Source organism: Streptomyces sp. NPDC059832 (assembly GCF_042731715.1).
Taxonomy (GTDB): domain Bacteria; phylum Actinomycetota; class Actinomycetes; order Streptomycetales; family Streptomycetaceae; genus Streptomyces.
Genome location: NZ_JBHWIY010000002.1, coordinates 164,554 through 220,915, shown reverse-complemented (window position 1 = coordinate 220,915; position 56,362 = coordinate 164,554). Strand labels below are relative to the sequence as shown.

Sequence of the window (56,362 nt, the reverse complement as noted above, 5' to 3'; positions counted from 1 at the left end):
ACGGCCATGACGGTCGGCGGCCGCGAGGGGTACTCCGACACGGCGCTCGGCCACTTCGGCGCGGGCCTCAAGGCCGCCTCGCTCTCCCACGCCGACTCCCTCACCGTCATCAGCCGGACCAAGCGGAGCCCGTCAGCCGGCCGCCGCTGGCTGACCGCACGCGCCCAGGCCGACTTCACGTGCGACATCGTCGACCCGGGCTACTGCCAGGACCTGGTAGACCGTTACGACGGCCTGATCCAGTGGCACGGCACGGTCGTCCGCTGGGACCGGGTCCGCGCCTTCGACACCGTCACCACCGGTCAGGCCGACCGCTTCCTCAACGACGCCATCGAGAAACTGGAGACCCACCTCGGGCTCCATCTGCACCGCTTCCTCGCCCGCGAGACCCTCAACATAGACATCGTCGTCGAGGACGTACGGACCAAGGAGGAGCTGGACCACCGAGGCGTCGAGCCCATCGATCCCTTCGGCTACCGCGTGCCCGGCCGGGCCGGCTACCCCCGTACGTACACCGCACCGGTCGAGGGCGTCGGCGAGGTGGCACTGACCGCCCACATCTGGCCGCCGAAGTCTCCCCTGGTCAGCTTCCGCGGCATCGGTCCGCTCGCCGAGCGCCAGGGTTTCTACATCTACCGCAACGACCGCCTCGTCCAGGCGGGCGGCTGGAACAGCACTCGCAGCGCGGAGGGCCACCTCGCCCTCGCCCGGATCGCCGTCGACCTGCCGAACGAGCCGAACGACGTCTTCAGCCTCACGGTGAAGAAGGACGGCGTGACCGTCACACCGGCGTTCGCGCGCGGCCTGGAACAGGCCACGGACGAGTCCGGACACACTTTCGGCGCGTACCTCCAGGAGGCGGAGACCACGTACCGGGAAGCAGCCCGGCGCGCCACCGAACCACAGCGCAAGGCCGTCCTCCCGGCCGGCAAGGGCATCGACCCGAAGCTCAGGCGCACGCTGCGCGACGAGCTGCCGGAACTCGACGACGAGGACCCGATCACCTTTCGCTGGGACACCCTGCCGTCGGACGTGTTCTTCGAACTCGACCGCGAGGAAAGGGAGGTGAAGCTCAACAAGGAGTACCGGCAGGTCTTCAACGGTGGCCGCCGCGGCGGCCTGAACGACGCGCCCGTGGTGAAGAGCATGCTCTATCTCATGGTCAACGAGATCTTCCAGAAGGAGCGGGTCCGGGCCGTCCACACCGACAACGTCGCGCTGTGGAACAGCGTCCTGGTGACGGCGGCGCGCTGCGAACTCGCGCGCTGACCACCGATCCGCCGTCCTTCACCCGCCCTCCCGAGGAAGCCGTTCCCGCCATGACCGATCACCTGTTCAACCTGCACGGCGACGTCCTGGCCGCGATGCGGCGCGGTCCCAAGCACTTCACCAAGCTGGCGTTCGTCCTCTCCGAGGCCGACGAACCCGCCGACACGGAGCTGAGCCACTTCCGGGACCGGATCGTCGCCGCCGGTCCCGGTGACGAGCTCACCGCGCTCTGGCACCGCACCCTGACCGCCTGGGACCTGGCGGAACAGGCCGACTGGTCCACCGCCCCGCCCCGCACGGACGCCCGGCGCACGGACACGTACAACCGCCTCGGCTTCGGCGCCAATCTGCGCAAGGCGCTCGACCGGGCGGTCCCGGTCTTCAAGGAGCCGGGCCCCACCGTCATCAGCAAGGAATTCACCTCCTGGTACTCCCGTGACACCGCCGCCGCCCGCTCCTTCTACTGGAACTCCTACGAGCGGCTCCTGCGCCACAAGGGCTGGTCGGACGCCGCGGTCTCCAGCCTCGACGAGGCCAGCCACGCCGTGGTGGAACGCCTCTCCGACCCCACCCGCACCGAGGCGTACGGTGCCCGGGGCCTGGTCGTGGGCTACGTCCAGTCCGGCAAGACCGCCAACTTCACCGGCGTCGCAGCAAAGGCCATCGACGCGGGCTACCGCCTGGTCATCGTCCTCGGCGGCACCCTGAACCTCCTGCGGGGCCAGACCCAGCGGCGTCTGGACATGGAGCTGATCGGTCGGGAGAACATCCTGCGCGGCGCTGACCCGTCGGACCCGGACGCCCTGGTCGGCATCGACTACCAGGACGACGAGGACTGGCCGGCGAAGTTCGTCAGCCACGGTCACCGCCCGTTCAACATCGAGCGCCTCACCACCCGGGACAACGACTACCGCCGCCTCTTCCAGGGCATCCGGGCCCTGGAGATCGAGAAGCGCGAACCGCACCTGCCGCTGTATGTCCCCGACAACCTGCACCGCGCGGCCGCCCGCGTCATGGTCGTCAAGAAGAACCAGTCCGTCCTGACGAACCTGGTGAAGGACCTCAAGAAGATCGGCCCGATCCTCCGGGAGATCCCCACCCTGATCATCGACGACGAGTCCGACCAGGCGTCCGTGAACACGTCCGACCCGAAGAAGTGGGAATCGGGCCGGACACAGCGCACGGCGATCAACGGTCTGATCTCCCAGCTCCTCGGCCTGCTCCCGCGCGCACAGTACGTCGGCTACACCGCCACCCCGTTCGCCAACGTCTTCATCGACCCGAGCGACGGCGAGGACATCTTCCCGCGCGACTTCCTCATCTCCCTGCCGCGCCCCGTCGGTTACATGGGCGTGCAGGACTTCCACGACCTGGACGGCGAGGGAACGGCCGAGGAGACCCACGTACGCGGCATCTGCGACGACACCGGCGACCGCCTCCAGGAGGCCATGGACGCGTTCGTCCTCACCGGTGCGCTGAAGCTGTACCGCGCCGACCACGGAGTCCCCGCGGGCCCGTTCCGCCACCACACGATGCTGGTGCACGAATCGGTGAAGACGGACGACCACGCGGACCTGGCGCTGCACATCAACACCCGGTGGCACAAGGCGGGTTACACCTCCCACGAGGGCCACGCCCGCCTGGAAAGACTGCTCGCCGACGACTTCGCCCGCCACGCGGACGACGGCCTCCCGACCCCGTCGGACTACGCCGACCTGCGCCCGTACGTCTCCCGCGCCCGCCAGCACATCAACTCGGGCGGCAACCCGGTCGTGGTCGTCAACGGCGACACGGACCGCTACTTCTCCCAGATCGACCTGGACTTCGACCGGACCCCGAACGTCTGGAAGATCCTGGTCGGCGGCACTAAGCTCTCCCGCGGCTTCACGGTCGAGGGCCTCACCGTCACCTACTACCGCCGCACCACCCGCCAGGCCGACACCCTGATGCAGATGGGCCGCTGGTTCGGCTTCCGCCCCGGATACCGCGATCTGGTCCGCCTCTACATCGGCCGCGAGGAACCGCTGACCAAGACGCAGACGGTCGACCTGTACGAGGCCTTCGAGGCGGTCTGTCGCGACGAGGAGACCTTCCGCTCCCAGCTCTCGCGCTACGCCGAACTGGTCGACGGCGAACCACAGGTGACCCCGGCCCGGATCCCGCCCCTGGTCTCCCAGCACCTGCCGTGGATCAAGCCGAGCGGCCGCAACAAGATGTTCAACGCGGAACTGGTCGAGATCCGGTCACCGGGCCAGTGGGTGGAGCCGACCGCGTACCCGACGAACGGGGCGGACCTGCGGCACAACGCGGAGGTGTGGCGCCCGGTCCTGGACTCGTTGGACTCCGCCCCCGTCACACTGACGTGCTCGTCCCTCGATCATGGTCGTGGCGACAGCTACGAGGCCCTGCTCGGCACCGTCGGTCACGACGCGCTGCTGAAGATCCTGTGCGATCTCCGTTGGTCCGCTCCCTCGCAGTTCTCACCCCATCTGGAGTCCCTGATCAGAGCCAGGGAGTCTGGCACGGGCATCGACGACTGGTTGGTCATCGCCCCGCAACAGACCTCGGCCCGCCGCACGGAGGCGACGATCCTCGGTTCCCGCCCGTTGTCCCTGGTACACCGGGCCCGTCGCCGCGGCAACCTCTTCGGCGCAATCAGCGAACCGAAGCACCGCGGGGTCGCGCTCCGGGTGGCGGGCGCCCGGGAGAACTCGGGGGATCCACTCGTCGAGTCCCTGGTGCGTGAGCGTCGCGGCGTACTGGTCCTGTATCCCGTGGTCGAGAGCGAACCGCGGCCGGCCGCGGACGGCTCAATCGACCCCCGGCACCTGGTGATGGCCTTCTCCCTGGTCGCTCCGAAGTCGTCGGCCGACAGCGGGACGAGCCTGGTGCGCTTCCGGACCATCGATTCGGGCAGCAAGGATTTCGCGATCATCGACCGACCGGACGACGGGGCGTAGGAGACTTGGCAGTGATGAGTACTGCGAAGCCTTCCTCCCCCGGTGTCTCCGCCCGAATGAGCAGACAGGCGAACCGCGACACCAAACCGGAGGTCGCGGTCCGGAAGTTGCTGCACGCCTCCGGCTACCGCTACCGGGTCAATGAGCGGGTACCGGGCATGTCCCGGCGGACGATGGACATCGCTTTCACCCGGGCGAAGGTGGCAGTGCTGATCGACGGGTGCTTCTGGCACGGCTGCCCCATTCACGCCACGCAGCCGAAGTCCAACGCCGAGTGGTGGCGCGCGAAGCTCGCACGGAACATGGCACGGGACCGGGAGACGAACGAGCATCTGGCCGAGGAGGGGTGGACCGTGCTGCGGTTCTGGGAGCACGAGGCCCCGGGCGGGGTGGCCGAACAGGTGGCGGAGGTCGTCGACCGGGCAGGAGCCGTCCACCGCACACGACGCAGGAGTGGGGACGAGTGAGCGGGCTTCGTTTTGTGGATGTGTGCGCCGGTGCGGGAGGACTGGCGCTGGGACTGGAGGAGGCGGGCTTCGAGCCCGTGCTGCTGCTGGACAGAAAGCCGGTGGCCTGCGAGACGCTTCGCCTCAATCGACCGGCTTGGAAGGTCCTGGAAATGGACCTTCTGGATTTCGTGCCGGACGAGTATCCGGAGACCTACGACATCGATCTGCTCTCGGCCGGCCTGCCGCGGGTCAAGTCCAGCGCGACAGCGGCGAGGGCGGAGAGCGATGAGGAGCTGCGCCTTCTGGAAGCAGCCGTGCTTCTCACGCATTCCGTCCAGCCGCGTGCTCTGATCATCGAGAACGTGCCGGGCCTCGTGGATGCCCCGGAGTTCGAGGACGTGCGGGAATTCATCCGCAAGGAACTCGAGCATCTCGGGTACCGGTTCCTCTGGTTCGTGCTGAACGCGGCCGACTTCGGCGTGCCGCAGGACCGTAGGCAGGGAGTGCTCGTCGCGTTGAAGCAGCAGTACTTCGACGCGTTCAGCCCGCCGGTTCCGACAGTCGACAGCCCCGTACCGGTGGGCTGCGCGCTGCGCGGTTCCATGGCCGCTCGGGGTTGGTCCGGTGCAGAAGCGTGGGCGGCTCAGGCCCTGAGTGTCGCTCCGACCCTCGTGGGCGGCTCGGAGAACCGGGGAGGGGCGGATCTGGGGCCCACGGGAACGAAGAAGGCCTGGGAACGCATGCGGGTCAACGGCGGAGCGCTGGCCGACGAGGTCCCCGGCCCGGAGGTCGCCCCTTCGGAAATGATCAAACTCACGGTGACGCAGACCGCCCTGCTGCAGGCGTTCCCCTCGGATTGGCGGTTCGCGGGAAAGAAGACCGCACGCTACCGGCAGATCGGCCACGCCTCTCCCCCGCCGGTCGGGACGGCACTCGGGCTGGCAATCGCCGCAGCCCTGAGCCCCTGACCGGGAGCGGGGCGGCCGCCCGGAAAGCATCGGGCGGAGTGATCTTGAACGCCGGCTACACTTGCACACCATGACCCGCCCCACTCACCACTCGCTTCCGCCTGCGAAATTCGGGATCGTCGATCTCTTCGCCGGCCCCGGTGGCCTCGACATCGCCGCCGTGCTCATGCGGGACGAAGGAGTGGAGAGCATCGGTGTCGAATGGGACCCCGCCACGCGTGCGACGCGGGCAGCCGCCGGTCTCCTGACCACCGAGGTGAGAGACGTCGCCGAGCTCGGCCCGTGCGACCCCTCGGTCGTCCACGCGACGGTGCTCACCGGTGGGCCGCCCTGCCAGTCGTTCTCCGTCGCGGGAAGCCGAAAGGGCCACGAGGCCCTGGACGACGTGCTGCGCCTGGCCACGCGGCTGGCCGACCACGAAGACGGGACCGCGTTCGACGCTGCGTGGAGCGAGGTAAAGACCGAGACGGACGCCATGTCCGACGACCGCACGGGGTTCGTGCTCCAACCACTGCGCTGGATCATGGAGGCAAAGCTCAAGCGCGGCAGGCCGTACGACGTGGTCGTCCTGGAGCAGGTGCCCACCGTGATGCCGGTGTGGAAGCATTACGTCAAGATTCTCAGGCGGGCCGGCTACGCGGCTGATGCCCACGTCCTGCACTCCGAGGACTTCGGCGTCCCGCAGGCGCGCCGGCGAGCGGTGCTGATCGCGCAGTACGACCCGGAGAATGTTCATCGGAAGGTCCGGTTCCCGGAAGCGACGCACCAGCGGTACAAGAAGGGTGTCGTGCGACAAAGTCCGACACCCGACCACCAGGACGGCTCGCTGTTCCCCGCCCCGCACAACGGCGGATCGCTCGCGCCGTGGGTTTCCATGGGGGATGCTCTCCGCGCGACGCGCCCCGATGACTTCGTCATGGTCTCCAACTACGGCTCCGGCGGAGATCCCAAAAAGCGGGGGCGACGCACTTCCGACGATCCCGCACCGACGATCACGGGCAAGGTGCGGCGCAACCGCCTCTTCCTTCTGAAAGAAGGCGATTCGGGTACGAAGGAGGACGGCGAGGAGCTGGAACGGCTGACATTCGAAGAGGCCGGACTCCTCCAGTCGTTCCCCGCCGCCTATCCCTGGCGGTCCACCGACGTGGCCCAGCAGATCGGCAACGCCATCCCGCCCCGTCTCTCGCTCCACATCCTGAGCATGGCGCTCCTGCGCGAGCCCCCGCGGGAGAAGTGGTACTCGCTGCTGAAGGAATGGAAGCCGACGTCCTCGTCCCCAGCCGGGAACGAGGCCGAGGACGAGTGAGGTCTTCGGTCGGCCACGGGTCAGGGCCGGTCGCCACTTCCCTCGTCGGTGGTCGCCTTCCCTCGTACGGGAGCGTCGGCAAAGAGTTCCGCGAACCGGTCGACAAGGGCGGCCACGGAGGCCTCCGGTGCCTCCTCCTCGTTCGGACCTTCCGGTAGCGCCCTGCGGGGCACTGCCGGTGCCGACTCGGCTGCCTCGATCCACTCCAGCAGTGGCCGGCCGTCCCGCTCGGCATCCGGGGCGACGACGTCGTACATGAGCGTGGCCGCGGAAGCGTTGATCGCTGCTGCCAACGCATTCACATCCCGGCCGGTCCTCACCGTGCCGCGCTCGATCAGGCGCACCATCGCCTGCGCCGTCGGACGATGGTCGATCACGTCGAGACGCAACGAGCTGTTGAGCATGTCCTGGTTGGTGCACACGGTCACCACCGGTGCATAGTCGGAGCCGTTGCGGAACAGTTCGGCCGCCCACCAGAGCCGGGCGAACGCCTGCTTGTACGCCGGGCCGCGGAATCGATCCGCGGCGACCTTCGGTGTCTCCCCGTGCTTCTTCGGCTCGGGCAGGTGACGCCAGACGACATAGTCGGGGGCCACGCCCAGGGCCAGGTAGTTCCACAACCTGCGGTCGGCGGCCTCGCGACGGCTGAGCCTCAAGGTCGCGTGGAGGCGAGGAGCGAGCCAGGCATCGGCCGCGGTCGGCCTGCCGTCCCGGAACTCGTGCATCGCGTCGTCGACGAGATCGCGGACCGGCATCGACGCACCCCGGGCCTCCTCCCCCGGCAGCGGCTCGGCGATCTTGTTGAGCCCGATCGCCGGAACGTCCTCCTTGCCGGTGAGCAGTCCTTCGGTGAGGTACTGCGCGGCGTTGAGATCCGCGAGCAGGGCCAGGCGTTCGGGCAGGTGGATCGGCTTGTCGGTCATACGTCGGTCCCCCGGTGGAGTCGATCCAGGCCACGGATCGTGGCGGTGAGGGCCTTGGGTACGTCGGCCCTGCGAGTCGCGGCGTAGTGGATCCGAGGTTGGAGATCGGTCCACCCCGACGTCCCGGTCCTTCGCCGGTGGACCTCGCGCAGCGCCTCTCCGAGCGGACGGCCGGGAACGACATCGGGGAGCATCTCGCGGAGCACCTCGCCCCGCCAGTCATGGGGGAAGAGAGGCGTATCGTCGTCCTCGATCTCCAGATCGCCGATGGCAGTGTGGAACACGGCGGTCCACACGTCCGTGCACATCTGGGCGATCAGCAGATCGCGGACCAGGTTGTCGATCGGTGAGCCATTGCCGCCGACGAGGTCGGTGATGCCCTCGAAATCGGTGTTCACGTGTACGGCCGGCAGATCGCCCGAGGTGTCTACGATCCAGGGCACGTCCCTGAAGGGGCGCAGCCACTCCGGCCCCTCCCGGAAACCGACTTCGGCGACATCGAGCTCGCGCTCACGCAGGGGCGCGTCGGCCTTCAGGTCGATGATCCAGTCCTTCTCGGAAGCGGCGATCACTCGACCCGGCACTCCGCCCACCGTGGCGACCACGTGGACCGACATCGTGGCCCGGTCGAGATGGTCGACGCGCCACAGGTCGAGGCGACCGGTCCACTCACGGCCGCCCTCCGCCCCGGGCTCCAGGCAGACTGTGGTCCGAGTGTTGGTGGCTCCTTCGGCCAGGACGGCGACGACCGCAACGTCGGACCAGGGTCCGTCGGGGTCGGTGGCCCTGCCCGGGACGGTGGCCGAGAGTGTCAGACGGACGCTCTCCCAGTCGTCCCGCCCCGCCGCTCCGGGAGCGACCACCTGCTCGACTGCGGAGAATGTACTGGTGTCGAGCGGTTCCCGGATCCCGCCCGGTCCCCTCAGTTCGACGGCATTGACCCGGAGCGAGACGACCCCGGGAAGTCGCCTGTACGGATAGACCCTCACGCCTGGCTCCCCTTGTCGGTACGGAGTTCCACGACGAGGCCGCTGAACAGGGCCCGTACCGGATGGGTGGATACGTCCGTGGTTCCCCGGAAGGTCGCGCTGCGCGCGCCGGGCACGAAGTGGATCGCACCATCGACCACTTCGCAGTTGTGCACGGCGACGAGCCGGGACCACGCCAGAACCGGTCGGGGACCGGAGCGCACGTCCAGTTTGGCCACCGGCGTGGGGCGCCAGGAATCACCGCCTGCGGGAATCCTCACCTCGGCCGTGACACACCATGCGCCGTCGTCGTCGATCCGGGCATCGAGCTCCTCCAGTATCGGCGGCCCCGCCGCTGTCGTGGGTCGAGCCGCTTTCCGCCCTCCCACCGACAGGCTCTTGCGTAGCCGCTCCGAGCCACCGTTGCGCTTCTTCGTGGGCAGCGCGACCAGGTCGCGCACGGCCTTGTTGGTCCGGTTGGTGAGGGCGGCGATCCGTCGGTACGCGGACGGCGAGTACAGCATCCGCAGTTCTTCCGTCTGCCCCCACCTGTCGTGCTCGGGCGGCTCGGAGGCCCGGAGGAATGCCTCGGCCTCGTCCGCGAAGGGAGCATCGTCGCCCGCCGCCTTGCCCGCGAGCAGCACGGCCTGGAAGGGGTTGGTGCCAACAGGCAGTCCGGGTACCCAGCCGGCCTTGACCGTCATGCGATTGCCCCGCATCGTCGTCACCCTGTTCGGCTTCCCGTCGTCGCCGTCCTCGGCCTCCGTGACCAGCAGGACCGCCTGGTGCTCACCGCCGTTTCCGCGTCCGGCGCGTCCGGGTACGCCGAGCGGCACGGTCGCCATGGCCACCTGCCCGGATTCGGTCAGTCGGTCCACTGTCGTGCCGTCCAGGAATGCCTGCAGCGCACGCGTCCGCGAAGGTTGGGTGACCCGCGGGTCGACCCTTTTCTCCGGGATGATCTCCGCTCCGTTGCGGAGCGTCCGCACGGATGCCTCCAGCAGGGGCCGTTGTGTTCCCCCGCCGGTCATGGCCGCCCAGAAGTTGCGGCCGAGGGCCTCCAGGAGGCGGTGGTGCATGCGATGAACGCTGTCGTCGTCCTCGACATCGTCGTTGCGCTCGGTCCCCTCGACGAGGCTCGCCACGTCGTGGGCGCCGACGACCAGGAACGACGTACCCGGCTCGGCACTCTCGCGCGCAAGATGGAGACGCTCGACACGCTCCTCATCGGCCCACCACGAGCGGGTGACGTTCGCGTCCTTCGCGTCCGGGTCGGGCCGACCGAACCAGGCGGGGCCGGCCCAGGGTTTCCCGTCCACCTCCCGCCAGGGCAGATCCAGTCGGCCGATGAGGCGTCGTTCGGTGCGTCCCTCGTGCGGCTCGGACAGGGTGGAGTTCATGAGCACGAGGCCGAGCCGACTCGTCGCCCAGAGCGTCGCCTTGCCGAGACCGTACGAACCACCCGCTCCGCTCACCGACTTGTGGCTGTCGAGCTGGCGACGGACGACCGCGGCGAACCGGCCGGTCTCGTAGTCGTCGCCGGTCAGGCCGGAGGCGTTGTAGTCGTCGACGCGGAGGAGGACCAGCCGGTCGCGCTCGTACATGTCGCGCAACCCGGCGGCGATCACCCGTCCGACCTTCTGGTCCTGGGCCGCTGCCGCCTCGTAGTGCGGGAGGAGATCGTCCCAGCGGATCTCCTCGCGGAACCGGGCCAGGGCCTCGCCGGTCAGTTCGTGCAGCGTGTAGCGCACACGGACCGGTTGGTTGAGGTCGAGTCGCTCGTCGAGGCTGTTCTGGGTCGCCTCGCGTGCCAGGACCTCGACGTCGGCCTCGAAGGCGAAGGCCGCCGCGTTGCCGAAGTCGCGGCCCCCGTCGGCGTATCCGGGCCGATGGGCCCAGGAAACCGGAAGGCCGGCCAAGGTGTCGGCGGTACGGGTGTGGATGGTCCCGAGGTCGGTGTCGAGAGCCTCCGCGATCTTGGCGATGGTCTCCTCGCGAGGGGTCGCGCGCCCGGTGATCCAGGCCGAGACCGCGGCTCGCGTCAGCCCGATCCGCTGTGCCAGCTCGGCCTGGCTCATGCGCGACTGCTTCAGCTGCCGTGCCAGCCAAGGACCGAAGTCCATGCCGCTGTCCAACGTCACCACTCCCCTACCGCCGCCCCGCTCATGAGGTCAACCGTACACGCTCATTTGACAGTCCAGCCGGGCGACAATTCTGGTTGACACCACCCCTGGAGCCCCAGAACGGTTCCTTCCACTCCATGAAACAGATATCCCATAGCGCCCAGCATTCGAATTACTTCCGAAAATGCACCATTTTTCCGAGATCCCCCGGATATCCCGAATTGCACACTCCGCGAGGCCCGCAGGTTCTCGGCGAAACGTTCTTGCGGCACCCACGGATGGCCGTGTACGGTCAAGGCGGGCAGGGCCTGACCGCCTCGAATTCGGCATCGATTTCGAGGGGTCTCATTCAGTATGCCCGGATGCCGGAAAGCCAGAATCTCGACCACCACGCAGCCTCGAAAAAATATTCCACCACCCCTTGCGGGAATGGCGGGAATGGGATTCGATCTACTCGAATCTCGAATTCGCCATCGCCACCCATTGGAAACTTCATTCATTTCGCGGAATTCACACTTGCCACTCCGTGTGCATTCAGCCACTCTGCACGTGCGCCTTTTCTTGACACCGCCAGAGCCGACCACGCGCAACGAATCAGGGGTACCTCCATACTCGAATCCGACGACGATTTCGACATCGCCGACCAGTACGACTCCATCGAGGACCCCTGGCTGCGGTCCGAATTCCTGGATGCCATCGGCAAGACGCGCTCCTTCATCGATGCCCTCCGGCGCAGCCGGGATTTCGCACGCGCGAAGGCCGCCGCGGCGCGGGACGAGCCCGCGGCCTCCGCGCGCGGCAAGGAAGCGCGCCGTCGCGCCCCCCGCACGCGTCGCCGCACCCGGGTAGCCGTGACCCGCCCGCCGAACAAGGGGCGGGTGCGGCGCAGGTGCCCGCGCCCGCGTCCTCGGGTAGTTCTCGTCATCGTCCTCGATTTGGACTGACCCGACACATCGTCAGTTCCCACGTCTATCGTTCACTTGTCGGCCGGTCGCGCCCCGCAGCGGCCGGCCCCGGCCTTCTCCCGCGTTCAGTTCACGGCAATGGAATGGGATCACTTTGAACCACCCCGACATGACGGGCAGTTCGGGCGCTTCGCCCGTCATCCACAAGATCGTCGAACAGTCGGCGCGCGTGCTGGAGACGTACCGCGTGGACCCGGGGCTGATCCTGGAGCATGCCAACGGTGAACGGCGGATCACCCAAGGCGGCTACGGGGACCGGCAGTTGTTCGAGTTGGTGCAGAATGCCGCCGACGAGATCGCCGACTCCCCGGGGGGGAAGGTTCATGTCGTCCTCACAAAGACGCATCTCTACTGTGCCAACGAGGGAACGGCCGTCACCCCGGAAGGCGCGGAGACCATTCTCCGGATGAGTGTGTCGAGGAAGCGCGGGGGGCAGATCGGGCGCTTCGGGGTCGGTGTGAAATCGATCCTGGCCGTGACGGACACCCCTCAGTTCTTCAGCACGTCCGGCTCGTTCGGCTTCGACCGGGCGTGGTCGTACGAGGAGATCCAGAAGGCGCGCGGGACCGCGCCGGACGAGATGTTCGAGGCACCCGTGCTGCGCATGGCCCGTCCGCTGGACGCCGCGAAGGAACGCATGGAGGATTCCGTCCTCGACGCGTTGCTCGACTGGGCGACCACCGTCGTCCGACTGCCCCTGCTGCCGGGAGCGGCGGAGCGGCTCGGTCACGACATGCACGCCTCCGCGGGCGGGGGCGTGATCCAGCAGGAGTTCCCCGCACGGTTCCAGCTCTTCTCCCACCACGTCGGGACGGTGGTCCTGGAGGACACCCGTGCCATGCCGCCGGTCCGCCGTGAGATCACGGTCGACCACGAGGGTTCCCTCCACACCATCAACGAGACGCGAACGGGCAAGCCGGAATCGCGCTCGAACTGGAAGGTCTTCACTCACGCCCACAGTCCCACCGAGAAGGCCCGTGCGAGCGCCGGCGAGATGCACGACCGCGGAACGATCGACATCTCCTGGGCCGTTCCGGAGTACACGGGCGACACCGTGCTCGTCGCCCCCAAGGGCCGCGGCGAGTTCTGGTCGTTCTTCCCCACGAAGTACCCCATGACGTTGAGCGGTGCCCTCAACGGCGCGTGGAAGACGAACGAGGACCGGCAGAACCTCCTGGACTCCAGCCCCTTCAACCAGGAGATCATCCAGGTTGCGGCGCGGCTGGTGGTCGAATCCCTGCCGCAGCTGGCCCCGGCCGAGGACCCGGGCGCGTACCTGCCTCTGCTTCCGGGCCGGACCAGGGAGTCGGAGACCCTGAACTGGGCCGACAGGTATCTGACCGAACAGATCTGGAAGCTGGCGGCACAACTTCCTTCCCTGCCGGACCAGGACGGCGTCCTGCGGGTCCCGCGGGATCTGAGGATCCACCCCGCCCCCATGCGTAACAAGGCGCCGCTCAAGCTCGAATGGCTCCGTATGTGGAGCGCCTGTCCGGGACGACCGTCGAACTGGATCCACCCCTCGGTGGAGGCCGCCGAGTTCCGCGCCGGCAAGGTCGGGCACGTCCTCGAAGAGACCAAGCAGGGGCGTGCGACGATACGGGAATGGCTGGAGGCACTCGTATCGTCCGGTACGGCCGAGGCATCCGCCGTCGCGATCCGCATCCTCGCCGCGATGGTCCGGGAAGCGTCCCCCTTCGCCACGGAAGCCCGCTCGGCACGCATCGTGCTGACCGAGGAGAGCGGGCTCGTGCCCGCGGTCGTCGGCAAGGTCTTCCGCCGCACGGTCCAGGACGGCCTGCGGGACGGGACGACCTACATCGACCGAAAACTGTCCGAGGACCAGTCTCTGATCAGCGATCTCACCGAGATCGGCATCCAGGAAGCGGACTCCCGAGGTCGTTTTATCGGCGTCCTGGAGCAGGGCTTCGACAGCTACGGCCCGCAGGACTGGACCCGCTTCTGGGAACTGTTCCACAGCGCGGGAGGCAGCCAGGTCGGCGGAGAGATCCGTGCCCGCGTCCCCGACCCCCTGACGACACTGTTCGTGCGCACCATGGACGGTCGCTTCCACCGCATGGGGGACTGTCTGCTGCCGGGGCCGGTCGTCCCCGGCGACGGCTCCCGGGACGGTTCGGTGGCCGTGGACCTGGACTTCCACTCCGACGACAGGATGGTCTTCCATGACTTCGGCCTGCGCCCGGTGCCGACCTCCGGGCACCGCCCGTCGACCGAGCAGTGGTTCGACGAGTACCGCACGGCCATCTTCGAGAGCTACTGCAAGACACTGAGCAGCAGCGCGGGCCGCCCCTCCATCCAGCGGCTCAAGTTGGAGGGCTCCCCCGTCGGCGGGCCGCTGCACCTCCTGGAGCTGCTGTCCGACGAAGGCAGGGCCGCCTTCGTCAAGGCCCTGCCGGACGCGAGCGTCATCGATGCTTGGACCATGCAGTTCGGCGCCCAGGTCTCCACGCGCAAGGCGATCTACTCGCCCCTGCGCTGGATGCTCGTACGTCATGGCAGGGTACCCACCTCGCAGGGCGTCGTCCCGCTCTCCAGCGCGGTGGGTCCACAGCTCCATGCCTATGCGGATGTCCTTCCCGTGGCCGACATCGGTGCGGAGAAGGCGCGCAAACTGCATCTGCCGATCCTGGTGGACGATGTCCCCAGGAACCAGTGGGACCGGCTGCTCGAACAGCTCGGGAGCAGCGACGACGACACCTTCGTCGGTCGCACGTATGTGATGCTGACCCGCCTGGAGGTGGACTTCCCGGAGGGCGAGCTCACCCGCTGCCGGGTCGGGTCGGAGTGGGCCGGCCGCGAGGATCACGAGATCGCGGTGGCCGCCACCGACGCGGAGTATCGAGCTCTTCGCGCCGAACAGCTTCCAGCGCTGTTCGCGGGCAACGCGGAGGATGCCGCGCTGCTGGTCAAGACATGGGGGATGCTCCGTTACACCGACGTCATCAGCAAAGAGACCCGGCACGTGGGGATCGGTGAACCCACCTCCCTGCACGACGAGTTCCCGACGCTGCGCCGGCGCAAGGGCAATTCGATCAACAACTACAGGCTGCTCCGCTGCTCGGAACTGGAAGAACTGACCCGCACACCCCAGGGCACACGGGCCACTCCACTCGCCAGCGCGCTCCAGGGCACCACCGTGCTCGTCCTCGAACCCGAGAGTCGGCTCGCCGCGCTGATGGCCGTCGACAAGGAGCTCCGTTGGGGACTGAGGGAGTCGGGTTGCAAGGCTGTCCTTGAAGCCCAGGAACGCGAGGAGGCGGACCAGCAGTTGCAGGCTTCCCTGCGCCGGGTCCGCGAGGCGCAGAGCGTCGAGGAGAAGCTGGAGCTCCTCATCGGTGCGACCGCGCTCCGCGAGGGCCTGCCCCCGGGGCTCCTGGAGAGCGAGCGTGCCGAGCTCGGCGGCGCCGAACCATCCGCCCGTCGCATCGCCCGCATGTCGTACAACGCACACGGCGACGGCGTCCTGCAGACTCATGCCAAGGATCTTCTGGCGGCGTTCCCCGGCCAGGCGCCGTCGAGCTTCACCGGTTCCTCGCCCGCGGTGAAATTCGTCTCGGAGTTCGGGTTCCCCGACTCCTTCGCGGGCGCCAAGGCGCCCTCGCTGCCGCCGAGGCTCGAGGTCGCCGGCCCCACGGAATTCCCCCGTCTGCACGACTACCAGGAGCGGCTCGCGACGAAGGTCTTCGCGATGCTCGATCGATTCGCGCCGCAACGCGGGATGCTCTCGCTGCCCACCGGTGCGGGCAAGACCCGGGTCGCCGCGGAAGCCGTCATCCGCTGGATCAAACAGGTCGGCGAGTTGGCCGGCCCCATTCTCTGGATCGCCCAGACCGAGGAACTGTGCGAACAGGCCGTCCAGAGCTGGAGTTTCGTCTGGTCGAAGGTGGGGGCCGAGACTCCCCTGACGATCAGCAGGCTCTGGACGACCAACGAGGCAGGTCCCGTCCGCGACCGCCCCCACCTCGTGGTCGCGACGGACGCGAAGTTGCGCAACTGCCTGGGAACGGAAGGGTATGCCTGGCTCAGGTCGGCGTGCCTCGTCATCGTGGACGAGGCCCACGTCGCCATCTCGCCCCAGTACACGGAGATCCTGACCCACCTGGGCCTGACCTCCCGCGAGACGGGTCGCCACCTGCTCGGGCTCACCGCCACTCCATTCCGCAACACCAACGACGAGGAAACCAGGCGCCTGGTCCAGCGCTTCGGGGCGCAGCGGCTCGACGGCGGGGTCTTCCCGTCGGGGGACGCGTACGCCGAACTCCAGGAGCTCGGCATGCTGGCCCGGGTCACCCACCGGGAGTTGTTGGGCGGAACCATCGAGTTGACCAGTGCGGAGAAGGAGCGGGCCGATCAGATGAGCCTGCTGTCGAAGGCCGCCGAGCAGCGCCTGGCCGACGACCAGGACCGGAACAATCGAATCCTGGAGGAGATCGGCAGCATGCCGACCGACTGGCCCGTGCTGGTCTTCGCCACGTCCGTCGCCCACGCCAAGTTCCTGGCCGCCAAGCTCAAGGACCTGGGCATCACGGCTGCTTCGGTGGACTCGGCCACGTCCACCGGCGAGCGCAGGAAGAGCATCGACGACTTCCGCCGGGGCCGGGTCCGAGTGCTCACGAACTACGGCGTCCTGACCCAGGGGTTCGACGCGCCAGCCACCCGGGCGGTCGTCATCACACGCCCCACCTACAGCCCGAACGTCTACCAGCAGATGATCGGTCGTGGTCTGCGCGGCCCCGGCAACGGAGGCAAGGAGACCTGCTTGATCCTCAATGTCCGGGACAACATCACCAACTACGACAAGGCGCTCGCCTTCACGCAGTTCGAGCACCTGTGGAGGGCGAAGTGAGCGACGCCTACCTCGACAGCCCGCCCCTCACGGCGGAGCAGCGGGCAGTGGTCGACCAGCCCTGGGACGCCCGGCTGCTGGTCACCGCGGGCGCGGGCGCGGGCAAGACCCATACCCTCGTCCGTCGCCTCGATGCCCTCATGGGCGACGAGGAGGCGGCTCTCGGAGCCGGCGAGATCCTGGTCCTCAGTTTCTCCCGTGCCGCGGTCCGGGAGTTGCGTGAGCGGATCGCACTGCACGCGCACCGGGCCCGTCGGGTCAGGGTCCAGACCTTCGACTCCTGGGCGTACTCCGTACTGCGGAGCGAGCAGCCGGACCGTGACTGGAGCGGACTCCGGTTCGACGAGCGGATCAGGGAGACCACGGAAGCCGTCCTTCGCGGGGCGGTCGAGGCTGGTGAGCAGGGCGCTCCCGCGCATGTGGTGATCGACGAGGTCCAGGACCTGGTGGGCGACCGCAGGGACATGGTGGAGACGCTGATCGACCGGTTCCAGGGCAGCTGCGGATTCACGGTGGTGGGCGACGGGGCACAGGCGATCTTCGGGTTCCAGGTGTCGGACGAGGATGCCCGTGCCGCTGAGACGAACTACTTCTTCGACTGGTTGCGGGCGTCCTTCGTGGACGACCTGGTCGAATTGCATCTCTCCACCAATTTCCGGGCACGTACCGACGAAGCGCGTACTGCTCTGTCTCTCGGCGGTGCGCTCCAGCGGCTGCCGTCCGAATCCGCGGAATCGGACGCGGCCGGTGAGGACTTCCACCGCAAGTTGGTCGATCTTCTGCGCTCGTGCCCGGATTTCGGTGCTCTGGGGGATCCCTTCGCCATCGGTTCGCTCCGGGAGTATCCCGGTACGTGCGCGATCCTCTGCAGGGACAACCGACAGGCCTTGGTGCTTTCGGACGCGCTGTCCTCCCTGGGGGCGGAACACCGGATGCAGCGGGCCCTCCAGGATCGCCCCGTCCCCGCGTGGGTCGCGTCCGTGCTGCGCGGGACGGGTTCCACCACCCTGACGGAGGAGCGTTTCCAGGCGCTTCTCTCCGCATGCCCGACACCGCCGGTCGGCGACCGCGCGAGGATCTGGCGCTCGCTGCGCGGTGCCGCACGCGGACCACGTGGGTTCCTGGACGTGTCGGCCGTGCGCCGGCTGGTCGCCGAGGGACGTTTCCCGGACGACCTCGCCGCCGTCGAACCCGCCGATCTGGTGGTGTCGACGGTGCACCGGGCCAAGGGGCTCGAATTCGACCGCGTGATAGTGGTCGAGCCCGCCCCGATGGCGGAGCTGCGCAAGCAGCACAGCCACGTCGACCCGGCGGCCGAGGCCAGGGCGCTCTATGTCGCGATGACCCGTCCCCGTGACGACCTGTTCCGCATCGCCGCGCCGGACACGGCGCTCGTCCGCAAGGACCGCTCGACCGACCGCTGGTACCTCGGGGGCTGGAAGTCCTACATCCGCGACGGCATCGCGGCCACGGGGCGCGATGTGTGCCGTGAGCACCCGCCGGGCACTGACGGGTTCGCGGACGATGCCGGAGCGGTCCAGGACTATCTGGCCTCGTCGGTGTCCCCCGGCGACGAGCTGGTTCTTCGGGCCCAGCACGAGCTGCCCGTCGCCGCCGACCAGAGCCCCCCGTACACGGTCCTCCACGAGGATCGGCCGATCGCGGTGGTGTCGGAGCAGTTCCGCAGGGACCTGCACGCGTCCTTGAAGATCAACAAGACATGGGACATCAACTGGCCCGCGTCGATCACCGGCTTCAGGGTGGACTGTCTGGAGAGCGTGGCCGGCAGCACGGCATCCGGTGTCCGTGCCGGACTCGGTGATCACGGCATCTGGATGGTCCCGCGCCTGTCGGGGCTCGGGCGGTACAGGCGATTCAGGAAGAACTCCCAGGAGGACCACGGCTGATGAAGGACGACAACGCGCATTCCGCCCACTACGCGGTACGCGAGGGGCTCGTCGCGCAGCTCCGGAAGGATCTTCTGGGTCCTGGAGCCCCCGACGAGATCCTCACGCAGGATCCCCCGATCACGACCTATCCGATCGGAGTGCTGTTCCCGCGTCCCGCGGACGAAGAGGCCTCGGACGCGCTCCGCGACGACGCCTCCGAGAACGACGGCCCCGACGTCAGCCCCCTCGTCCGAGGCGGCAGGGACATTGAGGAGGCCGTGCCCGACGCCGGTGCCCCGCTCGCCGGTGACAGGCGTCCCTCGTCCATGGGACTGACCTTCGCCGTCGATCCCGCGGTCTCGTCGAGCATCGTCGTGCACACGGAGGCCGCCGTCTACGACCCGATCGATCCGGATGGCCGCAAGATCGCCGCCAAGCGGGCCGAGGCACGCAGCACTTCCGAGCAGAACGAGCACTGGCGGCGACGCGTGCTGGATCTCCGACCGGTCACGATCGATGTCATGGATCCGCGCACGCACCGACCCGATCCGCTCGGCGGGGACGGAGACGTGAACATCGAGGTCCTCGTACGTCCCGCGTCCGCGTCGACCGGGACCGTCACCGTCACCGTCACGCTGATCAATTCCAAGAAGGTCGGTGAGCGGGAACTCCAGGACGCCTTCTGTCTCTACCAGCCGCGTCTCACCGTGACCACGCCTTCGGGTGCGACCGCGTTCGTGGAACGTCCTGCGGACCGACGGGCGAACGACCCGGAAGTGGCGGCGAGCAGGCTCCTCCATCGGCACGCGCCCACCTTCGCCATGGGGCACGGATGCGCGGCCGACTGGGACTGGACGCCGCCCCCCGTGGGAGCACCCAACACGAAACGGGCAGAGACGACCTGCGTACGAACCGAATTCGTTCCGGCCCGCGAAGTCCTGCTGACCGACTCCAACCCGGACATCGACGACTCCGCGCTCACGATGCATGGTCTGGCGACGCTGCCGGAGACCGAGGTGCTCGCAGCGCTGAACGTCCTGATGTCCGGCTACGCCGAGTGGATCGACCGCAAGGAGGCGGAGGCGGACGCGTTCGCCGGCACGGCTCACGAGCCGCCGGCACGTGAGCAGATCGAGCAGTGCCGCACCGCTCTCGGACGGATGCGCCACGGCATCAGGGTCCTCGGCACCCAGCCGGACGCGATGAAGGCCTTCAGGCTCGCCAACCGCGCGATGGCCCAACAGCGCTCCCGCAGCGAGTGGGTGAAGAACGGGCGGGACGGCACCCCCGACGAGACCCTGGGCCGCTGGCGCCCCTTCCAGATCTCCTTCATGCTGCTGTGCCTGGAAGGGATCGTCGACACCGACCACGAGGACCGGGGGGTCGCCGACCTGCTCTGGTTCCCCACCGGTGGCGGAAAGACCGAGGCATACCTGGGGTTGATCGCCTTCACCACGTTCCTGCGCCGCATACGGCTCGGGGAACGCGGCGCAGGCGTCACGGTGCTCATGCGCTACACCTTGCGCCTGCTCACCCTGCAGCAGTTCGAACGGGCCGCCGCGCTGATCTGCGCGATGGAACGCATTCGTCTCGGCGACGAGCGGACCCTGGGAACCGAGCCCATCTCCATCGGCATGTGGGTCGGCCAGTCCGCCACGCCCAACAAGCTGTCGGTGGCCGAGGAGAGCCTGAACGAGCTCCGCAGGGGCAAACAGCTCCAGGAGAAGAACCCGGTGCAGCTCCACGCCTGCCCCTGGTGCGGGACCCGTCTCGACGCCTATCAGTACGAGGTCGACGAGGAGGCCCGGCGGATGCATGTCCGCTGCCCCGACACCTGGTGCGACTTCCACGCGGGCCTGCCCGTCCACCTGGTCGACGAGTCCGTCTACGATGTCCGTCCGACACTGGTGATCGCCACCGTCGACAAGTTCGCCGCGATGCCGTGGCGCGAGCAGACGGCCGCCCTCTTCAACCGTGACCGCAACGATGGAACACCACCGCCCGAGCTGATCGTCCAGGACGAGTTGCACCTCATCTCGGGCCCCCTCGGCACCCTCACCGGCCTGTACGAGACTGCCGTGGACCTGCTGGCGGACAGCCCCAAGGTGATCGCGTCGACCGCGACGATCCGCCGGGCCTCGCAGCAGGGGGAGGCGCTCTTCGACCGCAAGGTCTCGCAGTTCCCACCCGCCGGACTGGATGCCCGGGACTCCTGGTTCGCCGTGGAGACGCCTCGGGAACGCAAGGCGAGTCGGCAGTACGTCGGTCTGCTCACGCCGAGCACCAGTCAGTCGTCGTTGCTCATCCGTACCTACGCGACGCTCCTCCATCAGGCGGCGCGCGCCGACACCACCGAAGAGGTGCGCGACGCCTACTGGACCCTTGTCGGGTACTTCAACAGCCTCCGACTGCTCGCCGCAGCGGAGTTGCAGGTCCACGACGACGTCGATGCCTATCTGGCGTACCTGGCGGAGCGGGACGGCAGCGAGCAGCGGAAGATCCTGGAGCAGACCGAGCTGACGAGCCGGGCCAACTCCAGCGAGGTGCCCACGCGTCTCAAGCAGATCGAGCAGCGGCTGCCGCACCCCGATGTCGTGGACGTCCTGCTGGCGACCAACATGATCTCGGTCGGTGTGGACGTCGACCGGCTCGGACTGATGGCCGTCATGGGTCAGCCGCAGACCACGGCGGAGTACATCCAGGCGACCAGCCGGGTGGGTCGACGCCACCCCGGCCTGGTAGCGGTCATGCTCAACTCCGCCCGTTCCCGGGACCGTTCGCACTACGAGAGCTTCCAGCACTTCCACTCCGCCCTGTACCGCGAGGTGGAGTCGACGAGTGTGACGCCGTTCTCCTCCCGCTCCCGCGAGCGTGGGTTGCACGCGGTGGTGGTCGCACTGGCTCGGATCCTGATCCCGGCGGCACGCCCCAACGACGGCGCCGGACGGATCGACGAGTTCCGGGACGACCTGGAGGACATCGTCAGGAGAGCGCTGCTGGCCAGGGTCGAAGCGGTCGACAAGGACGAGTACCGGGCTACGGCCGACGCCTTCGACGAGTTCGTCGACTGGTGGGCGGACGAGGCTGCGGCCCACGGCGGACTCACCTACGAACCGAAACGCGGCAGGAGGACGCCGTCCCTGCTCCGCTCGTTCGACGACGAGAAGAACGAGGAAGCCTGGCCCACACTGTGGAGTCTGCGGGATGTCGACGCCGAGTCCGCCCTTTTCATGGAGGCAACCCGATGACCCCTCCCCCTGCCCGACGCCGTCGCGGCGCTGCCCCCGAGCGCAGCTACCCCCGGCGCGGATCCGTACGTCGTGCCCAGATGATCACGACGTACGGTGTCGGCTCGTTGGTCGCTGTCGACAACGAGTCGTTCATGGTGAGTGGAATCGACTCGTGGAACGTCAGCGAGGCACCGACCATCCACGAGCACCGGCTCGCCCGCGTGCTCGGGGTGAAATCCTTCCGGCTCCCGCCCGCGTCCGACGACACCAGCAAGGACGGCGTCCGGGTCCGAAGGTTCCCCCTCTGGCACTCCTGCCCCAGCTGCAACGCGCTGCAGCATGTCCGCGGGTTCAACTCCCCTCCGGGAAAGAACGAGTGCGGGAACTGCGACGAGGAACTGGTCCCTTCGCGTTTCGTCATGGCATGCGCCCAGGGCCACATCGATGACTTCCCGTACTGGAAGTGGGCCCATCGCAGTAATCGGCAGGAGGGCGACTCGGGATTCTGCGGCGGCGAGATGCGGCTGCGCACCAGCGGGAAGACCGCGTCCCTCCGTTCCATCCTGATCTCCTGCACCTGCGGGATTCCCGAGGTCTCGATGGAGGGGGCGTTGCGCCGCCAGGCGCTGTCCGGGCTGAAGGTGTTCTGCAGCGGCCGACGACCGTGGCTGAAGGACACCCCGACGGAGCGCTGTTCGGAGACTCCTCGGGGGCTCCAGCGTGGTTCGTCCGTGGCCTGGCAGCCCATCGTGAAGACCGCGTTGTCGATTCCGCCGTGGAGCGACGGCCTGGCCGCCCGCCTCGAACCGTACTGGCAGGACCTCCGCGAACTGGAGGCGGACCTCGACGGGATCAGGATCTATCTCAAGGCATTGGCCGTGAGGGAGACGTACGAGTTCTCGGTCGACAAGGTCGTCGCCCTCCTCGAAGCCGAGAATCACGAGGACGTGGCACCCGAGGAGGAACAGGGCACGGACCACGCCTATGTGGCGCTGCGGAAGCAGGAGTACGAGCGGCTGAGCGAGGGGAAGCCCGAGAGCGAGTCGGACCACGAGGAACAGTTCATCTGTGAGCCTCCCCGCTCTTCCACGTCCCCCCTCTCTCCGTACGGTGTGACGGGCCCGATGCTGGTCAAGCGACTGCGCGAGGTCCGGGCCCTCAAGTCGTTCTCCCGGGTGGATACCCCCGACACACATGCCGACGTGCACGAAGCGCCTCTGTCGCTGGCCCCGATGGACTGGCTGCCCGCCATGGAGGTCCAGGGCGAGGGCGTCTTCCTGCGACTCGACGAAGAACGGCTCGACTCCTGGGCGCGGAGTGCGGCGGTCGCCGCACGGGTCGAGCGGATGAGGAACAACCATCTGCGTATGTTGCGGGAGCGCGCGCAGGACGCAGAGCTGGTCCCCGAATCGCCCGCGAGTCCTCGCATGGTGCTCCTGCACACCCTGGCCCACGCGCTGATCAACGAATGGAGCCTGGACGGTGGATATCCGGCCGCGTCCCTGAGGGAGCGGCTGTACGCGGACGACACCATGGCGGGCATGCTCATCTGTACGGCGACCAGCGACTCCGCCGGCAGCCTCGGCGGCCTGGTCGCCCAGGGTGAACCCGATCGCCTGGAGCCCGCTCTGCACTCGGCCCTCACCAGGGCCCGATGGTGCTCCGCGGATCCGCTCTGCGTCGAATCCCGTGCGAGCGGGGTCGGCGGCATCAACCTCGCCGCATGCCACGCATGTGTGCTGTTGCCCGAGACCAGCTGCGAACACAACAACGGCCTGCTCGACCGCGCGCTGCTGATAGGTACGCCGGAGGATCCGTCGATCGGTTTCTTCCACGAGGCACTGCAACTCTGACCCCACGGTCATCCGCTCGCTCCGAGCTCGGCCTCGAAGTGCGTCTGGGCGCGGTCCAGCGCCTCGTCGGGGTCGTGGCCGTGCGCGCGCAGCCAGTGGAGGAGGTCGGCGATCAGATCGATCGCCGCCTCCTCGTGGAACGCGGCGCGCACTCGCCCCGCCCCGGGGCTCCCAGCCCCCCGGCCACCCGTGTACAGCGTCAGGCATGCCTCGCTCTTGGCGACCCTCGGATCATCGATGTGGCCGCCGGACGAGACCAGGGGCGTGGCCAGGTCGCACCAGACCAGCTTGGACTCCGCGCCGAGAATCACGCCCCACCGCTCCGACACGGCATCCAGCATCGCCAGGCCACGCCCCGACTCGTCGTCCGGGCCGGCGGACAGAAGTGTGGGAAGAGCACGGGTTTCAGGGTCGCGGAGCGCGACGCGCAGACGCGTGCCGTTCATCCCGACCACGAGCGTGCTCGGCGTCCCCGCGCCGACATGCCGGATCACATTCGCCACCAGTTCGCTCACGCAGATCTCGGCGGCATCGGCCACATCCGACAGGCCCCACAACCGCAGGTGCAGCCGCATGACGCGTCTCAACCCGGCGACCTCTTCGGGCTCCGCCAGGAAGGGCAGCTCCCAGGGCTTTCGAGTCATGCAGCCGTCGTTCCCGTTCGCCACGAGCACACGCCTTTCGCCAGAGCGAGGAGGACCCACACTTCACCGATCGTGAAGCATGGTGACTCACAGTTGTCCCGACTCAGAGAATGCCAAGCGATAATCCCCTCATGCAATGTGCACGGCGAGATTCGCTCCTTAGGGTGATAGGCGAAGCGGGCCGCTTCCGATGGGATGGAGCCTCCGATACCGAAGGGAAGTTGATGTGGCCGGTTCACCGACGGCTCGCCGACGCCGACTGGCGATTGAACTCAAGAAGCTCCGCGACGAGAGCGGCCTGACCTGCAACCAGGTCGGCAAGGAACTCGACTGGAGCGGCTCCAAGGTCAACAGGCTGGAGACTGGTCAGGGGCGTGTGCAGCCCTCGGACGTGGATGCCCTCTGTCGCTTCTACGGAACGGCCGACGCGCTGCGCGAACTGTTGATGTCCCTGGCGAAGGAATCGAAGACCAAGGGCTGGTGGCACGCCCACGGTGACGCGGTGCCGTCGTGGTTCTCGGTGTACGTGGGTCTGGAGCAGGCCGCCTCCGATCTCCGTAGCTACCAGGGAGAGTTCATCCCCGGTCTGCTTCAGACGGCGGAGTACGCAACCGAGCTGAGCCGCGCCTCGGCCGACCTGGCGGACGACGAGATCCAGCGCCTGGTCGACGTACGCATGCGTCGACAGCAACTCCTGACCACCGAAGCCCCTCCGGATCTCTGGGCAGTGATCCACGAGAGCACTCTCAGGCATGTCGTGGGAGATCGATCCGTCATGGCGGGGCAGCTCGAGCGAATCCTGGAGCTCGTGAGGCTCAGGAACGTGACCGTGCAAGTCCTGCCGTACGATGCCGGGGCCTACCCCGTCACCGGCCCGTTCACGGTCCTCGGCTTTCCGGAGCAGGAGGATCCGGACGTCGTGTACCGGGAAGGCCTGACCGACTCGGTCTACCTCGAAAGCGCTGCGGATGTCAGCCTGTACGCGAAGGCGTTCGACCACCTCAGGGCACTGGCTCTCAGCCCCGAGCGTTCGAGCTCGCTGATTCGCAAGACCCTGAAGGAGCACTCTCCATGAACCAACCTGCCATCATCCCGACGTGGCGAAAGAGCAGTTACAGCAACGGTACGGGCGGCGAGTGCGTCGAGATCGCCGACCTGAAATCGATAGTCGGTGTGCGGGACTCCAAGCTGCCCCGCGGACCCCGCATATCCGTACGCCACAGCGCGTGGGCACGGTTCGTCGCTTCTCTCCGCACCTCGTAGGCCGTCGGCGTCCGATCGGCCGTAGCGTCCGCCGTCAGCAACCGTCGGTGCTCCGGCACATCCGTGGCTTCGTCACTCGCGTAGCGCCGCCGCGTCTCCAGTCGTCAGGCTTTGTGCTTGAACGTCCTGTGGAGGAGATGATCACCTTCGCCCGTGAGCACGGCGGCAGATGGGTGGGGTGGGCATGAGGGCAGGGTTCGGCACAGGCGTAGGCATAGGCAGTGGTCGTCGTGGCGTGTTGGGCGGGCTGGGTGCCGTGTTGCTTGCTCTGCTGGTGCTGTCCGGGTGTGTGCCTGGGCGGTACGCGGATGTGCCGGCCGTCACCGGGGTCTCGGCTGCGGAGATCGTCGGGACCTGGCGGTGCATCGATGGCACGGAAGTCACCATGCGGGCGGACGGTACCGCCGGCGTGAAGCAACTGGACGGGCAGGACTTCGACTTCGACAGGCAATGGCGGATGTCCGGCACCGGGACGTGGGAGCTTACCGACCGGCCCATGGGCTGGAGCGATGGTCAGCACGTGTCCTTGAGCGTCACTCGGCGCACATCGTCGGCATGGCGCGAGCCGGTGGATGCGGCGGACGAGGCGGCCTTCGGCCGCGACTTCAGGGAACCCGCTCCGGACTCGTACACCTGGGCCCTGGAATTGGAACGCCGCGAGACGGGGCTGGCCCTGTACTTCTTCTACAGCGACCCCGACAACCGCAACACCTACTACCTGGAGAAGACGCGGTAGCCGTCAGCCCACCCCCGGCGCGGTCGTCGGTGTTGTGTTGATCTTTGCGAAGCGTTCTCGCCACGGCAGGTGGTCGGGCTCCGGGGAGGGGTTCGCGGAGTACATGGTGTTTGCTGCGATCAGGCGGCACGGGGTGCATTCCGTCTCGTCCAGCAGGGGGCGGAAGGTGTGTTTCTTGCCGGGGCCCTGGCATTCGATCAGTTCGCGGGGGCGTGTTGGTTCGTAGGACTGCGGTGTCGTTCGGGGTTCGGGGAGTTTCTCGACGAGGCGGTAGCGAAGGAAGCCGACTGCTGAGCGCACGCCTTCTTTCGGGCGTTCGGCGAGCAGGGCCTGGCGCAGGTCGGACTCGCTCAGGCCGCGTTCCAGCCACTTGACCGCCTCGACGGCCAGCTTGGCGGCCTCGCGCACGCCCAGGTGCAGTTCGCGGCGGGAGTGGCGCAGGGAAAGCAGGACGCTTTCGGCGCGGGCCAGTTGGGTTGGGTTCGCCGTTGCGGCCGGGCGCTCCGGGTCGGAGGCTACGGAGGATTCGGAGAGTGCGGAGGGTTCGGAGGGTGGGTGGGGAGTGGTTTTATCACTGTGGTCTTCTACCGGTTCATAGCCACCGGCCGTCCGGGCAGCCGGTTCGCCGACCGTCGGATAGTGCGTACTCGGTGGCACGGCGGCGGGGGAAGGGGTTGGTGGAGTTCCTCGTAAGCGGGTCGCCTGCTCACTCGTCAGGGCCGTGTTCGCGACCAGTTGCTCGGTGATCCAGCGGCCGCCGTCGGACTGGCTGCGCCACTCGTGTACGTACCCGTTCTCGACCAGCTGCTGCTTCGCCTTCTGGTACGCGCGGCCCTTGATGCCCAGTTTCCGGGCCAGTTCACTCAAAGGCTTGAAGGCGGTGTGGTCGGGGAGGCCCTGGACGTACAGCAGAAGGATCTTCGCGTCGCTGTTCAGACGCGGGTGGCGGACGACATCGTTCGATGCCTTCGTATAGCGCGCGGACGGCGCGATAGCATGACGCAACATTTCCGGTGGGTCCGTTCTCCACTGGTGGTGTAGGCCCTCGGATTGGTGTTGGCGCACCGCCGGGGGCCGCCCTATGTGCGCGTGAACACACAGAGCGTGATGGTTTCGTCACCGTACCGCATCTTCCTCAGCTGCCGCCACGCGTACGGGACTTCACCCTCGGCACCGGTCAGGCCAGCCAGAGTTCGCCATGGCGGTGGTTCGGCGGTGGGATGTCGATCGCGTCCGCGGCTTCGAGGGCCAGCTCTCCGGTGGGGGTGTTCACCAGGCGTCGGAGGACGCCTGCGCGTGCGCGGAGGCGTTGGCGGGCCCGGCGTTCCGCCAGGGTGGCGGCGCGCGAGAGACCGCGGTCGCGGTTGTGGCGGGGGAAGCAGTAGACATCCACCCGGCGGCGGACGCTCTGCGGCCAGGGCCTGCGGGCCTCGGCTGCCGCCTCGGCGAGGCTTCGGGCGCTGTACCGGAGGTCGTAAAGGATCACGGAGTGCCAGGGGCTACCCGGGCTGTCGTCGTGGCTCTTCCTGCTCTGCGAAGGGGGAAGGTGATGAGCGGTGCGCGTCACGGGGCTCCGAACGATGGGAGCCGCCGGGTATCTCCCGGCGGGCTACCTGAAGCCGGTCGGTCCCGTCGCACGCCTGTTTCTCACCCGGGAGACCCTAGCCGTATCGACCTGGGCCGTGCGATTTGACTTGGCACTACATATCGCGAAAGCTAGATGCGTAACGTCGAGAGACCGTGGAAGGGTGGAGCGATGAACCCCCTGGCCGTACACAAGGCGCTCGCCAATCCCGCGCGCCTGCAGTTCATGCAGTGGCTGAGGGAGCCGGAGAAGCATTTCGACGAGAACTCCTACCGACAGCAGGGGCTCGGCTTCCATATCGGCGTGTGCGTCGGCGACATCCAGAAGCGGTCCGGGCTGGCACAGTCGGTGGTGTCCGGCTATCTGCAGACCCTGAAGGACGCGGGGCTGCTGACCTCGGAACGCATCGGCAAGTGGACGTACTACCGGCGCAACGAGCCGGTGATCGCCGAGTTCGCCGCGTACGTCCGCGACGAGTTGTAGTTCGCCTTCCCCGCCGTACGGCGTCGAGTCTTGATCCAATGTATCTACTTTTCTAGATTTGATGAAAGGTGCTGATCGCTCCGATGAGAAAGACCTCCCTCACCGTCCTGGTGCTCGCCCTGGGCGTGTTCGGGATCATCACCACCGAGATGGGCATGGTCGGTGTGCTGCCCCAGGTCTCGGCCGAACTCGGTGTCACACCGTCCGCCGCCGGCTGGCTCGTCGGGGTGTTCGCCCTGGTCATCGCGGTGTCCGGGCCGTTCACCACGCTGCTCGCCTCCGGTGTCGACCGCAAGAAGGTGCTCGCCGCCGCAATCGCGGTGTTCGCCGTCTCCAACGCCGTCTACGCGCTCACCACGCAGTACGAGGTGATGCTCGCGTTCCGCGTCGTTCCCGCCCTCTTCCATCCCGTGTTCTTCGCGGTCGCGCTCGCCACCGCCGCACGGCTGGTACCCGCGAAGGACGCGACCCGGGCCACGACGACCGTGTTCGCCGGAGTCACCGTCGGCTTCGCGTTCGGTGTGCCGTTGACCTCGTACCTCGCCGAGCATCTGTCGCTCGCTTCGGCCTTCTGGTTCGGCGCGCTCGTCAACCTGATCGCCTTTCTGGGCATCCTGCGGTTCGTACCGTCGATGCCGGTCGGCCAACGCGTCTCGTACGGCGCTCAGCTGAAGGTCCTCAAGCGGCCGCAGATGTGGCTGACCATTGCCTCCATCGTTCTGGTCTTCGCGGCGATGTTCTCGGTCTACGGCTACTTCGCCGAGTACCTGGGGCAGGTCACGCACATGGACGGTACGTGGGTCAGCGCCATGCTGATGGCGTTCGGCATCGTGATGATCCTCGGGAACTTCGCCTTCGGCAGCCTGTTGCGACGCAACCTCGTCCGCACCGTCGTCGCCTACCCGGCGCTGTGCCTGCTGGTCTACGTCCTTCTGTACGCCGTCGGGCCGATGCTCGCGCCGATGGTCCTGACGGTCCTGGTCTGGGGTGCCGTGCATTCGGGCGGGCTCATCGTGAGCCAGAGCTGGCTGGGGCGGGACGCGAGTGACGCGCCCGAGTTCGGCAACAGCCTCTTCATCTCGTTCTCCAACCTCGGCATCACCGTCGGCACGGCGGTCGGCGGCTGGGTCCTGGCCGAGTACGGAGCTCGTCAACTGGCCTGGGCCGGGGCGGGGTTCGCGGTCGCCGCGCTGATCGTGATGGGCTTGCGGCTGCGGTGGGAACGCGTCGGGGAGCGGCGGGTGGCGCCGGACGGCCGGGGCTCGGTCGCGGCCGGGGAGGTCCGGGTCTGAGAGGCGGGGCGACGGGGGCGGGGGCAGCAGGGCGGCATCATGGCGCTGGTCGGCCACGGCAACAACCGGTGCACCCGGGACGCCCGGGACGCCCGGGACGCCCACCCGAGTTCGACGGTCATCGACACCGGCGACACGGTGGCCCGGGGCCAGCAGATCGGCGCCTCGGGCGCCACCGGCAACGCGACCGGTGCGCACCCGCACCGGAACGTCGTGGACTGCGACAGCCGGCTCAGCCACGAGATCCCCAACACCCCGGAGACCGGTGCCAGTTACCCCACCGGCTCCGCGCCGGTGAGCCGGAACGACTGACGGCCCCGGTCCCGGCCCTGGCCCCGGTCCCGGCCCCACCCACGCTCTCCGCTTTCTGCGTCCCTCGTCCCCCGCTCCTGCCGGGGGACGAGGGACGCGTTCGTTCCTCATGGGCCGGGCCGCGTCGTTCAGGCCGCGTGGGATGCCGCCAAAAGAGTGCCTCCCGCGCCATCTCCTGGGCGCGATGCCAGGACTTTCGGAAGACTGACGGTCAGTGCTGGCGGTGTCCCTTGAACGGTTCGCAGCGAGAGGCGATTTCCGGCCACAACACAACACCCCTTACCCTGCGATACATCGGTCACCAACGGTCGGCCGGAACAGAAGGGCGACAACATGACCTCCGAGACCAACACACTGGTCACCATCGATGCCACAACTGCCTTGCTGGAGGCGGAACTTCCTCGCCTGGAGCAGCACCAGCAGACCCTGGGGAAGGAACTCGCGACCGTCACCGAACGCCTGGAGTCGGTGCGGACCGCGCTGACGGCACTGCGTGCGCTGTCGGCCGCCCCCGCTTCCGCCCCGGCCCCCTCCGCGAGCGCGGTGGCGGAGACGGCGGCAGACGTGGCGGAGTCGGGTGAGGCCGGCGACGCCAAGGCCGGGGCGGCGAGCGTTCCCACTCCCAAGATCCCGCAGCAGGCGCAGGACTCCATCGACTCCATCGACTCCGCCGACCAGGCGGAGGCCCCGCAGGAGCAGGCGGCGGCCCCCGCGCGCCGGTCCGCCCGCAAGGCACCCGCCGCACCCAAGGGCCGCAAGCAGGCCGCCGCCAAGCCGCGGGCCCAGCGCGGCCAGGCCAAGAAGGCCGTCGCCGCCAAGCCCGCCGAGGAGGTCAAGGACAGCAAGGACGCCAAGGACGCGGAGTCCGCCGCGCCCGCCAAGGCGACCAAGGCGACCAAGACGGTCAAGGACAGCAAGCCCGCCGCACCGGCGAAGGCAACCAGGGCGACCAAGGCCGCCAAGCCCGCGAAGGCCAGGGCGCCGAAGAAGGCCGCGGCCTCCGCGACCGCCGCACCGGCCGTCGACGACAGCGGCAGCCTCACCGAGCTGGCCATGAAGGTGCTCGCGGCATCCGGCGACACCCCCGTCCGGGCCCGTGACGTGACGAAGGCCCTGGGTCGCGAGCTCACCCCCAACGGCATCAACACCGTTCGCAGCACCCTCGACCGACTCGTCGCCACCTCCCGGGCCCACCGCGCCGGCCGGGGCCTCTACCAGGCTCCCGCGAACTGACCTCTGCTACACGGGAGTTCACTGGATGCCCGGTTTCGCCACCTAGGCGGCACCGGGCATCCGTTCGATGCGGCCGGGCGTCGGTCTGTAGGTTGCCCGCATGCCTTCATCACTGCGCCTGGAAAAGGTCACGTCGGACAACGTCGAGGCCGCCTGCCAGCTGAACGTACGCCCCGACCAGAACGGACTCGTGAAGCCGGTCGCCTGGTCGCTGGCTCAGGCCTACGCGACCCCCGACATCGCCTGGCCCCGACTGATCTTCGACGGCGAGCAACTCGTCGGCTTCGTCATGGCCTTCTTCGATGTCCGGTTCTACCCGGACGACCCGAACGACAACAGGCTGCGCTCCGGCCTCTGGCGGCTGAACATCGCCGCCGACGAGCAGGGGCAGGGATACGGCCGCTTCGCCGTGGAGGCGGTGTGCGAGGAGATCCGGCGGCGGGGGCAGACGCGTGCGACCGTGAGCTGGGTCCCCGGTGAGCACGGGCCCGAGCAGTTCTACTTCAGGCTCGGGTTCCGGCTGACCGGGGAGATGAGCGGGGATCAGGTCGTCGGTGAGCTGGAGCTCGGCGACGCGTAAGGGCGTGACGTGCAGTGCTGTGGCCGGAAACGATCAGTGGGGCGGCGGATGGTACGGCGGTGGGACCGCGCCCGGTCACCCGATATGGGCTGCGATGATCCGCGCGCACTCCATGGACTCGCTCCGCGTCGTGTCCACCTCGACGTCGTACGTCACGCCCTCGTGGACCACGTCCGCCTGTGAGGCCGCCATGCCGGCGACGCGGTCACCCCGCGCGATCTCACGGGCCGCGGCGACGGCGCTCTCGCACCGGACGCCCACCCACAGCACCGGGAGCCCGCCGAGCGCCTTCTGCCACCGCTGCTGGGAGGCCGCGCCGCCGAGGAAGACCTCGTCGACGATGACCCCGGCTCCCGCACGGGCCATCGTGACGACCCCCTCGATCCAAGCCGTCTCCAACGTACGGAACTCGGGGCCGACGATCACCTCGCCGTCCGGAGCGAACTCGATGCCCGCGTCCGACGCACGCATGGACGCGGGCATCGCCTCGACCAGTGTGTCCACCCCGAAGGTCAGCCACGGTTCCGGCAACACCGCCTGAAGACACCGGGCGATCCCGGACTTCCCTGAGCTGGAGCCACCGTTGAGCACGATCATTCGCGTCTTCACCGGGCCACACTAGGACCTGGCAGCGAGCCGGTGCAGCAGTGCGGCAGCCGGGGCCGACGCGAACTCGCCGGCCCGCCCGCCCCTCGGCGGTCAACGCGGTGGGACCGGCCCATGACCCACTTGGCCGTCGGCAGAACCGATTCAGCAGCTCCCGTCCGGGTGACGGAACCCCACATTCGACAGTGGCCGCAGGTCAACAGCACAGACTTGGGCCGTTTCCGATCCCCCGTACAAGGAGTTCCCTTCATGCGTCTTCGTTCCACCGTTGCTGCCGCCCTCGGCGCGCTCGCGCTCATTGTCGCCGTGCCGACCTCGGCCGGCGCGGCCACCGGAGACTTCACGTACACCTACTCCGGCCTCGACGGCTCGCCGCAGGTCGGCTTCCTCGTCGACCCGCCGAGCCGGGTGTGCATCACCCTGCCCGAGGTGGCCGACCCTTCCTCGACGAATCCCGCCCACACTCCGTGGAACTTCACCGACTCCAGCGCGACGGTCTTCGCCGGCCCCGACTGCGAAGGCCCCTACTTCACTCTCCGGCCCCATGGCGGCCACGCCTCCGACCGGCTGAAGCTCCGCTCGGTCGTCTTCAGCTGATCCCGCCGCACCACGCGACCACCACCCCGGTACGAGCCGCCCCGCGCTCGTACCGGGGTGGTCCCGTATGCGGGACGGGCAGAGGTCACGCCTGGACGTCACACCGTCGGCGTCCGCCGCAGTGCCTCGGCGAACTTCTCGGGCCTCCACGGCTCGACGACGGGACAGCCACTGACAGAATGGGCGAAATGGCAACACCTCCTGAACCCTCGCCCGATGCCCGAACCGAGCCCTGGCCCGACCCCTGGCCGTACGGCGAGCCCCTTCACCCCGAACTCCTCGCGGCGAAGGCGCTGGTCTACGACCCGAGCGGATTCGTGTGCACGCGACCGGTGCCCGAAGCGGAGAGCGCCGAGTACGGGGCACATTCCTTCACCGTGGACGGCTCCGCCGTCAGGTTCCGGGTGGCCCGGACCACCCCGACGAAGGCCGGCCAGTTCGTGACGGTGTGGAAGCGGTCCGCAAAGGGCCCGATCCGGCCCTACGACTCCGGGGACCCGGTCGACCTCTTCGTCATCAGCACCCGCGACGCCGACGGCTTCGGGCAGTTCGTGTTCCCCCGTGACGTGCTCTGCGAGCGGGACATCGTGTCGAGGAACGGTTTTGGCGGGAAGCGCGCGTTCCGCGTCTATCCGCCGTGGGTGACGACGCCCAATCGCCAGGCCGGCCGTACGCAGGAGTGGCAGGTGGAGTACTTCCTGCCGGTCCGCGAGGGCGAGGCGGCCGACCCGGTCCGGTGCCGGGCGCTCTACCGCCCGTGACGACGCCCGCCGGTCAGCGGTAGTCCTCCGGGTGGCCCTGCATCCAGGTGTTGATGCGGTCGCGGGTGCCGATCAGTTCGGAGCGGTGCTTCTCCAGGTTGTCCGTGGAGGTGTCGCCCTTCAGCGTCCCGCGCAGGGCGGCGATCCAGGCGATCGGCTCCTTGAAGTGGCCGGGGCCCTGGGCGTCCGCCTTCATGGCCTTGTCCAGGCGGCCCAGTTCGTCGTGGACCCGGCCCAGGAAGTAGGCGCAGTTCGACGATCCGGGGGCGCAGTCTTCGTTCAGCGTGGCCTGGAGGCCCGCGAAGGCGTCACGTACGGCCTCCGGCCGGTTGCGGGCGGTCTCCTCGGCCGCCTCGGACGCCTCCGCCTCCGCACCGGCCTCGTCCTCGGCGGTCCGGGCCGCATCGGCTTCGTCGGCGGCCTTGGCGGCGGCTGCGGCGTTCACGGACGGCGCCACACGGGGGACGTCGCCACCCGGCCCCCGCGAGGTCTCGGCGGCAGAGCAGCCCACCAGGAACGCCCCGAGAACCACCGCCGCAACCACGGCCGTTGCTGCGCCGCGCGCATCGGTACGGATAGACATGAGGCCCCCCTCGTCCGGATGGCCCCAGACCTTACCTCTCCGCCCGGCGGTCCGGTCCGGGCCGGCTTGGTCCGGCCCCGCGTCACCCGTCGATCAAGGGATGTCGTTCAAGGACTGTCGATCAAGGACTGTCGATCAAGGACTGCAGCGCGGGCGCGTACAGGTCCGCGAGGTGTTCGGGGGTGGCGTCCGCGCCCGCGCCCTCGCGGTGGAGGCTGAGGGTGGCGCCGAGGCCGAGGAGGTGGCCGGCGATCAGCTCGGCGCGCAGGGCGCGTTCGCGGCCGGGGAGGCGGGCGGTGAGGGCGTCGGTGACCTGTTCCTGGAAGCGGTCGCGCAGCAGGGAGCGTTCGTCACGGTTGCCGAGCGAGAAGACGACGCGCAGCAGTGGGTCGGACTGCAGTTCGCGGCGGCGGCTCACCAGCGTCACCACCATGTGGCGGCCCAGGACACCGAGCGGCGCGTCGAAGAGTTCCGCGGCGGCGGGGCCGAAGTCGGCGACGGTGTTGAAGAGTTCGTCCTTGCGGCCGAAGTGCTTGACCACCAGGGACGGGCTCACTCCGGCGTCGGCCGCGATCCCCCTGATGGTGACCTCGGCGTACGGGCGCTGGGTGAACGCCCGGCGGGCCGCGCGCAGGATCGCGTCCCGGCCGGTGCCCGGATCGGCACCGGGCCCGGCCGGAGCCGGTGCGGTGGCCTGGCCGCTGGTCATGCGCCCTCCTGGATCGGCATCGTCCGCGCACCGTCCTTGCGGTCGCCCGGGACGTCGCGGTTCCCTTCGACCGTACCCGTCGCGGGTGTACGGCTGCCCGGCAGGAACAGGGTGACCAGCAGTGCCGCGAGGGCCGCGCCCGCCGCGATCAGGAAGACCAGCCGGTACGCGTGGAGCGTCGGGGCCGTTCTGCCGCCCACCCGGAAGGTGATGTTGGCGAGGACCGCGGCCACCGTCGCGCTGCAGAAGGCCTGTCCGATCGACCGCATCAGTGTGTTGAGGCCGTTGGCCGCGCCCGTCTCGCTCACCGGGACGCCGCGCATGACCAGCGCGGGCAGTGCCGAGTACGCGATGGCCGTGCCCGAGGCGACGACCGTCGCGCCGGCGATGATCAGCCAGAGGTCGTGGCTGGTGAAGTAGCGCACCACGTAGCCGGTGGCGATCACCCCGGCCGCCAGCGCCAGGCTGACCTTCGGGCCGTATTTCGCGGAGATCCGCGCCGAGACCGGTGAGAGCGCCACCATCATCACGCCGCCCGGCAGCAGGCAGAGGCCGCTGACGACGAGCGAGGCGCCCAGCCCGTAGCCCGTCTCCTTCGGTTCCTGCACCATCTGCGCGGTGACCAGGGAGTTCGCGTAGAAGGCGAAACCGATCAGCAGGGCGGCGATATTGGTGAACAGCACCGCCGGGCGGGCCGAGACCCGCAGGTCGACCATGGGCGATCCCACCCGGAGCTCGTACGCGCCCCAGAAGAGCGCCACAACGACGGCCGCCACCAGCAGACCGACCGTCCGGGCCGAGGTCCAGCCCCAGTCGGCGCCCTGGGTGACCGCGAGCAGCAGACAGACCAGGGCCCCGGACAGTCCCAGCGCGCCGAGGGCGTCGAAGCGGCCACGGCTGCGCAGCGGCGATTCCGGTACGCACCACAGCACCAGCACGATGTCGATGACGCCGATCGCACCCGAGACCCAGAACATCGTGTGCCAGTCGAAGTTCTCGACGACGAGGGCCGCGACCGGCAGCCCGACCGCCGCGCCGATGCCGAGCGTCGAACTCATCAGCGCCACGGCGGACAGCACCCGCTCGGGCGGGAGTTCGTCGCGCAGGATGCTGATGCCCAGCGGCAGGACGGCGAGCGCCGCACCCTGCAGGGCGCGGCCGGTGATCAGCACCCCGATGTGGGAGCTGACCGCGCACAGGACCGAACCCACCACCAGCACCATGAGCGAGGCGACGAGCACCCGCCGTTTGCCGTACATGTCACCGACCCGGCCCAGGACGGGCGTGAAGACGGCGCCGGTGAGCAGGGTGACGGTGACCAGCCAGCTCGCGGCGGCCGGGCTCGCGCCGGTGAGGGCCGGGATGTGCGGGAGCAGCGGGACGACGATCGTCTGCATCACCGCGACCACGACACCGCAGAACGCCAGTACACCGACGGCGAAGCGGGGGTGCGGGGCCTCTTCGGAGTCGGTGGTCGGGGCGGGCGTCGGGGCAGGTATGTCCGCGGGCATGGCTCTCCGTACGGTGCTCGGCGGCAAGGGCGTCGTGCGGGGCGCGAGGGTGCGGCGCGGGGGTGCACGCATGTTCACCCCCAGGGTAAACGCTTGTGCACCCCCTCGGCGACCGGAATCCCCGGCGTCGCGTTAGCCTCGAAGACCCGGGCTCCGGGCCCGGACAACACGGACGAGAAGGCGAAGGTGGCTGCGATGGCGAAGGTTCCGGCAGCGGCGGTGGCAGCGAGCGGGCTGGTCGGCGGGTACGCCGTGGCGCGGTGGACCAGGAAGCGGCCGCTGGGCGGGGTCGCCCTCGCCGCCGCGGGCACCGTCGCCGCGTACGAGTGGAACCGGCAGGCCGGGCCGCGCGCGGCCGTCGGGCTGACCACGGCGTACGTCGCCGCGTTCGCCGGTTCGCACCCGCTGGCCAAGAAGGTCGGCGCCTGGCCCGCCGTCTTCGCCGTGGCGGGCAGCATGGCCGCCGCGTCGTGGGCGGTCACCCGCCGGGCCGCCTGAGTCGCGCGTACGGGAGTACGCGCAACACATACGGACGTACGGAAGTACGGACAGAGGGGGCGGGGGCTCCGAAAGCCCCCGCCCCCCTCTGCCCACTTCCGTCCGCTTCTGTCCGTCCCGCCGGTCCTGGCCGCGCTACGCCCCCAGCGCCCACGACACCGTGTAGATCAGCAGCCCCGCCAGGGCGCCCACCACCGTGCCGTTGATCCGGATGAACTGCAGGTCGCGGCCGATGTGCGCCTCGATCTTCTTCGACGTCTGATCCGCGTCCCAGCTCGCGACCGTGTCACTGATCAGCGAGGTGATCTCCGCGCGGTAGGTCGTGACGACGTAGACCGCCGCGTCCTCCAGCCAGCCGTCCAGCTTCGCCTGGAGCCGGTCGTCCGACGCCAGCCGCGCCCCCAGCGCCATCAGTGAGGCCCGCGCCCGCAGCCGCAGCTCGCTCTGCTCGTCCTCCGCCGCCGCGATGATCATCGTGCGTACGGACGACCAGGCCGAGGCGATGACGTCCTGGACCTCGCCGCGCCCCAGGATCTCCGACTTCAGCCGCTCGACCCGGGCCCGGGTGTCCGAGTCCGTCTGGAGGTCGGCCGCGAAGTCCGTCAGGAACGTGTCGATCGAAGCGCGCGCCGGGTGCCCCGGCATGTCCCGCATCTCCGTGACGAACCGCAGCAGCTCCTTGTAGACCCGCTCGCCCACCCGCTTGTCGACGAACCGCGGCGTCCAGCCGGGGGCCCCGCCCTGCACCGCGTCCATCACCGAATCGCCGTGCAGCACCAGCCAGTCGTGGGCGCGTACACAGATCAGATCCACCACCTTGCGATGGCCCCCGTCGGCGACGATCTTCTCCAGCATCTTGCCGAGGCCCGGCCCGATCTCCGCCGCGTTGGCCCGCCGGGTGATCGCCTCACCCACCACGGCCTGCACATCGGAATCCCGCAGCACCCTCAGCGCACCGCGCAACGCGGTCGACAGCTCGGCGGTGACCCGGTCCGCGTGCTCCGGCTCGGCCAGCCAGGCACCGAGACGGCGGCCGACACCGAGCGCGTGGATCCGGCCCCGTACGACATCGCCGGAGAGAAAATTCTCGCCGACGAAGGAACCCAGAGAGGCTCCGAGCTGGTCCTTCTTGGTGGGGATAATGGCGGTGTGCGGGATCGGCAGGCCGAGCGGACGCTTGAACAGCGCCGTGACGGCGAACCAGTCGGCCAGCGCACCCACCATCCCCGCCTCGGCGGCCGCGGCGACGAAGCCCGGCCAGCCGCCCACACCCGCGTTCTTCGCCCAGGTGGCGAGTACGTACACGAGCGCGACCAGCAGAAGGAGGCCCGTGGCCGTGGTCTTCATCCGGCGCACACCGCGCCGCTTCTCCTCGTCGGCCGCGGTGTACGCGAACGAGGCGAGCGGGGCGGGGCGGCCACCGGGTACGGGACGGGACGCACCCGCCGCCTGCTCCCCGGCACGCTCCTGCTGCCGCGCACCCGGTTCCCCGGGGCCGGTCCGATCGATCCGTTCCATCCGCTCCACCCGTCCGCGTACGCCTCGCCCCCGGTGTCCCGTACGCATTGTCCTTACCTGACCTACTCCCGGGCCGCACGTCGAGTTCCCGATGCCCTGCCCCATCATGGGACAGTCCGATTGATCACGAGGAGAAACACCGCCCATGCCCAGGCGCCAGGGGTACGCCCTGCTCATCGCCCTCGTGACGGGCACCGCCGCGCTCGCCGCAGCCGTGGCGTTCGCCGGCTCCCTGCTGTTCTCCGGCTCCGGCACCCGGCCGAAGCAGATCACCGCACCCGACCCGCGGTCCGTGGCCCGTACGCCCGCCGCCCCCGCCCACTCCACCGGCCTCTGGGCCGCCACCTGGGCGGCGGCACCCGTCGCCGGGGTGGTCGACGCCTACGACGGCAGCGCCCTGAACCGACGCACCATCCGTAACGTCGTACACACCAGCATCGGCGGCGACGCGGCCCGCATCACCCTCTCCAATGTCTTCGGCACCCGTCCGCTGGTCGTGGACCACGCCACCGTGGCCGGCCGCCCCGTGACCTTCCGGGGCACCGGCACCGTGACCGTCGCGGCCGGCGGGCAGATCGTCAGCGACCCCGTCGCCGTCCCGGTCGCCGCCGACTCCGACCTCGTGGTCACCCTGCGCACCCCCACCGCCGAGGGGCCCGACACCATCCACCGGCGCAGCCACCAGACCTCGTACGTGGACACCGCGTGGGGCACCCGGCGGACCGACGGCTGGCGCTACCTCACCGCCGTCGACGTGCACACCACGACCGCCGCCGGAACGATCGCCGTGATCGGCGACTCGCTCACCGCGGGCACCGGCTCCACCCTCGACACGAACAGCCGCTGGCCCGATGTGCTCGCCGACCGGCTGCGCGGCCGGTACGGGGTGGCCAACGCGGGCATCGCGGGCAACCGAATCCTGCGCGACGGGAGCGGCGTACGGGCGAGCGCCCGCTTCGGCCGCGACGTACTGGACGTCGCCGGAGTGAAGACCGTCGTCATCGCGCTCGGCATCAACGACGTGCAGCAGTCCCCGCAGGAGACCGACCCGCGGCGCATCGCGGACGGCCTGCGCTCCATGACGCAGCGCGCCCACGCGCGCGGACTGCGGGTCGTCGGGGCGACACTGATGCCGTACGAGGGATTCCGCACCTGGACACCCGCGCGCGACGACGTACGGGAACGGGTCAACGGGCTGATCCGGGCGGGCGGGATCTTCGACCACGTCATCGACTTCGACGCGGCGGCCCGTGACCCCCACCGCCCGACAAGGCTCCGGACGGCCTACGACAGCGGCGACCATCTCCATCTGAACGACGCCGGCTACCGGCTGCTGGGCTCGCTGGTGGACCTGACGGCACTGGTGCCCGACCGGCCCGGGTCCGACCAGCTCTGACCGCCGGGGCGCCGGTCAGCCGTCGGACCGGTCCGACGGACCCCGGCCCTTCTCCAGCCGGCCCCGCCCGCGCCCGCGCTCCTGGTCCAGCTCCCGCAGCCGCGCCAGCTCCGCATCCCGCAGCCGCTGCTTCTCCGCCTTGCTCCGCTTGCGCTCCACGCCGACGCCGCCCAGCAGCGCGAGCCCGGTGATCCGCACCCGCGGGGAGTCCGGCGACGGCACCCCGTCGTCCTTCGTCCGCTCCCCGAAGCCGCCCAGGATGCCGATGCCCTTGACCTGGACATCCAGCTCCGGCGGAACCGTCACCTGCATACCGCCCATGATCGTGAAACAGCGGATGACCACCTCGCGGTCCTCGAAGTTCGCCTCGCGCAGATCGATCTCACCGCCGCCCCACATCGCGAACGCGGTGAACTTCCGGGCCACCGTCCAGTTCCCCCGGCGGCCGAAGCCGCCCCAGATCGCGAACGCGCCGCCCGACGTGGCGGGCTTGCCGATCCGGTCCGCCCACCGCCTCTGCGATCCGGTCAGCGCCGGAGCCGCCCCCACCGGGGCCACCGCCGCGCCCGGCGCCGGAAGATCCCGCACCAGCGGCTCCAACTCCCCGTGCGTACGCGCCTTGTACGTCGCGTCGAGCCGCTGCTCGAACTCCTCCATCTCCAGCCGACCCTCGGCGACCGCCTCGCGCAGGATCTCGGCGACACGCTCGCGCTCGGCATCGGAGGCACGCATTTCCGGAAGGTCACTTGTCATACCGCGCAGCCTATTGAACGTCCGCATCGCCGTCACAGTCCTACATGCCGGTGGCGGACTCATACATCTTCGCGATCACGGCCTCGATGTCCGGCTCCCGCACCGACAGGTCGACCAAGGGGTAGTCCGCGGCGATCCGGGCAACCAGCGGAGCGGCCGACTCCGAGGCCGGGAAGGCCAGCCACTGCCGCGGCCCCTCCACCTTCACCGTCCGGACCGAGGGCGCCGACTCCAGCCGGATCGGCGGCAGTTGACGCTCCAGGTCGACCACCAGCGTCCGCTCGCTCTCGCCCACCTCATGCAGACCGGCGAGGGCGCCGTCGTACATCAGGCGGCCGTGGTCGATCACCATCACCCGCTTGCAGAGCTGCTCGATGTCCGTCAGATCATGGGTCGTGAGCAGCACCGTCGTACCGCGCTCGGCGTTCAGGTCCCGCAGGAACCCACGGACCTTGGCCTTGGAGACGACATCCAGCCCGATCGTCGGCTCGTCCAGGTACAGCACCTCGGGATCGTGCAGCAGCGCCGCCGCGATGTCGCCGCGCATCCGCTGCCCCAACGACAACTGCCGTACCGGAACGTCCAACAGCTCACCCAGATCGAGGAGTTCGACACAGCGGTCCAGATTCTCCCGGTAGCGCGCGTCGGGAATCCGGTACATCCGGTGCATCAGGCGGTACGAGTCGCGCAGCGGCAGGTCCCACCAGAGCGTGGTGCGCTGGCCGAACACCACACCGATCCGGTGCGCCAGCCTCGTACGCTCCCGGGAAGGATCGATGCCCGCCACCCGCAGCCGGCCGCCGCTCGGGGTGAGGATGCCGGTCAGCATCTTGATCGTGGTCGACTTCCCCGCGCCGTTCGGGCCGATGTAACCGACCATCTCGCCGCGCGCGACACGGAAGCTGATCGAGTCGACCGCCCGCACCTGGCGGCGTTCACTGCGCATGAAACCGGTCTTGCGACGCACGTCGAAGACCTTCTCCACATTGTCGAGTTCGATGAATCCGGTGGGGGTTCCCTCGTCCATGTCCGATGCCCTGCCTCGTTCGATGTTGTGGATCAACTTCCGGTGCTGCGGTACGCGCGCAGGCCCGAGCGCCAGGCCAGACCGGCGAGCAGCCAGCACAGACCCGCCACCACCGGGGGCAGGAACGCCACCCAGTCCGGCAGCCCCAGCGGGTACTCCCGGCCCAGCACGTACAGCGCGGGCAGCCAGTTCGCGAAGGCCAGCGGCACCACGAACGTCACTCCGCGCACCAGGTCCTTCGCGAAGACCGACGGCGGGTACTGGAGCAGTGTGTTCCCGCCGTACGTGAAGGAGTTCTGCACCTGGGCGGCGTCCTGCGCGACGAACTGGAACGCTCCCCCGGCCACGAACAGCGCCCCGAAGATCGCCGCCCCGCTCAGCAGCATCATCGGCACCATCGCCACCTTCAGCGGCGTCCATCCGATGTCCAGCGTCACCAGCGCGTACCCCAGCACCAACAGCCCCTGGAGCACCCGCCCCAGCCTGCGCAACGCGAACCGGTCCGCCGCCACCTGGGCGAGCACCGGGGCCGGCCGTACCAGCAGGGTGTCCAGCGTGCCGTCACGCACCCGCCGGCCCAGCCGGTCCATCGAGCCCAGCACCAGGTCGGCGAGGCCGAACGCGGTGCCCGACACCCCGTACAGCAGAGCGATCTCGGGCAGTGTGTAACCGCCCAACTCGTCCACGTGCGAGAACATCAGCAGGATCGTGACGAAGTCGAAGGCGGTCGCCGCGAAGTTCCCGAACGCCGTCATGGCGAACGAGGCTCGGTACGCCATCGTCGAGCGCAGCCACATCATCACGATCAGCCCGTACGCCCGCACCCCCTCGACGAGCCTCGACCGTTCGGCGAACACCGCCTCGGGCCAGTCCGCGGGCCGGCCACCGGGCGCCTCCGCCGCCCCGGCCACCTCCACCGCACCGGTCGTGTCAGCCACCCTGGACCACCACCCTCCTCGTCGCCACCGACTGCACCATCCGCCCCACCAGCAGCAGCGCCAGCGCCCAGCCCGCCTGGAAGGCGTACGCCCGCACCAGCTCCCACCCCGGGTACTTGCCGAGGAACACATCGGCCGGCACCTGGAGCAACGACGACCACGGCAGCGCCCGCGCGACGTCGCCCAGCACCCCGGGGAACAGCGTCAGCGGGAGCAGCATCCCGGAGAAGAACATCCCGGCCAGCCAGGCCATCTGTGCCGTCCCCGCCCCGTCCAGCAACCAGAACGCGGAGAGCGCCACCAGATAGCGGATCGCGAAACTCACCACGACGCCGAGCGCCACCGAGCCGAGGAAGGCCACCCACACCCCCGGCGACGACGGCAGCGCCAGATCGAAGGCGAGCGATCCCACCATCATCGGCACGATGCCGCGCCCCAGCAGATGGAACGCGGCACGGCCCAGATCGCCCGCGAGCCACCACAGTTGGAGATCCGCGGGCCGGTAGAGATCGACCGCGATGTCGCCGGTGCGGATCCGCTCGATCAGCTCGTCCTCGAAGCCGCCGCCCATCATGGAACAGGTCATCAGCAGCGCCTGCCCCAGCCAGACGTAGCTGAGCGCCTGGGACATGTCGTAGCCGCCGAGCTGCGGGCGCTCGTCCCACAACGCCACATAGGTGTACGCCAGGATGAACCCGAAGACGGTATTGGTGAACACCCCCGCCGCCGTGGCGGTCCGGTAGGTGGCATAGCGCCGGAACCCTCCCGCCGCCACCACCGCGTACAGCCGCACCGTATGCCCCCCTCGCCGGGTGCCCAACGGCTTTGGACACCAAAGCGCAAGACCTTAGTTCAACGGGGACGGCCGCCGCGACCGCTTTTCGGGGGCCGATTCGGGGTCGATCCGGTGCTTATTCCGCAGAAAAGGGCACTATGGGGGAACTGACCGCGGCCGAGGAGTCTGCACGGACATGAGCGACGAGCCACAGCAGCCGAGCGGGGAACACGAACCCCGGGGCTGGGCCCCGAGGGACCCTGCTGCCCCCGGCGCCGCCGGGGCGCCCGGCGGTACGGGCGGCGAGGACGGGGCGTCCGGCGGTACGGGCGACGGGAGCGGCAGGGCGAAGAAGCCCAAGCGCCCCAAGCGCACCGGATGGCGCCGCGCCGTCCCCACCTGGCGGATGGTCCTCGGCGCCGTCCTCCTCGTCGCCGCGCTCCTGATCGGCGGCTTCATCGCCGGATACGAGCTCGTCGACATCCCGGCCGCCAACACCAGCGCCACCGCACAGTCCAACGTCTACCTCTACAAGGACGGCAGCGTCCTCGCCCGCTCCGGCGAGGTCAACCGGGAGAACGTCAAGCTGGCCCAGGTGCCGCTCACCGTCCAGCACGCCGTCCTCGCCGCGGAGGACCGCGACTTCTACTCCGAACGGGCCGTCGACCTCAAGGCCATGGCCCGTGCCGCCTTCAACACGCTCACCGGCAAGGGCAAACAGGGCGGCTCGACGATCACCCAGCAGTACGTCAAGAACTACTACCTCGGCCAGGAACAGACCGTCATCCGCAAGATCAAGGAGTTCTTCATCGCGGTCAAGCTCAACCGCGAGGATTCCAAGGACCAGATCTTCGAGGGCTACCTCAACACCAGCTACTTCGGCCGCAACGCCTACGGCATCCAGGCCGCCGCCCAGGCCTACTACTCCAAGGACATCGGCGACATCACCACCGCCGAGGGCGCCTACCTCGCCTCCCTGCTCAACGCCCCCAGCGCGTACGACGTCGTCGTCCATCCCGAGAACAAGGCCGCGGCCCTCGGACGCTGGAACTACGTGCTCGACGGCATGGTCAAGGAGAAGTGGCTCGGCGCCGGCGAACGCGCCGCGATGAAATTCCCCGTACCCGGCAAGGTCAGGCCGTCCACCGGGCTCTCCGGACAGCGCGGCTACCTCGTCCAGGCCATCGAGGACTACCTCACCGGCAACGACGTCATCGACGAGAACACCCTCGCCACCGGCGGCTACCGGATCACCACCACCCTGGAGAAGAAGAAGCAGGACGCGCTCGTCAAGGCCGTCGACGACAACGTCATGTCCCAGACCAGCCCCGACCGCCCGGCCGACCGCAACGTCCGCGTCGGCGGCGCCTCCATCGACCCCGGCACCGGCCGGGTCGTCGCCATGTACGGCGGCATCGACTACACCAAGCAGTACGTGAACAACGCGACCCGCCGCGACTACCAGGTCGGCTCCACCTTCAAGCCCTTCGTCTTCACCTCCGCCGTGGCCAACGGCTCCACCACCCAGGACGGCCTGCTCATCACCCCCAACACCATCTACGACGGCACCAACAAACGCATGGTCCAGGGCCCCCACGGACCCACCGGATACGCCCCCGCCAACGAGGACGACATCGACTACGGGCCCATCACCGTCTCCACCGCCACCGACAAGTCCGTCAACGCCGTCTACGCCCAGATGGCCGAGGAAGTCGGCCCGGACAAGGTCAAGCAGACCGCCATCGACCTCGGCCTTCCGAAGAACACCCCCGACCTCACCGCCACCCCGTCCATCGCACTCGGCGTCTCCACCGCCAGCGTCCTGGACATGACCGAGGCGTACGCCACCCTCGCCAACCACGGCCGGCACCGCGCGTACACCCTCGTCGACCGGATCAGCAAGAACGGCGAGGACCTCACACTCCCCGACACCGGCCACACCCAACAGGCGGTCAGCCGCGAAGCCGCCGACACCACGACCTCGATCCTCCAGAGCGTCGTCGAGGGCGGCACCGGCACCGCCGCCCAGGGCGCGGGACGCCCCGCCGCGGGCAAGACCGGCACCGCCGAGGAGGACAGGGCCGCCTGGTTCGCCGGCTACACCCCCGACCTCACCACCGTCATCGCCGTCATGGGCCAGGACCCCGAGACCGGCGTACAGAAACCGCTGTACGGAGCACTCGGGCTCGCCCGCATCAACGGCGGCGGCGCACCCGCCCAGACCTGGGCCCAGTACACCGAGGCCGCCCTGCGCTCCACCACGGCCACGGACTTCGACCTCCAACTCGAAAGCGGCGCCGAGGAACCCGCCCCGCCCACCGACGAGGAATCCAGCCCCCGGAACACCGGAACGCCCTCCGAAACCACCTCCAGCACCCCGCCCAGCAGCCCCGGAAGCACCCCGCCCGGCAGCCCGTCGACCCCCACGAGCAGCGCACCGGCCACCGGCGGCACGGAGACCGGCAGCCCGGCCGGCGGCACGCCGGAGCACGGCGGCGCGCAGAACGGCGGCGGTGACAACGGCGACCCCCGCGGCAGTGACAACGGCGCGGGCACGGGCGGGAACGACATCGGCGGGGACGACAACGCGCTCCTCCCCGGCACCCGGGGCACCCCGGCCCCGCGTCAGTGACCGGAGGTCGCCTTCAGCCCGACGACGGCGACCAGCAGCAGACAGACGAAGAAGATCCGGGCGGCGGTCACCGGCTCGTTCAGCACCACCATGCCCAGAATCGCCGCACCGGCCGCACCGATACCGACCCACACGCCGTACGCCGTACCGATCGGCAGCGTCCTGGCCGCATGGGACAGCATCACCATGCTCGCCACGATCCCGAGGCCGGTGAACACACTCGGCCACAACCGGGTGAACCCCTCGGTGTACTTCATCCCGATCGACCAGGCCACTTCCAGCAGACCGGCGACAACGAGCAGAACCCAGGCCATGACGGCACCTCCGACGACACAGAACACGCGAACAACACGGGTGCGTCGTCTTTTCGAAGCCCGGTACGGCGCGTCTCGTCGGGGTCCCCCCACCGTAGCAAAGAACATGCAAAAGGCCTGGTGACACCGGTCACCAGGCCCCACTCACCACTGCTGCCGTCTACAGATACAGCCCGGTCGAATCCACCGACCCCTCGAACCGGTCCGCCGCCACCGCATGCAGGTCGCGCTCGCGCATCAGCACGTACGCCACACCGCGCACCTCGACCTCCGCACGGTCCTCGGGGTCGTACAGCACCCGGTCGCCCGGCTCCACCGTCCGCACGTTCTGACCCACCGCGACCACCACGGCCCAGGCCAGCCGGCGGCCGACCGCGGCCGTCGCCGGAATCAGGATCCCGCCACCGGAACGCCGCTCGCCCTCGGGCGTATCGGACCGGACCAGCACGCGGTCGTGCAGCATGCGGATGGGCAGTTTGTCGTCGGTGTTCTCGCTCACGCCCCGCAACCTACCTGCCCGCCGCGGCCACGCACCCCTCCGGGGTGCACGGGGCGCGGCATCAGCTCTTCCGGCGCCGCTTCGACGCCACGACCAGACCCACGACACCCACCGCGAGCAGCGCCGCCGGAATCACCCGCTCCAGCCGCGGGGCCCCGTCCTCGGACACGAACTGCGCCCTCACGTCCGACACCGCCCGGTTCACCGCGACGAACGCCCGCCCGGCCGTCCGGTCCACGGCCTCGACAGCCTTGGCCTTCACATCACCCATGATCGTATCCGGGTGCACCCGCACCCCGATCTCATCGAGCACCACCGCAAGCTGCTCGCGCCTGCTGATGATGTCCGCCTCGATCTGCGCAGGGGTCCTGGCATCCGACACTGCGCCGCCTCCGTGGTCCTCGTCCGGTAAACCTTCATCGCCAGTCTGTCAGCTCGACAGCCCGCGCACCCGGCGGCACCCCTATTACGCTCGGTCCCGTACACCCCACGTGCCACCTGAGGAGAACCATGAGCGAGCGACTCCAGCCCGGCGACACCGCCCCCGCCTTCACCCTCCCCGACGCCGACGGCAACGAGATCTCGCTCGCCGACCACAAGGGCCGCAAGGTCATCGTCTACTTCTACCCGGCCGCCCTCACCCCCGGCTGCACCAAGCAGGCCTGCGACTTCACCGACAACCTGGAGCTGCTCGCCGGTGCCGGATACGACGTCATCGGCGTCTCCCCCGACAAGCCCGAGAAGCTCGCCAAGTTCCGCGAGCAGGAGAACCTCAAGGTCACCCTGGTCGGCGACCCGTCCAAGGAGACCCTTGAGGCGTACGGCGCCTTCGGCGAGAAGAAGCTCTACGGCAAAACGGTGACGGGCGTCATCCGCTCCACGATCGTCGTGGACGAGGCGGGCAAGGTCGAGCGCGCCCTCTACAACGTCAAGGCCACCGGCCACGTCGCCAAGATCATCAAGGACCTCGGCATCTGACCCGCCCGTCACCCGGCCCCCCGGAATGCCCTGTGCCGCTTCGGTCTCGACCGAAGCGGCACAGGGCATTCCGCATCTTGTCGGATATCGGACGTGACACTCCGATAAATGGCTCGTTGATCCGTACGAGGCCACGAACGCGCGGCCGGATACGGAGGGGAACGTGCCAGTGAACCCGAACGCGCGAGGGCGCCATGTCTGAGGTATACGAACGGGGAAGGCTCGCCACCGCCGTCGCCGAGTCGGAGAACTGGACAGACCTGATGCGCAGGCTGGGGCTCAAGAAGAGTGGCGGCCAGCGGCGCGTGCTTCAAGAGAAGGTGGCCGGGCACGGTCTGGACACCGCCCACTTCAAGCAGCGCAGCCCTTGGCGAAGGTATCCGGACGCGGCCATTGCGGCCGCAGTCGCATCCTCCTCGTCGCTGCGCGAGGTCGCCACGAAGCTCGACGCACCACCGGCGAGCGGAACGCTCTCCCACATAAGCCGCCGCATCGCAGCGGCCGGGATCGACGTCAGCCACTTTCCCGGCATGAATCGTCCACAAATGGACCTGTTGTTCACCCTTGAGGAGCTACGAGCGGCCGTTGCCTCCGCCGAGAGCATTCGCGGAACGGCACGAATCCTCGGAGTGCGTGACGACAGCCGAGCGCGCTCCGCGCTGGCCGGCACGCTGCGCAGAAAGGGGATCGACACGTCCCACTTCCGTAACGCGCGCCTCTCGATCCCGGAAGAACCTTTGCGGGAAGCCGTTCCGCGGGCCACCAGCTACGCAGACGTCATGCGCGCACTCGACCTTGAGGTCAACGACACGAACCACCGCCGCGTGCGGCGCAAAATCCTTCAACTGAGGCTCAACACAAGCCACTTCGCGCGCCGCTCTTGGAGCTCGACTCAGATGCGCGAGCCTGCAGCGATCGCACCGACAACCCTGATCGTCAGGCCTCAAGGGGCGACCCGCACGAATCGAGAAAGACTGCACCGCGCCCTTCGAGAGATCGGTGTCGCGTATCGCTGTGAGACATGCGGCAACCCGGGCGAATGGCTGGGGCAGCCCTGCACGCTCCAGATCGACCACATCAACGGTGACTGGCTCGACAACCGGGCTGAGAACCTTCGCTACCTCTGCCCCAACTGTCATGCGCTGACAGACACGTGGTGCCGCAACCGGCGTCCTCGAAGCAGGACGACAACCTGACCCGTACGCGACGTACCGTGCGGGTCGTCCTCCCGCTAGCATGGCTGATGACCAGCGGCCGTGTCGTAATTTGGTAGCCGAGCTGGGTTTAGGTCCCAGTGGGAGAAATCCCGTGTGGGTTCGAGTCCCACCGGCCGCACACGTCAATGGGCCGCCCGCGACCGGGCGGCCCATTGGTATGTCTCACCCCACCAGCTCCCGCACCACCGGCACCAGTGCCCGGAACGCCTTGCCCCGGTGGCTGATCGCGTTCTTCTCCGCCGGGGTCAGTTCCGCGCAGGTGCGGGTGTCGCCCTCGGGCTGGAGGATCGGGTCGTAGCCGAAGCCGTTCGTGCCGGACGGGGTGTGGCGCAGGGTGCCCGTCAGGCGGCCCTCGACCACGCGTTCCGTGCCGTCGGGGAGGGCGAGGGCGGCGGCGCAGGCGAAGTGGGCGCCGCGGTGGGGCGCGTCGATGTCGGAGAGCTGGGCCAGGAGCAGGTCCAGGTTGGCCCTGTCGTCGCCGTGGGTGCCGGCCCAGCGGGCGGAGAAGATGCCGGGGGCGCCGCCGAGCACGTCCACGCAGAGACCGGAGTCGTCGGCGACGGCGGGGAGGCCGATGGCCTTGGCGAGGGCGTGGGCCTTGAGCAGGGCGTTCTCGGCGAAGGTGACGCCGGTTTCCTTGACGTCGGGGACGTGGGGGTACGCGTCCGCGCCGACGAGCTCATGGGTGAGGCCGGCGTCGGCGAGGATCGCGTGGAGTTCGGTGATCTTCCCGGCATTGCGGGTGGCGAGGATGAGGCGGGTCATGTCACCCAGTATCGGGGGTGGTCAGGGCGTGCAGACCTTGCCGATTTCCGCGGCGGCGTCGGTGACCGGGGTGATGTCGGGGGTGGCGTCGCCCTTGTCGATGGAGTCGCGGACGTTGCCGACGCCCTTCTGGAGGTCGTCGACGGCCTTGCCGAGGTCGGCGTTGTCGGTCTTGTCGCCGAGGTCGCCGAGGTCCTTCTCGATCTCGTCGAGGGCTTCGGAGGCCTGTGTGGGGTCGCTGGTGGCGTTGGAGACCGCCTGCTGGAGGTTGTCGACGCTGGTGGCGATGGCGTCGGCGGTGCGGACGCAGTCCAGCGCCTTGTCGACGGCGCCGCAGCCGGACGCGGCGGTGAGGGCGAGGGTGGTCAGGGTCAGCGCGACGGTGATGCGGCGATGGCGGGCGGCTGTGGCCATGGTGCGGTTCCTCCCCGGATGCGGATACGCGGACGGGCGCACGGTTCGACCCGTGCGCCCGTGTTCGTAACGACGCGCTGTGGTGCGTACTTGGTTGCTTCTTTACTCGCCGAGGGTGTGGGCGAGGGCCTCGTGCTGGATCGCGGTCAGGTCCGCGCAGCCGGCCGTGGCGAGGTCGAGGAGGGCGCCCAGTTCCTTACGGTCGAAGGGGGTGGCCTCGGCGGTGCCCTGGACCTCGACGAAGCGGCCGTCGCCGGTGCAGACGACGTTCATGTCGGTCTCGGCGCGGACGTCCTCCTCGTAGCAGAGGTCGAGGAGGGGGGTGCCGTCGACGATGCCGACGCTGATCGCGGAGACGGTGTCGGTCAGCGGCTTGCGGCCGTGCTTGACGATCTTCTTGTGCTGGGCCCAGGTGACGGCGTCGGCGAGGGCGACGTAGGCGCCGGTGATGGCGGCGGTGCGGGTGCCGCCGTCGGCCTGGAGGACGTCGCAGTCGAGGACGATGGTGTTCTCGCCGAGCGCCTTGTAGTCGACGACCGCGCGCAGGGAGCGGCCGATGAGGCGGCTGATCTCGTGGGTGCGGCCGCCGATCTTGCCGCGGACGGATTCGCGGTCGCCGCGGGTGTTGGTGGAGCGGGGCAGCATGGAGTATTCGGCGGTGACCCAGCCCTCGCCGCTGCCCTTGCGCCAGCGCGGGACGCCTTCGGTGACGGAGGCGGTGCAGAAGACCTTGGTGTCGCCGAAGGAGATGAGTACGGAGCCTTCGGCGTGCTTGCTCCATCCGCGTTCGATGGTGACGGGGCGGAGCTGTTCGGGGGTGCGGCCGTCGATACGAGACATGGCGTCGACTTTATCGGGTGCGGGCGTGGCGTCCGTTCGGGTGCGGGGCGGTCCCGGTCCGCCGCCGTCCGGGTGCGGCACAGGCCCCGTCCGGGTGGGCGGGGCCTGTACGGTGCCGAGCGGCCGGCTCAGCGAGGGGTCCGGCGGCCGGTCACATCATGTCTTCGATGTCGGCGGCGATGGGGTCGGCGTCGGTGCCGATGACGACCTGGATCGCGGTGCCCATCTTCACGACGCCGTGGGCTCCGGCGGCCTTGAGCGCGGCTTCGTCGACCTTGCTCGGGTCGTGGACCTCGGTGCGGAGGCGGGTGATGCAGCCTTCGATCTCGTCGATGTTCTCGATACCGCCGAGCCCGGCGACGATCTTCTCAGCCTTGCTGGCCATGGCCTTCTCCCTGGTTCTTCACATGCGTGCGACGGCCCACCCTGGGTCCGTTTCGTCACCGTAACGCACGTTTGGCCCAGCTTCGCGAGCGGGTGGCCGGACCGTCCCCAATGATGACGATCACCGGTGCCCTGTCTTCCAGGCGGGTTACGCACCGTACCTCAACTGGTCTACACCAGTCTGCAACGACCGCCGAACGCACCGTGTTCCGGGAGGATGCCGATGAGCTCTAGCAGCGCCGCAGTGCCACAGAAGACGTGGTGGAACGGCCTCTTCCAAGGCCTCCAGAAGATGGGCCGCAGCCTCCAGCTCCCGATCGCCGTGCTGCCGGCGGCCGGCATTCTCAACCGGTTGGGCCAGCCGGACGTATTCGGCGACGAGGGCCTGGGCTGGAACAACATCGCCAAGGTGTTCGCGGCCGCGGGCGGCGCGCTGCTCGACTCGGGCCTCGGCCTTCCACTGCTGTTCTGCATCGGTGTCGCGATCGGCATGGCGAAGAAGTCGGACGGCTCGACCGCGCTCGCCGCGGTGGCCGGCTTCCTCGTCTATTACGCGGTGCTGCACGCCTTCCCGGTGGACTGCGCCCCGGGTTCGACGTTCACCTCGGGCGGCACCTGGTTCGGCACCTGCGTGACCGGCGACGCCAAGGTCACGGCCGCCGAGTACCAGAACCCCGGCGTGTTCGGCGGCATCATGATGGGCCTGCTGTCCGCCTGGTTCTGGCAGCGGTACCACCGGGTCAAGCTGGTGGACTGGCTGGGCTTCTTCAACGGCCGCCGGCTCGTCCCGATCATCATGGCCTTCATCGGGCTGCTCTTCGCGGGCCTGTGCGCCTGGCTGTGGCAGCCGATCGGTGACGGCCTGACCAGCTTCTCCAAGTGGCTGGTGGACCTGGACTGGGTGGGCTCCGGCATCTTCGGTCTCGCCAACCGCGCGTTGCTGGTCATCGGCCTCCACCAGTTCCTGAACACGTTCGTCTGGTTCCAGTTCGGCGACTTCACCAAGCCGGACGGCACGGTCGTGCACGGTGACATCAACCGCTTCCTGGCGGGCGACCCGACGGCCGGCCAGTTCACCTCGGGCTTCTTCCCGATCATGATGTTCGCCCTCCCCGCGGCGGCGCTGGCGATCTACCACTGCGCCAAGCCGCACCGCCGCAAGGCGGTCGGCGGCATGATGCTCTCGGTCGGTCTGACGTCGTTCGTGACGGGCATCACCGAGCCGATCGAGTACTCGTTCCTCTTCGTCGCACCACTGCTGTACGGCATCCACGCGGTGCTCACCGGTGTCTCGATGGCGGTGACATGGGCACTCGGGGTCAAGGACGGCTTCAGCTTCTCGGCGGGTCTGATCGACTACGTCATCAACTGGAGCCTGGCGACCAAACCCTGGCTGATCATTCCGATCGGCCTGGTGTTCGCCGCCGTGTACTACGTGATCTTCCGGTTCGCGATCACCAAATTCAATCTCCAGACGCCGGGCCGCGAGCCCGACGAACTGGAGGAGGAGATCGAGAGGAACCTCACGAAATAGCACGTCGGACGGGTATTCGGCCCGTCCTGAGCAGTCCCTCGAAGGCCCTCGGACCCACCTGGTCCGGGGGTTTTCGACATGTCACCGAGCGTGGGTGATAGCTCATGCGAAGTAGTCGGAATGTACAGGTTCCTTATCTGTAGCTCACCGTGCTAAAACTGGTCTACACCACTGAGTGGTCCAGACCACGTGGCGCTCTGCCGCGTTTCTCGAGTCGCCGCCTCCCCCCTCAACGACCTGGGCGGCGCCTTGCCCCATGGAGGAAGTTGATGTCCACGGCAGACACCGCACCCGCGGTCACCAAGAAGAAGGGTGCCGGCGTGATGTCGGTCATGCAGCGCATCGGCCGCAGCCTCATGCTGCCGGTCGCGGTGCTGCCGGCGGCCGCGCTCCTGGTGCGTCTCGGCAACGACGACATGCTCGGCAGGGCCTCGTTCCCGGACTTCGTCACCAAGATCGCGAGCTTCATGGCCGCGGGTGGCAACGCGATCCTCGACAACATGGCGCTGCTGTTCGCCGTCGGCATCGCGATCGGCTTCGCCAAGAAGTCGGACGGTTCGACCGCGCTCGCGGCCGTCACCGGCTACCTGGTCTTCCAGAAGGTGCTCGCCACCTTCACCGACAGCAACCTTCCGCAGGTCGCGACGGTGGTCGACGGCAAGATAGTCATGACGGACGCCCCCGTGGACGCCAAGGTCCTCGGCGGTGTGGTGATGGGCATCGTCGTCGCGCTGCTCTACCAGAAGTTCTACCGGACGAAGCTGCCCGCCTGGGCGGGCTTCTTCGGCGGCCGCCGCCTGGTCCCGATCCTCTCCGCCTTCGCGGGTCTGGTCATCGGCGTCGTCTTCGGTTACATCTGGCCGGTGCTCGGCACCGGGCTGCACAACTTCGGCGAGTGGCTGGTGGGTTCCGGCGCGGTCGGCGCGGGCATCTTCGGTGTCGCCAACCGTGCGCTGATCCCCGTCGGCATGCACCACCTGCTGAACTCGTTCCCGTGGTTCCAGGCCGGTGAGTACCACGGCAAGAGCGGCGACATCAACCGCTTCCTGGCCGGTGACCCGACGGCCGGACAGTTCATGACCGGCTTCTTCCCGATCATGATGTTCGCCCTCCCGGCCGCCTGCCTCGCGATCGTGCACTGCGCCCGTCCGGAGCGCCGCAAGGTCGTCGGCGGCATGATGTTCTCGCTCGCGCTCACCGCGTTCGTGACCGGTGTCACCGAGCCGATCGAGTTCACGTTCATGTTCATCGCCCCGGTGCTGTACGCGATCCACGCGGTGCTCACCGGTGTCTCCATGGCCCTCACCTGGGGGCTCGGTATGAAGGACGGCTTCGGCTTCTCCGCGGGTGCCGTCGACTTCTTCCTGAACCTCGGCATCGCGAGCAAACCGTGGTTGCTGGTGCTGGTCGGCCTCTGCTTCGCGGTGGTCTACTACGCGGTCTTCCGCTTCGCGATCACCAAGTTCAACCTGCCCACTCCGGGCCGTGAGTCCGACGAGGAGCTCGCCGAGCTCCTCAAGGCCGAGGCGAAGTAGCCCCCGCCCACCGCACGGCGAAGCCCTCATCTCCCACGGCGGGAGGTGAGGGCTTCGCCGTGCGGCCGAAAGACCCTAGATCTCGTACACCGCTCCCGGCACCGCCACCTCCGCCGGTCCATGGAAGACCGTGCGGGCGTCGGCCAGGTTGCGGTCGGCGTCGGTCCACGGCGGGATGTGGGTCAGGACGAGGCGCCCCACTCCGGCGCGGGCGGCGGTCTCGCCCGCCTCGCGGCCGTTGAGGTGGAGGTCCGGGATGTCCTCCTTGCCATGGATGAACGACGCTTCGCACAGGAACAGGTCGACGCCCTCGGCGAGTTCGTCCAGGGCGTCGCAGATCCCCGTGTCGCCGGAGTACGCCAGCGAGCGGCCGCCGTGCTCGATCCGGATCGCGAAGGTCTCGACGGGGTGGCAGACCTTCTCCGTACGGACCGAGAAGGGGCCGATCTCGAACGATCCCGGCTTCAGCGTGTGGAAGTCGAAGACCTCGCTCATCGCGTGCTCGGACGGTGTGTCGGCGTGGGCGGTGGTCAGCCGCTGCTCGGTGCCGTCGGGCCCGTAGACCGGGAGGGGGGCGGGGCGGCCCCCGTCGTGCCGGTAGTAGCGGACGACGAAGTACGCGCACATGTCGATGCAGTGATCGGCATGGAGGTGGCTGAGGAAGATGGCGTCGAGGTCGTAGAGACCGACATGGCGCTGCAGCTCGCCGAGGGCGCCATTGCCCATGTCGAGGAGCAGCCTGAAGCCGTCGGCCTCTACGAGGTAGCTCGAACACGCTGATCCCGCGGACGGGAACGAGCCGGAGCAGCCGACGACGGTGAGCTTCATGGAGCGTGAACCTCCGAGACGTGGGAACGGGGAGGGTTCGTGCGGTCTGTTGAGCGGTTTGTCGAGCGTAAGGCGCGAAACAGCCGGTCGCTCCTCCACGGCCGTCCGTTGTGGGGGAACTCACCTGCTCTGTCACCGGTTCGATGGAAGCGGTGGTGACGCCGGTACGGTCGGGACATGGACATGTCCTGGTGGTGGATCGCGCTCGTTCTTGTCGTGCTGCTCGCGCTCGTCGCGGCGGTCGCCGATGGGCGGGGGCGGGGCGGGCGCGGGCCTCGTGGGCGTTCCCGCAGGTCGGCGGGTACGGCGGGTACGCGCTCCGGTGGGCGTCCGGGTGGGCGGACCCGCCCGCCGGCGGGGCCCGGACGCGGGCCGGGGCCGGAGCGGAGGCCGCGGCCGGGCGAGATCTGGTGGGCCGAGGTGCCGTACGAGGACGGGCCCGGGGCGAAGGACCGGCCGTGCCTGGTGCTGTCGGTACGGGGTGACTCGGCGCTCGTCGCGAAGATCACCAGCAAGCGTCACGAGGACCGGCCCGGGGTGATCGCGCTGCCCGCGGGGACGGTGGGGGACGCGCAGGGCCGGGCCAGCTTCCTGGAGACGGACGAGCTGCGGGAGGTCGCCGTGCGCGGGTTCCGGCGACGGGTGGGGGTCGTGGACGAGGCGGTGTGGGAGCGGGTGCGGGGGCTCGGATGAGGTGGGGCGGGGTGGGCTCGGGCGTGGGCGGGGTGCGCCCGCGCCCGGGGCCTGGGGGGGGGGGGGGCGGAGGGAAGGGGGGGGGGGGTGATGGCAGAAAGGGTAGAGGAAAGGTGCGGCGGCGGCGGTCTGGTTGGGGGAGGTGAAGGAGCAATCACC

General features: G+C 69.0%; 51 protein-coding genes, 1 tRNA gene and 1 riboswitch (1 of these 53 cut by a window edge). Of the genes, 29 read left to right on the top strand and 23 right to left on the bottom strand.

Translation table 11 applies throughout. From position 1 onward, the window contains the following. The 5 genes from ACFV8T_RS03420 to ACFV8T_RS03400 all read left to right on the top strand — a co-directional run. On the top strand, positions 1-1,269 hold the 3' portion of the coding sequence (locus tag ACFV8T_RS03420) for an ATP-binding protein (protein ID WP_385324002.1). 261 nt of this gene lie to the left of the window's left edge; only the last 1,269 of its 1,530 coding nucleotides appear in the window; its start codon lies off the left edge, out of view; the stop codon is at positions 1,267-1,269. 50 nt (positions 1,270-1,319) lie between these two features. Next, complete coding sequence (locus tag ACFV8T_RS03415) at positions 1,320-4,229, top strand: Z1 domain-containing protein (protein ID WP_385324749.1); 2,910 nt, start codon at positions 1,320-1,322, stop codon at positions 4,227-4,229. Between the two features lie 14 nt (positions 4,230-4,243). Next, positions 4,244-4,696, top strand: coding sequence for a very short patch repair endonuclease (locus ACFV8T_RS03410; protein WP_385324000.1), 453 nt, complete (start codon positions 4,244-4,246; stop codon positions 4,694-4,696). Then, positions 4,693-5,646 carry a DNA cytosine methyltransferase gene (locus ACFV8T_RS03405; protein WP_385323998.1) on the top strand — a complete coding sequence of 318 codons (954 nt, stop codon included), beginning with the start codon at positions 4,693-4,695 and terminating at the stop codon, positions 5,644-5,646. The genes ACFV8T_RS03410 and ACFV8T_RS03405 overlap by 4 nt, the downstream gene beginning before the upstream one ends. Positions 5,647-5,716: 70 nt before the next feature. Then, positions 5,717-6,952, top strand: a complete 1,236-nt coding sequence (locus tag ACFV8T_RS03400; RefSeq protein ID WP_385323995.1) for a DNA cytosine methyltransferase — start codon at positions 5,717-5,719, stop codon at positions 6,950-6,952. A 20-nt stretch (positions 6,953-6,972) separates the two neighbouring features. Here the strand turns inward: ACFV8T_RS03400 and ACFV8T_RS03395 are convergent, their stop codons facing one another. From ACFV8T_RS03395 to ACFV8T_RS03385, 3 genes are read right to left on the bottom strand one after another with little or no spacing between them, the layout of a single operon-like run. Beyond that, positions 6,973-7,875, bottom strand: a complete 903-nt coding sequence (locus ACFV8T_RS03395; RefSeq protein WP_385323992.1) for a DUF6339 family protein — start codon at positions 7,873-7,875, stop codon at positions 6,973-6,975. Beyond that, positions 7,872-8,864 carry a hypothetical protein gene (locus ACFV8T_RS03390; protein WP_385323989.1) on the bottom strand — a complete coding sequence of 331 codons (993 nt, stop codon included), beginning with the start codon at positions 8,862-8,864 and terminating at the stop codon, positions 7,872-7,874. The genes ACFV8T_RS03395 and ACFV8T_RS03390 overlap by 4 nt, the downstream gene beginning before the upstream one ends. Continuing rightward, entirely contained in the window at positions 8,861-10,966 is a 2,106-nt protein-coding gene (locus ACFV8T_RS03385) for a helix-turn-helix domain-containing protein (RefSeq protein WP_385323987.1), read from the bottom strand. The genes ACFV8T_RS03390 and ACFV8T_RS03385 overlap by 4 nt, the downstream gene beginning before the upstream one ends. Before the next feature lie 362 nt (positions 10,967-11,328). Between ACFV8T_RS03385 and ACFV8T_RS03380 the strand changes: the two genes are divergently transcribed. The 5 genes from ACFV8T_RS03380 (at position 11,329) to drmB (ending at position 23,770) form a co-directional block, all read left to right on the top strand. Then, positions 11,329-11,910 carry a hypothetical protein gene (locus ACFV8T_RS03380; protein WP_385323984.1) on the top strand — a complete coding sequence of 194 codons (582 nt, stop codon included), beginning with the start codon at positions 11,329-11,331 and terminating at the stop codon, positions 11,908-11,910. A gap of 130 nt (positions 11,911-12,040) precedes the next feature. Beyond that, a complete protein-coding gene (locus tag ACFV8T_RS03375; protein WP_385323982.1) occupies positions 12,041-16,798 on the top strand; it encodes a DEAD/DEAH box helicase in 4,758 nt (1,585 codons plus the stop codon). Continuing rightward, positions 16,795-18,705, top strand: a complete 1,911-nt coding sequence (locus ACFV8T_RS03370) for a UvrD-helicase domain-containing protein (protein ID WP_385323980.1) — start codon at positions 16,795-16,797, stop codon at positions 18,703-18,705. Before ACFV8T_RS03375 ends, ACFV8T_RS03370 begins: the two co-directional genes overlap by 4 nt. Continuing rightward, positions 18,705-21,935, top strand: coding sequence for a helicase-related protein (locus tag ACFV8T_RS03365; protein WP_385323978.1), 3,231 nt, complete (start codon positions 18,705-18,707; stop codon positions 21,933-21,935). Before ACFV8T_RS03370 ends, ACFV8T_RS03365 begins: the two co-directional genes overlap by 1 nt. Continuing rightward, complete coding sequence (gene drmB / locus ACFV8T_RS03360) at positions 21,932-23,770, top strand: DrmB family protein (protein ID WP_385323976.1); 1,839 nt, start codon at positions 21,932-21,934, stop codon at positions 23,768-23,770. Before ACFV8T_RS03365 ends, drmB begins: the two co-directional genes overlap by 4 nt. Before the next feature lie 8 nt (positions 23,771-23,778). Here drmB and ACFV8T_RS03355 read toward each other — a convergent pair whose 3' ends face one another. Then, positions 23,779-24,414 (bottom strand): ATP-binding protein, encoded by a 636-nt coding sequence (locus ACFV8T_RS03355; RefSeq protein ID WP_385323974.1) that lies wholly within the window; start codon positions 24,412-24,414, stop codon positions 23,779-23,781. Positions 24,415-24,640: 226 nt separating this feature from the next. Between ACFV8T_RS03355 and ACFV8T_RS03350 the strand changes: the two genes are divergently transcribed. The 3 genes from ACFV8T_RS03350 (at position 24,641) to ACFV8T_RS03340 (ending at position 26,413) form a co-directional block, all read left to right on the top strand. After that, entirely contained in the window at positions 24,641-25,489 is an 849-nt protein-coding gene (locus ACFV8T_RS03350; protein WP_385323972.1) for a helix-turn-helix domain-containing protein, read from the top strand. Then, positions 25,486-25,677: a DUF397 domain-containing protein gene (locus ACFV8T_RS03345; RefSeq protein WP_385323971.1), complete on the top strand. Its 192-nt coding sequence runs from the start codon at positions 25,486-25,488 to the stop codon at positions 25,675-25,677. Before ACFV8T_RS03350 ends, ACFV8T_RS03345 begins: the two co-directional genes overlap by 4 nt. Before the next feature lie 256 nt (positions 25,678-25,933). Continuing rightward, complete coding sequence (locus tag ACFV8T_RS03340) at positions 25,934-26,413, top strand: hypothetical protein (RefSeq protein WP_385323969.1); 480 nt, start codon at positions 25,934-25,936, stop codon at positions 26,411-26,413. Between the two features lie 3 nt (positions 26,414-26,416). On the opposite strand, the gene ACFV8T_RS03335 is transcribed toward ACFV8T_RS03340, so the two are convergent. Both ACFV8T_RS03335 and ACFV8T_RS03330 read right to left on the bottom strand, forming a co-directional pair. Continuing rightward, on the bottom strand, positions 26,417-27,421 hold the full coding sequence (locus tag ACFV8T_RS03335; protein ID WP_385323967.1) for a hypothetical protein: 1,005 nt from the start codon (positions 27,419-27,421) through the stop codon (positions 26,417-26,419). A 169-nt stretch (positions 27,422-27,590) separates the two neighbouring features. Next, positions 27,591-27,899 carry a hypothetical protein gene (locus tag ACFV8T_RS03330; RefSeq protein WP_385323965.1) on the bottom strand — a complete coding sequence of 103 codons (309 nt, stop codon included), beginning with the start codon at positions 27,897-27,899 and terminating at the stop codon, positions 27,591-27,593. Positions 27,900-28,169: 270 nt separating this feature from the next. On the opposite strand from ACFV8T_RS03330, the gene ACFV8T_RS03325 reads away from it, so the two are divergent. The 5 genes from ACFV8T_RS03325 (at position 28,170) to ACFV8T_RS03305 (ending at position 31,898) form a co-directional block, all read left to right on the top strand. Further along, on the top strand, positions 28,170-28,481 hold the full coding sequence (locus ACFV8T_RS03325) for an ArsR/SmtB family transcription factor (RefSeq protein ID WP_385323963.1): 312 nt from the start codon (positions 28,170-28,172) through the stop codon (positions 28,479-28,481). Positions 28,482-28,564: 83 nt separating this feature from the next. Further along, complete coding sequence (locus ACFV8T_RS03320; protein ID WP_385323962.1) at positions 28,565-29,773, top strand: MFS transporter; 1,209 nt, start codon at positions 28,565-28,567, stop codon at positions 29,771-29,773. A gap of 39 nt (positions 29,774-29,812) precedes the next feature. Further along, positions 29,813-30,085, top strand: a complete 273-nt coding sequence (locus ACFV8T_RS03315) for a M23 family metallopeptidase (protein WP_385323959.1) — start codon at positions 29,813-29,815, stop codon at positions 30,083-30,085. Between the two features lie 333 nt (positions 30,086-30,418). Beyond that, positions 30,419-31,318, top strand: a complete 900-nt coding sequence (locus ACFV8T_RS03310) for a hypothetical protein (protein ID WP_385323957.1) — start codon at positions 30,419-30,421, stop codon at positions 31,316-31,318. A 100-nt stretch (positions 31,319-31,418) separates the two neighbouring features. Continuing rightward, the gene (locus ACFV8T_RS03305; RefSeq protein WP_385323954.1) at positions 31,419-31,898 is read left to right on the top strand and encodes a GNAT family N-acetyltransferase; all 480 of its coding nucleotides are present in this window, start codon (positions 31,419-31,421) and stop codon (positions 31,896-31,898) included. A 75-nt stretch (positions 31,899-31,973) separates the two neighbouring features. On the opposite strand, the gene cpt is transcribed toward ACFV8T_RS03305, so the two are convergent. Beyond that, positions 31,974-32,495, bottom strand: a complete 522-nt coding sequence (gene cpt, locus ACFV8T_RS03300; RefSeq protein WP_385324747.1) for a chloramphenicol phosphotransferase CPT — start codon at positions 32,493-32,495, stop codon at positions 31,974-31,976. Positions 32,496-32,753: 258 nt separating this feature from the next. Between cpt and ACFV8T_RS03295 the strand changes: the two genes are divergently transcribed. Then, positions 32,754-33,101 (top strand): hypothetical protein, encoded by a 348-nt coding sequence (locus ACFV8T_RS03295; RefSeq protein ID WP_385323951.1) that lies wholly within the window; start codon positions 32,754-32,756, stop codon positions 33,099-33,101. A 188-nt stretch (positions 33,102-33,289) separates the two neighbouring features. After that, complete coding sequence (locus ACFV8T_RS03290) at positions 33,290-33,862, top strand: MepB family protein (RefSeq protein ID WP_385323948.1); 573 nt, start codon at positions 33,290-33,292, stop codon at positions 33,860-33,862. A 13-nt stretch (positions 33,863-33,875) separates the two neighbouring features. Here the strand turns inward: ACFV8T_RS03290 and ACFV8T_RS03285 are convergent, their stop codons facing one another. From ACFV8T_RS03285 to ACFV8T_RS03275, 3 genes are all read right to left on the bottom strand, one after another. Further along, positions 33,876-34,445 (bottom strand): hypothetical protein, encoded by a 570-nt coding sequence (locus tag ACFV8T_RS03285; protein ID WP_385323946.1) that lies wholly within the window; start codon positions 34,443-34,445, stop codon positions 33,876-33,878. Positions 34,446-34,566: 121 nt separating this feature from the next. Next, positions 34,567-35,154 carry a TetR family transcriptional regulator gene (locus ACFV8T_RS03280; protein WP_385323943.1) on the bottom strand — a complete coding sequence of 196 codons (588 nt, stop codon included), beginning with the start codon at positions 35,152-35,154 and terminating at the stop codon, positions 34,567-34,569. After that, positions 35,151-36,665, bottom strand: a complete 1,515-nt coding sequence (locus tag ACFV8T_RS03275) for an MFS transporter (protein ID WP_385324744.1) — start codon at positions 36,663-36,665, stop codon at positions 35,151-35,153. The genes ACFV8T_RS03280 and ACFV8T_RS03275 overlap by 4 nt, the downstream gene beginning before the upstream one ends. 195 nt (positions 36,666-36,860) lie before the next feature. On the opposite strand from ACFV8T_RS03275, the gene ACFV8T_RS03270 reads away from it, so the two are divergent. Then, a complete protein-coding gene (locus ACFV8T_RS03270; protein WP_259935065.1) occupies positions 36,861-37,163 on the top strand; it encodes a hypothetical protein in 303 nt (100 codons plus the stop codon). 135 nt (positions 37,164-37,298) lie between these two features. On the opposite strand, the gene ACFV8T_RS03265 is transcribed toward ACFV8T_RS03270, so the two are convergent. Beyond that, complete coding sequence (locus ACFV8T_RS03265) at positions 37,299-38,681, bottom strand: DUF445 domain-containing protein (protein ID WP_385323941.1); 1,383 nt, start codon at positions 38,679-38,681, stop codon at positions 37,299-37,301. 145 nt (positions 38,682-38,826) lie between these two features. On the opposite strand from ACFV8T_RS03265, the gene ACFV8T_RS03260 reads away from it, so the two are divergent. After that, positions 38,827-40,077, top strand: coding sequence for an SGNH/GDSL hydrolase family protein (locus tag ACFV8T_RS03260; protein ID WP_385323938.1), 1,251 nt, complete (start codon positions 38,827-38,829; stop codon positions 40,075-40,077). Positions 40,078-40,092: 15 nt separating this feature from the next. On the opposite strand, the gene ACFV8T_RS03255 is transcribed toward ACFV8T_RS03260, so the two are convergent. The 4 genes from ACFV8T_RS03255 to ACFV8T_RS03240 form a co-directional block, all read right to left on the bottom strand. Then, on the bottom strand, positions 40,093-40,809 hold the full coding sequence (locus ACFV8T_RS03255) for a DUF1707 domain-containing protein (protein WP_385324741.1): 717 nt from the start codon (positions 40,807-40,809) through the stop codon (positions 40,093-40,095). 61 nt (positions 40,810-40,870) lie between these two features. Further along, complete coding sequence (locus ACFV8T_RS03250) at positions 40,871-41,857, bottom strand: ATP-binding cassette domain-containing protein (RefSeq protein ID WP_385323937.1); 987 nt, start codon at positions 41,855-41,857, stop codon at positions 40,871-40,873. A gap of 32 nt (positions 41,858-41,889) precedes the next feature. Then, on the bottom strand, positions 41,890-42,768 hold the full coding sequence (locus ACFV8T_RS03245; protein ID WP_385324739.1) for an ABC transporter permease: 879 nt from the start codon (positions 42,766-42,768) through the stop codon (positions 41,890-41,892). 19 nt (positions 42,769-42,787) lie between these two features. Next, entirely contained in the window at positions 42,788-43,588 is an 801-nt protein-coding gene (locus tag ACFV8T_RS03240) for an ABC transporter permease (protein ID WP_385323934.1), read from the bottom strand. 178 nt (positions 43,589-43,766) lie between these two features. On the opposite strand from ACFV8T_RS03240, the gene ACFV8T_RS03235 reads away from it, so the two are divergent. Continuing rightward, entirely contained in the window at positions 43,767-46,202 is a 2,436-nt protein-coding gene (locus ACFV8T_RS03235; protein ID WP_385323933.1) for a transglycosylase domain-containing protein, read from the top strand. Here the strand turns inward: ACFV8T_RS03235 and ACFV8T_RS03230 are convergent. The 3 genes from ACFV8T_RS03230 to ACFV8T_RS03220 form a co-directional block, all read right to left on the bottom strand. Then, entirely contained in the window at positions 46,196-46,516 is a 321-nt protein-coding gene (locus ACFV8T_RS03230) for a multidrug efflux SMR transporter (protein ID WP_329818232.1), read from the bottom strand. The genes ACFV8T_RS03235 and ACFV8T_RS03230 overlap by 7 nt on opposite strands. A 39-nt stretch (positions 46,517-46,555) precedes the next feature. Then, positions 46,556-46,626, bottom strand: a riboswitch (guanidine-III (ykkC-III) riboswitch). A 50-nt stretch (positions 46,627-46,676) separates the two neighbouring features. Continuing rightward, positions 46,677-47,015, bottom strand: coding sequence for a co-chaperone GroES (locus tag ACFV8T_RS03225; RefSeq protein WP_030923137.1), 339 nt, complete (start codon positions 47,013-47,015; stop codon positions 46,677-46,679). A 61-nt stretch (positions 47,016-47,076) separates the two neighbouring features. After that, positions 47,077-47,397 (bottom strand): DUF3618 domain-containing protein, encoded by a 321-nt coding sequence (locus tag ACFV8T_RS03220; protein WP_385323930.1) that lies wholly within the window; start codon positions 47,395-47,397, stop codon positions 47,077-47,079. 128 nt (positions 47,398-47,525) lie between these two features. On the opposite strand from ACFV8T_RS03220, the gene bcp reads away from it, so the two are divergent. The 3 genes from bcp (at position 47,526) to ACFV8T_RS03205 (ending at position 49,328) form a co-directional block, all read left to right on the top strand. Further along, positions 47,526-47,993 (top strand): thioredoxin-dependent thiol peroxidase, encoded by a 468-nt coding sequence (gene bcp, locus ACFV8T_RS03215; protein WP_385323929.1) that lies wholly within the window; start codon positions 47,526-47,528, stop codon positions 47,991-47,993. A gap of 194 nt (positions 47,994-48,187) precedes the next feature. Beyond that, the gene (locus tag ACFV8T_RS03210; protein ID WP_385323926.1) at positions 48,188-49,189 is read left to right on the top strand and encodes an HNH endonuclease; all 1,002 of its coding nucleotides are present in this window, start codon (positions 48,188-48,190) and stop codon (positions 49,187-49,189) included. A 54-nt stretch (positions 49,190-49,243) separates the two neighbouring features. Further along, a tRNA-Leu gene (locus ACFV8T_RS03205) sits at positions 49,244-49,328 on the top strand. Positions 49,329-49,372: 44 nt separating this feature from the next. Here the strand turns inward: ACFV8T_RS03205 and rdgB are convergent. The 4 genes from rdgB to ACFV8T_RS03185 form a co-directional block, all read right to left on the bottom strand. Beyond that, complete coding sequence (gene rdgB / locus ACFV8T_RS03200) at positions 49,373-49,975, bottom strand: RdgB/HAM1 family non-canonical purine NTP pyrophosphatase (protein WP_385323924.1); 603 nt, start codon at positions 49,973-49,975, stop codon at positions 49,373-49,375. A gap of 21 nt (positions 49,976-49,996) precedes the next feature. After that, entirely contained in the window at positions 49,997-50,389 is a 393-nt protein-coding gene (locus tag ACFV8T_RS03195; RefSeq protein WP_385323921.1) for a hypothetical protein, read from the bottom strand. A 102-nt stretch (positions 50,390-50,491) separates the two neighbouring features. Beyond that, on the bottom strand, positions 50,492-51,229 hold the full coding sequence (gene rph, locus ACFV8T_RS03190) for a ribonuclease PH (protein ID WP_385323918.1): 738 nt from the start codon (positions 51,227-51,229) through the stop codon (positions 50,492-50,494). 151 nt (positions 51,230-51,380) lie between these two features. Continuing rightward, positions 51,381-51,614 carry a glucose PTS transporter subunit EIIB gene (locus ACFV8T_RS03185; protein ID WP_014156020.1) on the bottom strand — a complete coding sequence of 78 codons (234 nt, stop codon included), beginning with the start codon at positions 51,612-51,614 and terminating at the stop codon, positions 51,381-51,383. 222 nt (positions 51,615-51,836) lie between these two features. On the opposite strand from ACFV8T_RS03185, the gene ACFV8T_RS03180 reads away from it, so the two are divergent. Next, positions 51,837-53,147, top strand: a complete 1,311-nt coding sequence (locus tag ACFV8T_RS03180; protein WP_385323915.1) for a PTS transporter subunit EIIC — start codon at positions 51,837-51,839, stop codon at positions 53,145-53,147. 269 nt (positions 53,148-53,416) lie between these two features. Further along, complete coding sequence (locus tag ACFV8T_RS03175) at positions 53,417-54,682, top strand: PTS transporter subunit EIIC (protein WP_385323913.1); 1,266 nt, start codon at positions 53,417-53,419, stop codon at positions 54,680-54,682. A 75-nt stretch (positions 54,683-54,757) separates the two neighbouring features. Here the strand turns inward: ACFV8T_RS03175 and ACFV8T_RS03170 are convergent, their stop codons facing one another. Continuing rightward, positions 54,758-55,510, bottom strand: coding sequence for an MBL fold metallo-hydrolase (locus ACFV8T_RS03170; RefSeq protein WP_385323911.1), 753 nt, complete (start codon positions 55,508-55,510; stop codon positions 54,758-54,760). Between the two features lie 177 nt (positions 55,511-55,687). Between ACFV8T_RS03170 and ACFV8T_RS03165 the strand changes: the two genes are divergently transcribed. Further along, positions 55,688-56,203 (top strand): type II toxin-antitoxin system PemK/MazF family toxin, encoded by a 516-nt coding sequence (locus ACFV8T_RS03165; protein WP_385323908.1) that lies wholly within the window; start codon positions 55,688-55,690, stop codon positions 56,201-56,203. The last annotated feature ends 159 nt before the right edge of the window (positions 56,204-56,362 follow it).

Bases quoted from the DNA above. Each gene is read 5' to 3' on its own strand.
- ACFV8T_RS03290 (WP_385323948.1), top strand. From the start codon at position 33,290: ATGGCAACACCTCCTGAACCCTCGCCCGATGCCCGAACCGAGCCCTGG.
- ACFV8T_RS03365 (WP_385323978.1), top strand. From the start codon at position 18,705: ATGAAGGACGACAACGCGCATTCCGCCCACTACGCGGTACGCGAGGGG.
- ACFV8T_RS03285 (WP_385323946.1), bottom strand. From the start codon at position 34,445: ATGTCTATCCGTACCGATGCGCGCGGCGCAGCAACGGCCGTGGTTGCG.
- ACFV8T_RS03280 (WP_385323943.1), bottom strand. From the start codon at position 35,154: ATGACCAGCGGCCAGGCCACCGCACCGGCTCCGGCCGGGCCCGGTGCC.
- rph (WP_385323918.1), bottom strand. From the start codon at position 51,229: ATGTCTCGTATCGACGGCCGCACCCCCGAACAGCTCCGCCCCGTCACC.
- ACFV8T_RS03260 (WP_385323938.1), top strand. From the start codon at position 38,827: ATGCCCAGGCGCCAGGGGTACGCCCTGCTCATCGCCCTCGTGACGGGC.
- ACFV8T_RS03305 (WP_385323954.1), top strand. From the start codon at position 31,419: ATGCCTTCATCACTGCGCCTGGAAAAGGTCACGTCGGACAACGTCGAG.
- cpt (WP_385324747.1), bottom strand. From the start codon at position 32,495: ATGATCGTGCTCAACGGTGGCTCCAGCTCAGGGAAGTCCGGGATCGCC.
- ACFV8T_RS03230 (WP_329818232.1), bottom strand. From the start codon at position 46,516: ATGGCCTGGGTTCTGCTCGTTGTCGCCGGTCTGCTGGAAGTGGCCTGG.
- ACFV8T_RS03170 (WP_385323911.1), bottom strand. From the start codon at position 55,510: ATGAAGCTCACCGTCGTCGGCTGCTCCGGCTCGTTCCCGTCCGCGGGA.
- ACFV8T_RS03295 (WP_385323951.1), top strand. From the start codon at position 32,754: ATGCGTCTTCGTTCCACCGTTGCTGCCGCCCTCGGCGCGCTCGCGCTC.
- ACFV8T_RS03210 (WP_385323926.1), top strand. From the start codon at position 48,188: ATGTCTGAGGTATACGAACGGGGAAGGCTCGCCACCGCCGTCGCCGAG.
- ACFV8T_RS03385 (WP_385323987.1), bottom strand. From the start codon at position 10,966: ATGGACTTCGGTCCTTGGCTGGCACGGCAGCTGAAGCAGTCGCGCATG.
- ACFV8T_RS03315 (WP_385323959.1), top strand. From the start codon at position 29,813: ATGGCGCTGGTCGGCCACGGCAACAACCGGTGCACCCGGGACGCCCGG.
- ACFV8T_RS03195 (WP_385323921.1), bottom strand. From the start codon at position 50,389: ATGGCCACAGCCGCCCGCCATCGCCGCATCACCGTCGCGCTGACCCTG.
- ACFV8T_RS03335 (WP_385323967.1), bottom strand. From the start codon at position 27,421: ATGTTGCGTCATGCTATCGCGCCGTCCGCGCGCTATACGAAGGCATCG.
- ACFV8T_RS03180 (WP_385323915.1), top strand. From the start codon at position 51,837: ATGAGCTCTAGCAGCGCCGCAGTGCCACAGAAGACGTGGTGGAACGGC.
- ACFV8T_RS03355 (WP_385323974.1), bottom strand. From the start codon at position 24,414: ATGACTCGAAAGCCCTGGGAGCTGCCCTTCCTGGCGGAGCCCGAAGAG.
- ACFV8T_RS03325 (WP_385323963.1), top strand. From the start codon at position 28,170: ATGAACCCCCTGGCCGTACACAAGGCGCTCGCCAATCCCGCGCGCCTG.
- ACFV8T_RS03380 (WP_385323984.1), top strand. From the start codon at position 11,329: ATGCCGGAAAGCCAGAATCTCGACCACCACGCAGCCTCGAAAAAATAT.
- ACFV8T_RS03185 (WP_014156020.1), bottom strand. From the start codon at position 51,614: ATGGCCAGCAAGGCTGAGAAGATCGTCGCCGGGCTCGGCGGTATCGAG.
- ACFV8T_RS03395 (WP_385323992.1), bottom strand. From the start codon at position 7,875: ATGACCGACAAGCCGATCCACCTGCCCGAACGCCTGGCCCTGCTCGCG.
- ACFV8T_RS03310 (WP_385323957.1), top strand. From the start codon at position 30,419: ATGACCTCCGAGACCAACACACTGGTCACCATCGATGCCACAACTGCC.
- ACFV8T_RS03410 (WP_385324000.1), top strand. From the start codon at position 4,244: ATGAGTACTGCGAAGCCTTCCTCCCCCGGTGTCTCCGCCCGAATGAGC.
- ACFV8T_RS03165 (WP_385323908.1), top strand. From the start codon at position 55,688: ATGGACATGTCCTGGTGGTGGATCGCGCTCGTTCTTGTCGTGCTGCTC.
- ACFV8T_RS03320 (WP_385323962.1), top strand. From the start codon at position 28,565: ATGAGAAAGACCTCCCTCACCGTCCTGGTGCTCGCCCTGGGCGTGTTC.
- ACFV8T_RS03275 (WP_385324744.1), bottom strand. From the start codon at position 36,665: ATGCCCGCGGACATACCTGCCCCGACGCCCGCCCCGACCACCGACTCC.
- ACFV8T_RS03255 (WP_385324741.1), bottom strand. From the start codon at position 40,809: ATGCGTGCCTCCGATGCCGAGCGCGAGCGTGTCGCCGAGATCCTGCGC.
- ACFV8T_RS03345 (WP_385323971.1), top strand. From the start codon at position 25,486: ATGAACCAACCTGCCATCATCCCGACGTGGCGAAAGAGCAGTTACAGC.
- rdgB (WP_385323924.1), bottom strand. From the start codon at position 49,975: ATGACCCGCCTCATCCTCGCCACCCGCAATGCCGGGAAGATCACCGAA.
- ACFV8T_RS03270 (WP_259935065.1), top strand. From the start codon at position 36,861: ATGGCGAAGGTTCCGGCAGCGGCGGTGGCAGCGAGCGGGCTGGTCGGC.
- ACFV8T_RS03375 (WP_385323982.1), top strand. From the start codon at position 12,041: ATGACGGGCAGTTCGGGCGCTTCGCCCGTCATCCACAAGATCGTCGAA.
- ACFV8T_RS03175 (WP_385323913.1), top strand. From the start codon at position 53,417: ATGTCCACGGCAGACACCGCACCCGCGGTCACCAAGAAGAAGGGTGCC.
- ACFV8T_RS03415 (WP_385324749.1), top strand. From the start codon at position 1,320: ATGACCGATCACCTGTTCAACCTGCACGGCGACGTCCTGGCCGCGATG.
- bcp (WP_385323929.1), top strand. From the start codon at position 47,526: ATGAGCGAGCGACTCCAGCCCGGCGACACCGCCCCCGCCTTCACCCTC.
- ACFV8T_RS03235 (WP_385323933.1), top strand. From the start codon at position 43,767: ATGAGCGACGAGCCACAGCAGCCGAGCGGGGAACACGAACCCCGGGGC.
- ACFV8T_RS03265 (WP_385323941.1), bottom strand. From the start codon at position 38,681: ATGGAACGGATCGATCGGACCGGCCCCGGGGAACCGGGTGCGCGGCAG.
- ACFV8T_RS03250 (WP_385323937.1), bottom strand. From the start codon at position 41,857: ATGGACGAGGGAACCCCCACCGGATTCATCGAACTCGACAATGTGGAG.
- drmB (WP_385323976.1), top strand. From the start codon at position 21,932: ATGACCCCTCCCCCTGCCCGACGCCGTCGCGGCGCTGCCCCCGAGCGC.
- ACFV8T_RS03400 (WP_385323995.1), top strand. From the start codon at position 5,717: ATGACCCGCCCCACTCACCACTCGCTTCCGCCTGCGAAATTCGGGATC.